Origin of the sequence: Streptomyces sp. NPDC020742 (assembly GCF_040641675.1) — a bacterium.
Taxonomy (GTDB): domain Bacteria; phylum Actinomycetota; class Actinomycetes; order Streptomycetales; family Streptomycetaceae; genus Streptomyces.
Genome location: NZ_JBFAEA010000008.1, coordinates 227,956 through 284,923 on the forward strand (window position 1 = coordinate 227,956; position 56,968 = coordinate 284,923).

Genomic DNA, 56,968 nt, shown 5'->3' on the forward strand with positions numbered 1-56,968 from the left:
GGTGCGGGACCGGGACGGTGCGGTGAGCCATCTGGACCTGGGCACCTTCGTGTTCACCCGCGGGCCCTACGAGCCGTCGGCTCCGGTACCCGGCGGGGTGGACCCGGGCGGCTGGCGGTCCTGAGCCCGGGACGGGCGACACTGGGCCCGTACGGCGTGGGCACAGCGGTCGCACGTACAGTCGGGCCCGACGTCAGGAGCCGCGCCGAGGCGGCTCGCTACCGCTGGAAGGCCCTGGTGACTGCCGTGTCCGACCCGACCGCAAACTCCGCTGTCCCCGCCCTGCTCGACCTGCCGCCGCTCACGGCGTCTCACTTCGCGCGGATCGAGGACAAGGTGGCCGCGCTGATGCGCACCCGGTGCGATGTGGTGGCGATGCAGGGCGAGGCGCTGCTGCCGTTGGAAGCCTGTATCCGCTCGGCCGTGCGGCCCGGCAGCACCGCGCTCAACATCATCACCGGGCCGTACGGCGAGACCTTCGGCGGCTGGCTGCGGTCCTGCGGGGCCGAGGTGATCAACCTCAGCGCGCCGTTCACCGGTGCGGTCGCCCCGCAGCAGGTGGCGGAGGCGCTGCGGGAGCACCCCGAGATCGACTTCGTCAGCCTGGTGCACGCCGAGGCGGCCACCGGCAACACCAACCCCGTCGCAGAGATCGGCGCGGTGGTGCGGGAGCACGGCGCGCTGCTGATGCTGGACGCGGTCGCGTCGGTGGGTGCCGAGCCGCTGCTCACCGACGAGTGGGGCGTGGACCTCTGTGTGATCGGCGGGCAGAAGGCGATGGCCGGACCCGCCGGGGTGTCCGTGGCGTCGGTCAGCGCTCGTGCATGGGAGCGGATCGCTGCCAATGAGCAGGCGCCGCGGCGTTCCTACCTCTCGCTCCTGGACTGGAAGGAGCGCTGGATCGATGGTGGACGCACCGCCCTTCCACACGCTCCGGCGCAGGTGGAGATGCTTGCCCTGGAGCAGGCCGCGGACCGGATCGAGGCCGAGGGCCTGGACGCGGTCATCACCCGTCACCGCGCCGCGGCTGCGGCCACCCGGGCCGGGGTACGGGAGCTCGGCGGGCTCGCGCCGTATGTCGTGCGGGACGAGGACGCGGCGCCGGCCGCAACGACGCTCCGGGCTCCCGAGGGAGTGGACGCCCGCGAGATCGTGACCGCCGCCCTCAGGGTGGATGCCGCGGTGCCGGTGCAGGCCGCGGCGGGGGCACTGGCGAAGGAGATGATCCGGGTGAACCACTACGGCCGCGCTGCTGACCGGGCCGTGGTGACGGCGTCGCTGAGGGCGCTGGCGGGCGGGCTGAACGCGCTCGGTGTGTCCGTGGATGCCGAGGGCGCGGCGGTGGCCGCGGGCTCGGCCTGGGATGCGGTGGTCGCTGACTGAGTCCTGCCGCTCAGGGGGCCGTGTTTCACGTGAAACACGGCCCTTTTTGTGTGTGCGTGAAGGTGTGTTGGGTGGGGCGAGCGGCGCTGTGTTTCACGTGAAACGGACCTGTGCGCGCCCCAGTTGAGGCGCTGTCGGGGGTGGGTCTGGGCCTCTGAGGAGTACGCCGGGGGCGGCAACCGCCTCGTCCGGACAGATGCGGCCCAGTGGCGGAGCAGCGAGACCAGGGACAGCCTGCGTATTGCCCCGTTCTGTTGCTTTCCTCCCTGTTGTTTTTGCTGCTTTGGCCTTATTTCCTGAATTCCTGTCGCTCTGCTGGGCGTCGCTCTTCAACTCTGTGTCGGCGTGAGGCATCCGGCGTCCGGGGTCGGCTCACTCTCGGCGGTTGTCGCTCGCGCCCGTCGGCCGCCGCTTGCACCCGCCCGGTGTCCCCCACGCCCCGTCCGCTGTCTGTCGCCCGCGCCTCCACTGCCGTCCGATCGAGGTGGTCGACGCGGTGGCCGGGTGCGCTTCGGGGGAGCTGCCTATCGGCTGACGCATCCGGCCGTCCCGGCGCGCGCCGCTGCAAGCGATCGCCGAGCCTTTAACGATCTTGCTCAGAGCCTCCTCTAGAATCGGAATGGACGACCCGCTTGATCGCGGAGCGCTCCACGTGGATGTCGATGTCCCTCAGGAGGTCCGGTGATGTCGGACGGTGGTGTCGTGCGGGGTGCGCCGGCCGCGCGTGCCGATGCCCGGCGCAACCGGGCACTGGTGCTCCAGGCGGCCCGATTCGCCTTCGAGGAACAGGGGTTGGGCGTCCCCCTCGGGGAGATCGCACGCCGGGCCGGGGTCGGGGCGGGAACCGTCTACCGCCATTTCCCTTCCAAGGAAGCCCTGTTTAGGGCGGCGATCGTGGATCGGATCGAACTCTTCACCGATACCGCAAGGGACTTGGTGGATGCCGAGGATCCCGGTGGGGTCTTCTTTCGCTTCCTGTCCTCGGTGGTGCGGCTGGTGTCGCGGAACAAGGCGCTGTGCGACGCGCTGGAGGCGGCCGGCGCAGGGCGCTTCACGCCGTCCCCGGGTGTGGGGAAGGACTTCGACGAGGCGCTGGAAGCCCTGCTGATCAGGGCCCAACAGGCAGGCGCCGTACGGCGGGACGTCGGGATAACGGACCTCAGGGCGCTGCTGGTGGGCTGCCTTTCGATGGAACGGGCTCGGCAGGCGGCGAGTCCGGAGGCCCAGGCTCCGGAGCGAATGACGGCGTTGATGTGTGATGCACTGCGGGCCACGCCGGACGTAACGAAACTTCCTCCGGAGCGCGGAAATCGTAACGAATGGCGGTGCGCGGTGTGCGGTGCGGCCCTCGTGGCGGCCCGCACGGGGCGTCGTGCGCGCTACTGCGGGGGTGCCTGTCGGCAGAAGGCCCACCGGGAGCGGGCTCGCACGCGGCGGGCGTGAGGCCGGCCCGCAAGAGTGGACCGGGGCTCGCCGGGGCCCGGGCGTGGGACCCGCGGGGCAGCCCGGGCGTGGGGTCGCCTGCGACCGTGGATGCCTCCCCGGCCGTGGGCCCGCCCCGATGGTGTGCTGCCGGCCGTGTCAGAGCATCAGCTTGAAGCCCAGGTGGGAGGCCTCGAACCCGAGGCGCTCATAGAAGCGGTGCGCATCGACCCGGGTGGCATCGGAGGTGAGCTGCACCATCTGGCAGCCGAGCGCGCGGGACTCCTCGACCGCCCACTCGATGAGCCGGCTGCCGAGGCCGCTGCCCCGCTCGTCACGGTGGATCCGGACGCCCTCGATGATCGAGCGGGTGGCGCCGCGCCGGGACAGTCCGGGGATCACTGTGAGCTGGAGGGTGCCGATCGTCTGGCCCGCCCGCACCGCGACCATCAGGTGCTGCTGAGGGTCGGCGGCCATCGTCTCGTACGCGGCGCGGTACGGCGTGAGGTCGTCGGGCGACTCGCGGGTGGCGCCCAGCGGGTCGTCGGCGAGCATCGCGACGATGGCGGACAGATCGGCTTCGGTGGCGCGGCGAATCTCGAGATCGCTCATGGCCGCGACCCTATGGCGTGTCATGGCGGGGCGGCGGGCCGACAACGGGCCGGTGTCCATGCCGCGGCGCCCGACCCCGTCTCCTCCCGTACGGCCGTACCTCGACGCCGGACGCTGACGGCCGGCCGTCAGCAATCGGCCCTCAGTAACGGCCTTCAGTAACGGCCTTCAGTGATCGGCCGGCGGTGCGAGCGTCTCGACCGCGGTGACCAGCGGCGCCAGCTCCGGGCGCTGGGCGGCCTCCTGGAGCGCCTTACGGAGCGCGCCGTCGTGGGTGGGCCGGGCCTCCACCAGGAGCGCGAGACCCTCGGGCGTGACGTCGGTGTAGATGCCGCGCCGGTCGTCGGGGCACAGGTAGCGCGCCAGCAGCCTGCGCTCCTCCAGCCGGGTCACCAGGCGGGTGGTGGCGCTCTGGCTGAGGACGACGGAGTCCGCTACCTGGTGCATCCGCAGGTGCCCGCCCGGTCCGTCGTGCTGCTCGCTGAGCACGTTGAGGACCGAGTACTCGCGGACGCTGAGGTCGTGCTGGGCCTGCAGCGCGCGCTCGATGTGCGACTCGATGCGGCCGTGCAGGGCGGAGAGCGCGCACCAGCCTTGCGCCAGCGTGGGGGCCGTCGCCGGGGTGCAACCGGGGGTCGCCGCTGCCGCCTCCTGGGACGCCGCCCGCTCCCGGCTTTCCTGCTGCTCGCGCGTCTGCTGCGTCATCGAAGACCTCCTCAAGGGGCGCACGACCAGGATAGGCCACGTTCGAAATATACGGCGCTTGCAATTAATCGGCGTCTGCAATTATTGTGAACGCTCGTAAAGGACTGGCGCAATCATTCGAAGGGATCCGTCATGCCGCTCGCACTCCTGGCTCTGGCCATCGGTGCCTTTGGGATCGGAACGACCGAGTTCGCGGTCATGGGCCTGCTGCCCGACATGGCGGACGGCTTCGGCATCTCCATCCCGCTCGCCGGATACGCGACCACGCTCTACGCCCTCGGTGTGGTCGTCGGCGCTCCCCTGATGACCACGCTCGGCACGCGCTTCACCCGCAAGCAGATGCTGATGCTGCTGATGGGCCTGTTCATCGTGGGCAACCTGCTCACGGGGCTCGCGCCGAACTTCTGGATCATGTTGGCCGGCCGGATCGTCGCCGCGTTCACGCACGGTGCCTTCTTCGGTATCGGGGCGCTGGTGGCCGCCGACCTGGTCGCACCGCAGAAGCGCGCCACCGCCATCTCGCTGATGTTCAGCGGCCTGACCGTCGCCAACGTCGTGGGCGTACCGGCCGGCACGATGCTCAGCCAGCAGTTCGGCTGGCGGATGACCTTCTACGCCATCACCGCACTCGGGGTGATCGGACTGCTCGGCATCGTCAGGCTGGTCCCGGCGCAGCGCGCGAAGGCGGCCTCCCCCATCGGCAGGGAACTGGCGGTCTTCCGCAATCCGCAGGTCGGCCTGGCGATGTTGATGACGGTCCTCGGCTTCGGCGGTGTCTTCGCGGCGGTCACCTATCTCGCCTCGATGATGACCGAGGTCACCGGCTTCGCGCCGTCGTCGGTCATCTGGCTGACGGCCGTCTTCGGCCTCGGCATGGTGGGCGGAAACCTGGTCTCCGGCCGCTTCACCGACCGCGCCATGATGCCCATGTTGTTCGTGTCGATGACCGGTCTGGCGCTCTCGCTGGCCGTGTTCACCTTCACCGCGCACAACAAGATCGCGGCGACCGTCACCATCGGACTGATCGGCAGCTTCGGGTTCGCGACCGTGCCGCCGCTGCAGAAGCGGGTGATGGACCAGGCTGCCGCCGCCCCCACCCTCGCCTCGGCCGGAAATATCGCGGCGTTCAACTTCGGCAACGCACTGGCCGCTTGGCTCGGCGGGATCGTCATCTCTGCGGGTCTCGGGTACACCGCCACCAACTGGGTCGGTGCGCTGATGACCGTGGCGGCGCTCGGTGTCGCGATATTCGCCTGTGCCCTGGAGCGGCGCCGGCCGGCCACCGGCGGAACTGTGGTCACCGGCGGAACTGTGGTCACCGGCGGAACCGTGGTCACCGGCGGCGCCGGCAGCAGCACGCTCGCCGATGAGCCCGTGCCGGCGGGCCAGAGCTGACGACACCGGCCTCGAGGTCGACCCCGGCCGCACTCCCTCCGCCCCGATGCCACCTCCTCCTCCACGTCCACAACCCGCCCCGCTGCCACCGCACCCTCATCGCCGACGTCTTCACCGGCCCCCGAAACCGCTGTCGTCCCGACGGTCCGTCCCCTCACCACCGGTGAAGGAGAGGGGCTCATCGAGGCCGCCGTACGGGCCGCCGACAGTCTTGGCGTGCGGGGCAGCATCACCGTGCTGGACGCGGGTGGTCATCTGCTGGGCTTCCGACGGGAGGACGGGGTGGTGCTGATATCCGGCGAGACCAGCACCCGCAAGGCCTCTACGGCACTGCAGTTGGATGCGCCGACCGCCGACCGCCGACCGCCGACCGCCGACCGCCGACCGCCGACCTCATCGACCTCGTACGGCCCGAGGGCCTCTTCCACACGCTGCCCACGGCACTGGACCGGCCGCTGCTCTTCCTCGCGGGCGGGCTGCCGCTCCACCGGGACGGCAGGCTGATCGACGCTATCGGCGTCGGTGGTGGTGCACCCGTGCAGGACCACGAGATTGCGGTGACGGCACGGGCAGAAGCCGGCCTGGCCTGACGACAGTCAGGCTCTCCGTCCGTACGGCGCCGTCCGTCGCCTCGGCGGCGCCGCTCCGTCAGCGGGCGGTGGCGCCCTCCTTGCCGTCGTGATGCGTTCCTGCCGCGACGCCTTCCTCACGCCGGTCTGCCGACCTGCCGCACTCGCGCCGACTGCCCTCAGATCTCCACCGCCACTCTCATCCGAAGCACCCCAAGTACCCCAAGCGCCCCAACAACATCAGCTGCCCCAAAGACCTCTATCTCCCCAACCACCCCACCCGTCCCCACTTCGGCCTACTTGCACCTGAACCCCTGCCCCGTCGGTGCCGAACCGGGGGTGACGTCCTAGGCTCCGGGGCATGAGCAAGCTGCATCTGTTCGACATGGACGGGACTCTGCTCTACGGGTCCGCGGCCGCGATCGAGATCTCCCGGCAGCTCGGGCTGGAGCGGGAGATCGCCGAGCTGGAGCGGCGGTTCACGGCGCGGGAGCTGACGCCGCCGCAGTACGCACAGCTGGCATGCGACCTCTGGGCCGCCGAGTTGACCGACGTTCATGTGGCGGCGGCCTTCGAGGGTGCACCATGGCTGTCCGGAATTCAGGAGGTCTGGGCGGATATCCGGGCCCGCGGTGAGCGCTGTGCGGTGATCTCCCTTTCGCCCTCTTTCTTCGTTGAGCGGCTTTTGGCCTGGGGTGTTGACACCGCTCACGGTTCTCGCTGGCCCAGCGTTCCGCTCCGGGGTCCGGTGGCGCCGGCCGGCGTGCTCTCGTCCGCGGCGAAGGTGCGGATCGCGGATGAACTCTGTGTGCAGTACGGGCTGACCAGGGCCGACTGTGTGGCGTACGGCGACTCGATGTCGGACGCCGAACTGTTCACCGTGGTGCCCCAATCGGTGGCCGTGAATGCGGATCACCATGTCAGTGACCTGGCTTCGTATGCGTATGCGGGGCGCGATCTGCGAGTGGCATACGAACTGGTCCGTACTGGCCGGTAATTAAGGACATTCCTCTGGAGAATCGTCCGCTCTATCCGCCGAAAATGCACTCTGTGGGGAGGATCACTGTTATCGGAGGGGCCGCACGGAGTGTTCCAAGATCAGGTCTTGTGGTTTCAACTACTGCCGGTATGGTCGAGTCCGACTTGGCGGCGGTGAGGGCTTCCGTGGGTCGCGTAGGGCGGGCCAAGCTCGCCAGCCTAGCGGTGAAGCGGCCCGTGACACCCGGACTTCCGACTGTTTGTCCGTTGTGATGGCAGGGGTGGCATGGTGCTGATGCCGCATCTGCTCCGCATTGCCGCAAGGAAGTGAGATATGTCCGCTTTAGAGGGTGTTGCCGGGATCGCTTGACTCGATTAAGAATTCCGGGGCAGGACGGGGGAATTGCGGGCAGTTCCGTTCCACGGAAGTGCGAAGTCAACCGAAAGACGTTCGAGGCGAGGCAACCATGGACGCTCCGACCACCACGTCGGCCGATAACGGCTCTTCTGGCGGCAGCAGTGGCGATTGGGGTTGGTTCACTCCGCCGGCGAAGAAGTCCTCCAGTGATCAGCAGGAAGGGCATCACGCTCAGGGCCGGCAGGACCAGGACGGCCGGGCCGAACAGGACGACCCGGGTGAACCGCGCGACCCCGATGCTCACAGAGGCCCCGGGTGGAACGAACAGGGCGAATGGAGCGAACAGGGCGGTCGGGGGCAGCAGCAGATACCCAGCCGGCCGGTCAACCCCATCCGCCCGGTAGGCAATGCCGCAGCGCGCGGTCGTGGGACCGAGCAGCCGCAGGCTCCCCAGCGGCACCATGAGACAGCCCCTCGCCCCGCAGCGCCGGCAGCCCCCGTAGCACCGGCTGCCGCCGTGCCCCCTACAGCACCGGTCGCCCCGGTGGCCTCCGCTCAGCCGCCCGCCCCCGCCCCGGCACCCGGCTACAGCGACCCGTTCACCCCGTACACGCCGCCGCGCCACGAGCCCGAGCCCGCCCAGGAGCGGGAGCCGGAGACGGCCCGGCAGCAGCCCGTATGGGAGCGTGAGTACGCCCGGGGCCGGGAGCCCGAGCCCCGGCACGAAGCCGCACACAACGCCGCGGCGCCCGGCACGCTTCCCGGCATGGCTCCCGCTGCTCCCGGCGCCGCACCCGCTGCTCCTGCCGCACCGACGGCTCCCACCGCTCCCACCGCTCCCGCCGCACCAATGGCGCCCGCTGCCCCCGCCCCTCCGCCGCCCGCCGAGGCGGCGCCCCCGGCCGCCTCCTCCTTCGCCCCCAACAAGCGGCCTGCCGCACCCGCCGCGGAGCCCTCCCTCGAGGCGTTGGAAGCCGCGGCCTCCTCCGCCACACCCGCCTCGCCCGACGCGGTGCTCATCCGGCGCACCATGGCCGAGATCGAGCCGGTCGCCGACAAGGTGACCTCGTACTTCTATGCGCTGCTGTTCGTCCAGCACCCCGATCTGCGGGCGCTCTTCCCCGCGTCGATGGACACCCAGCGCGACCGGCTCTTCAAGGCGCTGCTGACCGCGGCCCAGCACGTCGACGACGCCGAGGTGCTCGGCGCCTACCTGGCGAATCTCGGCCGTGGGCACCGTAAGTACGGCACCCAGCCCGACCACTACCCCGCGGTTGGCGAGTGCCTGCTCAACGCCCTCGCCCGCTATGCCACCACCGCCTGGAGCCCGGAGACCGAGGCCGCATGGGTGCGCGCCTACACCGCGATCTCGCAGATCATGATCGACGCGGCCGCCGCGGACGAGGCCCGAGCGCCCGCCTGGTGGCAGGCCGAGGTGGTCTCGCACGAACTGCGCACCCCCGACATCGCGGTGGTGACGGTCCGCCCCGACCAGCCCTATCCGTTCCTCGCCGGGCAGTACACCAGCATCGAGACGCCCTGGTGGCCGCGGGTGTGGCGGCATTATTCGTTCGCCTCGGCGCCGCGTTCGGACGGACTGCTCTCGTTCCATGTGAAGGCGGTCCCGGCCGGTTGGGTCTCCAATGCGATGGTGCACCGGGCCCGGCCCGGTGATGTCATCCGGCTCGGTGCGCCGGCCGGTTCGATGACCGTCGACCACACCACCCGCAACGGTCTGCTGTGCGTCGGCGGAGGCACCGGAATCGCGCCGATCAAGGCACTGATCGAGGATGTGGCGGAGCACGGCGTCCGGCGTCCCGTCGACGTCTTCTACGGTGCCCGCACTGATCACGACCTCTACGACCTCGACACCATGCTGCGCCTGGAGCAGAGCCACCAGTGGCTCTCGGTCCGCCCGGTCGTCGCCAGCGGACCGGCGATCCGCGGCGGGACCAGCAGCGAGACCGGCCAACTTCCGGATGCCGTGCGACAGTACGGCCCGTTCCGGGAGTACGACGCCTATCTCTCCGGGCCGCCCGGGTTGATCCGCAGCGGCGTGGACGCGTTGGTGGGGGTCGGCATCCCGACCAACCGCATTCGGCACGACTCCATCGAAGAGCTGGTCGCGGCAGGAGCGTGAGGTCGTGGCAGCACAAGGCGAACACGGGCCGACAGGGGAGGGGTGGGTCATGCCCCGGCAGGAGCGTCCAGGGAGCGACGGCGAGCACTTGGTGCAGCAGCGTCTCGGGACGACCGAGCGCGCCGACCGCTTCTACGGCGAGCAGGTGCTGGACCACCTCAACGCCCGTATGCAGGAGTTCGTGGCCCGGCAGGAGATGTTCTTCCTGGCTACCGCGGACCGGCACGGCGAGTGCGACTCGACGTTCCGGGCCGGGCCACCCGGGTTCATCCAGGTGCTCGACGACCGGACCCTGGCGTATCCGGAATACCGTGGCAACGGTGTCATGGCGTCCGTCGGCAACATCTCGGAGAACCCGCGGCTGGGCATGATGCTGATCGACTTCACCCGCGACCGCATCGGGCTGCACATCAACGGACGGGCGCGGGTCGTGATGGACGAGGACATGCGGGCCAGCCACCCCGGTCTGCCGGTCGATCCGGTGCCCGGCCGGCGGGCCCAGCTGTGGGTCACCGTCGACGTCGAGGAGGCGTACATCCACTGCGCCAAGCACATCCCCCACCTGCAAAAGGTCCCGGCACAGCAGCGCGGGGCGCGGGCCTGGGGGACGGACGACGTCAAGCGGAAGGGCGGGGACTTCTTCGGGGCGGCGGCCGAGGCGGGCGAACGGCCGCCCTTCCGCCGCACGGAGCGCGGGAACGAGCACCTTCGGGGCGGGCTGCACGAGGACACGGCGGACGGGCCGGAGGAGGCGTCCGGCGGAGAACTCCCGGGCCCAGGGGCCGGCGCGGCGCCCGGCGCCCGGCACCGTGTCCCGCGCCGGGACGACTTCGTGGAGGAGCTGAACGCGGAGTTCCTCGACCGGGTCGAGCGGGTGCTGGCACGTGCCCAGCCCCGGCGGTCGGCGGAGGACGAGCCCGCGTTCCGCGGGTGGTTCGACCGGCGCGACGGCTGACCCGGACCGCTGCCAGGCCCGGGTGGCAGCTGACCCAGCCGGCTGCCAGGCCCGGCGCGGCGACCCGGTGGACGCCGGTCGCGGCCGAGGATGCGGGATCCGCCCGGTTCGGTTTGTTCGACCCGGTCGGGTCGCTCAGCCCAGGTCGGGTGCGTGCATCGCCCGTACGCCCTCGATGTTGCCGTCCAGGTAGTGCCGCAGGGACAGCGGAACCACCTCGACCGAGGCGATGCCCACCCGGGTGAAGGGCACCCGCACGATCTCGTAGTGCCCGCAGGGCTCCTCGACCTCGGGGCCGTGCCGGCGGGCGGGATCCATGGTGTCGAGCCGGCAGACGAAGAAGTGCTGGACCTTGACGCCGTCCACCCCGCCGTCGCTGAAGTGCTCGACGGTGTCGACGAAGACCGGCACCACGTCCTTGACCTTGGCGCCGAGTTCTTCGTCCAGTTCGCGGTGGAGGGCGTCGATCACGGTGGCGTCCTCGGGCTCGACGCCGCCACCGGGGGTGATCCAGTACGGGGCCCGGCCCGGCTTGGTGCGCTTGATCAGAACGAGATCCTCGCCGTCGAGCAGAATCGCGCGGGCGGTGCGTTTCACGACTGGCCGTACGGTCATAGTCGACAGATGCCGCACATACGGACTGGCGAAACCCCTGTCTCTGGGTCACCAGCCGACGGCGGAGCGCAGCAACCAGTCATGCGCCCGCGCGATGTGCGGCAGACCGAGCGTCCCGGTCCGTACGGCTAGGAAGTACGTGCGCAGTGGCGGCACGGGCGGGTCGAGCAGGGCGACGACCTCACCGTAGTTCAGCGCGTCGGCGCACAGGTAGCGCGGCAGTACGGCGAGCCCGGCGCCGGCCGTGACGCAGGACAGCACCGCCCGGAGGTCGGCCGCGATCACGGCGGCGGAGGCCGCGGGCTTGGCGTCGAAGACCGCGGACCAGTAGCGGGTGATCAGCGGGAGGCTCTCATGCACCTCGACGACCGGCACGGGGTCAAGCACCCGGACCCCGCCGGCCTGCAACTCCGCGGGGCCGCCCAGCTCGTCCGCCCAGCACGGGGCGGCGATCAGCACATGCTCCTCGTCGCACAACGGGGTGGCGGTGAGCAGCCCCCCGCGGGGCCGGGTGGTGGTGACGGTCAGATCGTGATGGCCGGCGGCCAGGCCGGCCAGCAGGTCGTCGGCGGGCCCGAAGGAGGCGCGTAGGGACAGGCCCTGGGTGAGCAGCGCGGTCAGTGCGGGGAGCGCCCGTTCGGTCAGGAACTCCGGAGGGCCGGCGAGGTGGAGGGTGCGGGTGACGGAGTCCCGGTCGAGGCCGGGTTCGGTGATCGCGGTGAGGGCGTCCAGATGGGGTGCGACCTTGTGGGCGAGTTCATCGCCGAGGGTGGTGGGGGTGACACCACGGGCGCAGCGGAGGAAGAGCGGACGGCCCAACTGGCGTTCCAGCGCGCGGATCTGGCTGGTCACCGCGGGTTGGGAGAGGCCGAGCAGGGCGGCGGCGCGGGTGAAGGAGCCGGCCCGGTGCACGGTGACGAAGGTGCGCAGCAGAGCCAGATCCATCGCGTACCTCCTGTGCCACTCGGAAGCCTGGTCGCGGGCCAGCGATAAATTTGTCGATAGGGCTGTGCCGCTAGCGTGATTGGACACTGACGCTCAGTCAACTAGCCTTGTTCGAGCGGTTCGTTCCACGTGAAACTGCCGGTTTCACGTGAAACATGGGTGCGCGCCCCACCGAGCCGCGGCCGGCAGGGTGACGAGGGGGGATACCCTGCCGGCCAGTTCGTCGGGGCACTTCATCTGGCCACTTCATCTGGCCAGTTGCGTCCGGCCGTTCGTCCGGTCAGTCGGCGGTGGTCTGTTCCGCGGCGGTGTCCAGCGCGCGGAGGACGTCCGCGACCAGGTCCTCCGGTTCCTCGATGCCGACCGAGAAGCGGATGAAGCCTTCGGGTACGGCGTCCCCGCCCCAGCGGGCCCGCCGTTCGGCGCTGGACCGTACGCCACCGAAGCTGGTGGCGTCGTCGACGAGGGTCAGTGCGGACAGGAAGCGCTCGGCATGGGCCTTGTCCGGCAGGGCGAAGGACACCACGGATCCGAACCGGCCCGGCCGCATCTGCCGGGCGGCGCACACGTACGACGGGTCGGACGGCAGCCCAGGGTGGCGCAGGCCGGTGACCTCGGGGCGTTCGGCCAGAGCGGTGGCGAGCGCCAGGGCACCCGCGGACTGCTGGCGGACGCGCAGCGCGAGGGTGGCCAGGGAGCGGTGGGCGAGCCAGCTCTCCATAGGTCCGGGGATCGCACCCACGGTCTTCCGCCACAGTCGTACGGAGTCCGCCAGCGCGCCGTCGCGGGTGCTGACGTACCCCAGCAGTACATCGCCGTGGCCGGTCAGCGCCTTGGTGCCGCTGGCCACCGAGAAGTCCGCTCCGAGGTCGAGCGGGCGCTGGCCGAGCGGGGTGGCGAGGGTGTTGTCCACGGCCACCAGGGTGCCGCCCCGGTGCGCGGCATCGGCCAGCCGCCGGATGTCGCAGACATCGAGACCGGGGTTGGAGGGCGTCTCGATCCAGAGCAGTCGGGCGCCGTCCAGCACATCGAGCTGGGCCTCGTGTGCGGTCGGCGCCGTGCGGACCTCGATGCCGTAGCTCTCCAGCCGGGTGCGGACCGCCGGCAGCAGCTGGTAGCCGTCGCTGGGCAGCACCACCGCGTCGCCGGAGCGCAGTTGGGAGAAGAGCACCGCGCTGATCGCCGCCATGCCGGAGGCGAAGGCGACGGTGTGGACGCTCTCCTCCGGCGACTCGAGCGCACCGATCGCCTCTTCCAGACGGGTCCAGGTCGGATTGCCGTCCCGGCCGTAGGTGTACGGGCCGACGGCGTCCCCGGGAAGGTGGAAGTGCGCCGCGAACACCGGCCCGGGGAGCGCCGGTTCATGGGCCACCGGTTCCGGAAGTCCGGCCCGTACGGCGCGGGTGCCATCGCCCGTCATGCGCCCTCCTTGCCCTGTGGGCGCTCCAGGGCGGGCGCCCGGTGGTGGTCCCGGTCGTGCTCGGGTACCCGGGCGGGGGTCACGGCACGGGCCGCGACCTCGGTGCGGACCGCCGTCAGCAGGCCCTCGCTCGCGCTCTCGACCATCTCCAGGCACGCCTCGAAGTCCGTCAGGTCCCCGTAGTAGGGATCGGGCACGTCGAGTTCGTCCATGGCATCCACGGAGTCCAAAAAGTCCAAGGAGCCCAAGGAGTCCACGACATCTATCGTGTCCGGTCTATCCGTTATGTCCGATGCATCCGCTGTGCCTGTTGCGTACGAGCGCAGCAGGTGCACCTTGGCGGCGTCCTGGCGGGTGGGGGCCATCCGTCGAAGTGCGCGCAGGTGGCCGGAGTCGAGCGCGATGACCAGGTCGAGGTGGCCGAACCAGGACGCATGGAACTGGCGGGCAGTATGGGTGGATTCGTAGCCATGTGTCCTTAGCACGGTGACCGTGCGGGGGTCGGCTCCCTCGCCCTCGTGCCAGCCGCCGGTGCCCGCGCTGTCCACCTCGACCAGGCCGCCGAGCCCGTCTTCCGCGAGGTGAGCGCGGAAGACGGACTCCGCCATCGGCGACCGGCAGATGTTCCCGGTGCAGACGAAGCAGATGCGGAAGGGCGTGATCAACGGTCAGTCCTCATCGGGAAGGACCACATGCATCGCCCAGGAGACGATCGAAATGATCACGCCGCCGACCAGTGCGGACCAGAAGCCGTTCACATGGAAGGAGAGGTCCGCCTTGCCGGCGAGCCAGGAGGTCAGTAGCAGCATCAGCGCGTTCACCACCAGGGTGATCAGGCCGAGCGTGAGGATGAACAGGGGGAAGGACAGCAGCTTCACCAGGGGCTTGACCAGGAAGTTCACCAGCCCGAAGATCAGCGCGACCAGTACCAGCGTGAGTATCTTGCGGCCGGTGTTCTCACCGGTCAGCGTGATGTCCTTGAGCAGCCAGATGGCCACGGCAAGCGCCGCGGCGTTGGCGATCGTCTTGACCAGAAAATGCTTCATGGTGAGATCGTCGCAGACGAGTCTGAATTCATTGAGGGGTGCGAACGGCATGAAGGCTTTCAGACTGGATGAACTGGAAGCAGAGCGGGCCGCGAACGACGGTGCGTACCTGCAGTTCATCAGGGAGCGCAACATGTCGGTCGGGCTGTACGCGCTGGACGCCGGAAGCGTCGATCCACAGCAGCCGCACGCCCAGGACGAGGTGTACCTCGTGGTCAGCGGCCGGGGGGCGATCACGGTCGGGACGGAGACGGAGCCGGTGGCGCGCGGCAGCGTGGTCTATGTGCCGGCCGGGGTGCCCCACAAGTTCCACCACATCAGCGAGGACCTCCGGGTCATGGTGGTCTTCTCTCCTCCTGAGAGCTAGGGGCCGCGGCCCGCAACCCGTAGGGGAAGGGTCAGGGAAGGGCCGGGGCTGCGGAGCCCCCACAGCCATGCCCCGCGTCCTAGCATCGTGGATGTAGGGAGAGCCGGAGGCGGGGCGCGGTGGCACGCGGCCCGTGGAGGGCGCCCTCGGCGCAGCAGAAGAGCGCACCGACAGATAGCGCGGTACAGGCAACAGACACAGACGGCGCGACAGACAGAAAGCAGGGCAGAGCAGTGGCTGGTAAGGGGATATTCGCAGGGCTTCCGTGGTGGGTCACCTGGGTTGTGATTCCAGTCATCCTGATCGTGGTCTTCGGCGGATTCATCGCCACCGCGCTGGGCATCCTGGTCGGACTGCTGTTCAAGGTCCTCATCGCGGCGGCCCTGATCGCCGGCGTCATCTACCTCGTCCGCCGGGTCAGCAGCTCGTCGTCCTCGTCGAAGAGCGACTGGTAGGCCGACGCCCCGCCCAGGCGACCGACGCCCCGCCCGGGCGACCGACGCCCCGCCCGGGCGACCGACGCCCCGCCCGGGCGACCGACGCCGCGTCCGGACGACCGACGCCCCGGCGGCGGCGTCCGGGCGACGGGGCCCGGGTGGGCCCCGCCCTTCCGCGGACGGACCTCACCGGATCAGGCGTCCGTTCATGGATCCCGCTGGACCCCGCCCTCCACCGCCGGACCCCGCCCTCCACTGCCGGACCCCGCCCTCCACTGCCGGACCTCGCCGGTCCCCGCCGTCCGATGGCAGGCCACGCCGTCCACCGTCCACGGGGTCGGCCTTGGCCACTGACGTCCGACTGGTGCACCAAGGGGGTTAACTCCCCCGGCTTTCCCCCTGACGCCTCGACCCCCGCGGCTACAGTGCGAGCGCAGGCGTCTTCCGGACGGTGAGGTTCCGGCACATGCCGAGTGCGGCGAGGCCGACCGGCCGTCATCACGGGGCCCGGTAGACGCGCGCGGTGGCGGGAGCGGGTCCCGCGACCGGGGCTCCCGTGCCCCATGGCGAACGGACCTGGGGGTCGGCGTTGGCAATGGCGAACGGTGAATCCGGCTCACCTCCCACCTTGATCGGGTCGGTGCGGCGGGCGCTGAGACTGCTGGAGGCGGTGGGGGCGCACGCCGACGGGGCGCCGGCCAAACAGCTCGCCAGGGAGGCCGGGCTGCCCCTTGCGACGACCTACCACCTGCTGCGGACGCTGGCCCACGAGGGCTATCTGCAGCGCGAGAACGGCCTCTTCGTCGTCGGCGCCGCGGCCGAGGCGATCGGCCGGGCCGGGGGCCTACGCCGGCAGCGGGTGCAGATCTCGCAGGCGCTGGCCGTGGCGGGCCGGGAGCTGGGCGCCGCCGTCTACTTCGCCGTCTACCGCGAGGGCGAGGTGGAGGTGGTGGCGGTGAGCGACGACCCGGGCCGGCCGTCGGTGGAGGAGTGGGTCGACTTCCGGAGCACCGCGCACGCTCACGCGATCGGGCAATGTCTGCTCGCGCAGCTTGACGAGGCGGCGCGGAGGGAGCACCTGTCGCGGTACCCGGTGCAGTCGACGACGCCCTTCTCCGTGCGGTCCGAGGGAGAACTGTTGTACCGACTGGATACGGTGCGTCGCTGCCAGGTGGCCTATGAGCGCCAGGAATATGCCTTGGGCACGGTGTGCTCGGCCATCCCCGTCCAGGTCGGTGCGGCAGCCGCCACGCTCGCGGTGTCCCTTCCCGTCAGCGAACTGCACCGATTGCGGTCCGTCACGGATCGACTACGCATAAAGGCGGAGGCGGCACTAACGACACTCGCCTTCTCTATCAGTATCTGAAAACTCACTCCTTGTGATCTGTCTGCCTGTGGCCGACGATGGCGTTCACAGGGCTTTGGGGGTGTTCCCGGCCATCTGCGAATCAAGTGCGGGGCAGTGGTTGATGACCGACACAGTTCAGGCAGAAGTGATCATGAGCTTCGTCGTCTCGGAGGAGCTCGCGTTCCGGATTCCGGTGGAGCTGGACTTCGACCGCGCCGATCCGTACGCCGTCCGCTTCACCTTCGATCTGCCCGGCGATGCGCCGGTCACCTGGGCATTCGGTCGCGAGCTGCTGCTGGACGGCCTGAGCGGGCCGTCCGGTGAGGGGGACGTACGGATCCAGCCAGCCTCCCCCGAGCACCTCAGCGATGTCTTCATCAGCCTCCAAGTGGGCCCGGAGCGCGCCCTGTTCCGGGTGAGCGCCGCACCGCTGGTCGCCTTCCTGGACCGTACGGACCGGGTCGTGCCGCTGGGCAAGGAAGAGGTCTGCGACACGCTGGAGGCCGTACTGGACCGGATCCTCACCGAGGCGCCGGCCGGCTGAGGCCGGCCCGGACGTACCGTTTCGGCGCCGCCCTCGCCCCGCTCCTCAGCGCTTGCGCCGCCTGCCGTGCCCGCCGCGCCGTCCGCTCCGGCCGACGGTCGTGTCCACCGTGCCTGTCGCGCCCGACGCGTCCGATGCACCCGACGCGCCCCGTGCGTGCGGGATCCCCTCGCCCGTGCGGTCCGCCGAGACGACCAGGGCCGCGAGCAGCGTCGTCAGCGGTACCGAGGCGACCAGCCCGATGCTGCCGATCAGCGTGCGGACGATCTCCTCGGCGACCACCTCGCTGGTGGCGACCGTACCGACCCCGCTCTGTGCGATCGTGAACAGCAACAACAGAGGTAGTGCGGCGCCCGCGTAGGCCAGTACGAGGGTGTTGACGACGGAGGCGATGTGGTCCCGGCCGATCCGCATCGCCGCGCCGTACAGCTTCCGCCAGCCCGCGGCGGGGTCGGCCTCCTTCAGCTCCCAGACCGCGGCGGTCTGGGTCACCGTCACATCGTCGAGCACCCCCAGCGACCCGATGATGATCCCCGCCAGCAGCAGCCCGCGGATCTCGATGTCCGGGAAGAGCCCGTGCACCAGGCCGGTGGTGTCGTCCGTATTGCCGGTCAGCAGCGCCCAGTTGATGAACACCGATCCGAGCAGCCCGATCAGCAGGAGTGACGCCAGGGTGCCGAGGACCGCGACGGAGGTACGGGCGGTCAGCCCATGGCACAGATAGAGCGCGATCAGCATGATCGCGCTGCCCCCGACCACCGCCACCACCAGCGGATTCGACCCCTGCAGGATCGCCGGGAGGATGAACAGCGTCAGCACCACGAAGCTGGCCGCCAGCGCGACCAGCGCGAGCACCCCGCGCAGCCGCCCGACAATCACGACCGCGACGGCAAAGATCGCGGCCAGTACGCCCATCGGGAGGGACCGGTCGACATCGCTGACCGAGTACTGGAGATCCTTCGGCGCCTTCGGTGAGTACGCCACCACCACGTCCTGCCCGGCCGTGTAGCGCCGCAGTGCGTCCGGTGTCACCACCGTCCGGAAGGTGCGTCCGGCGTTCTCGCCCGTGGTGACCTCTATCGTCGCCTGCTGGCAAGCCTTGCCCCGGGCCGCTCCCCCGGTCGGCTGCTGACCCGTTGGCGAGGGCGGCTGCTGCTGCTCGGCATGGACATCGGCACAGTTCACCTGCACCACCTTGGTCACTCTGGCCTTCTCCGTGGGCTGGTCGAAGCCGACTCCGGACGGCTTGTGCGGCGGTGCGCCGCCCGGCCAGAGCACGATCAGTCCGACCGCCACCGCGGTCGCGAAGGGGATCAGTACCGCCGCAATGACTTTGCGGAGATGCCGGGAGACGGGCGCCGCGGGACCGTGGCCGTGCGTGTGGGCGTGCGGGGCGGCGTGGTGGTGAGACTCGTGAAGGGTCACCTCCAGATCATCGCAAGAACTCCAGGGGCCCCCTGTTCACCCCACCGCGTCGGCGGCTACCGTTGGTGCCACCTTTGCAATCGCGGGAGCTCGGAGCACCGGGCTGAGAGGGCGCTGACCTCCGTCCCAGCGGTGTTTCACGTGAAACACCGGACGACGGAAGCCGCTGCGTCGACCGCCGAACCTGTTACCGGGTAATGCCGGCGTAGGGAGTTGGGTCTCCATGACTCTGCAGGATGCACGCACGCCCGAAAACGAGAACGGTGCCAGCGCGAGCGGTGAGCCGAAGATCGGCTGGCACAAGGGCTATGTCTCCGGATCGCGCCCCGACCTGCGGGTCCCGGTCCGGCGGGTGCACCTCACCAACGGCAAGGACGTGACGCTCTACGACACGTCAGGGCCGTACACCGACCCCAATATCGAAACCGATGTCCGCCGTGGCCTGGCGCCGCTGCGCGAGAACTGGATCATCGCCCGCGGTGACACCGAGGAGTACGCCGGCCGCCCCATGCGTCCGGAGGACGACGGCCTCAAGCACACCTCGCCGCGCGGTGGCCTGAAGAACCTCGATGCGGTCTTCCCCGGCCGCCCGCGCCAGCCGCGCCGCGGCCGTAGCGGCGCCCCGGTCACCCAGCTCGCCTACGCCCGGCGCGGCGAGGTCACCGCGGAGATGGAGTACGTCGCGCTCCGCGAGAACGTCACGCCCGAGTTCGTCCGCGACGAGATCGCGGCCGGCCGCGCGGTGCTGCCGGCCAACGTCAACCACCCGGAGATCGAGCCGATGATCATCGGCAAGAACTTCCTGGTGAAGGTGAACGCCAACATCGGCAATTCGGCGGTCACCTCCTCCATCGAGGAGGAGGTGGAGAAGATGACCTGGGCGACCCGTTGGGGCGCCGACACGGTCATGGACCTTTCCACCGGCCGCAACATCCACACCACCCGCGAGTGGGTGCTGCGCAACTCCCCCGTCCCGATCGGCACCGTCCCCCTCTACCAGGCGCTGGAGAAGGTCGACGGCAAGGCCGAGGAGCTGACCTGGGAGGTCTACAAGGACACCGTCATCGAGCAGGCCGAGCAGGGCGTCGACTACATGACGGTGCACGCCGGAGTGCTCCTGCGGTACGTCCCGCTGACCGCCCGCCGCAAGACCGGCATCGTCTCCCGCGGCGGCTCGATCATGGCGGCCTGGTGCCTGGCGCACCACCAGGAGTCATTCCTCTACACGCACTTCGAGGAGCTCTGCGAGATCCTCGCCTCGTACGACGTCACCTACTCGCTCGGTGACGGCCTCCGCCCCGGCTCCATCGCGGACGCCAACGACGAGGCGCAGTTCGCGGAGCTGAAGACGCTGGGCGAGCTGAACTCCATCGCCAAGCGGCATGGCGTCCAGACCATGATCGAGGGCCCGGGCCATGTCCCGATGCACAAGATCAAGGAGAACATCGACCTCCAGCAGGAGATCTGCGAAGAGGCCCCGTTCTACACGCTCGGCCCGCTGACCACGGACATCGCGCCCGCCTACGACCACATCACCTCGGGCATCGGCGCAGCGATGATCGCCTGGTGGGGTACCGCGATGCTCTGCTACGTCACCCCCAAGGAGCACCTGGGCCTCCCGGACCGCGACGACGTCAAGACCGGCGTCATCACGTACAAGATCGCGGCCCATGCGGCGGACCTCGCCAAGGGCCACCCGGGCGCCCAGGAATGGGACGACGCGCTCTCCGACGCCCGCTTCGAGTTCCGCTGGGAGGACCAGTTCAACCTGGCCCTCGACCCGGACACGGCGCGTGCCTTCCACGACGAGACGCTGCCCGCGGAGCCGGCGAAGACCGCCCACTTCTGCTCGATGTGCGGCCCGAAGTTCTGCTCGATGAAGATTAGTAGAAGCATCACAGAGCAGTTCGGTGGTGACGCGGACTCGACTCCTGAGGAGATTGAAGCAGGGATGCTGGAGAAGTCGAAGGAGTTCGCGGCGGCGGGGAACCGGATGTACCTGCCGTTGGCGGACTGACCGGCTGGGGCCGTGTGTGGTGGGGGAGTTGACGATGCCTCCACCACACGGCCTGATACCCACCATCATCCCAAGAGGGCATCTGATCGGCTTTCAGGGCGTTTCGGCGATCCGCTGGTTTTGATTCGCCAGGTTGGGGGCGGGGTAAACGACTTCCCTGTGCACGTATGGATGCATTGGACTCGCCTCGGCTCCTCCTTTGGTACAGCATGAACGCAATGGGTCGCCCGGCGCGGGCGAGGCCGTGATCGCCGAATGCAATACACGCCGAGGTGTGGTGTGTAAACGTAAAGGAGGTCGATATGTCTCTTCCAGTGGGTAGTCGTTGGATCATCGAACGAGGGTCCGTAGGGACCGAAACAATCGAGGTTGTCGATAGTCAAGGTGAGAGCTTCACCGCGAAATACGTCAGCACCGCAGACCCAAGCGAGTTCTCTGGGGAAGTGTGTGTTCGGCAACATGAGGTCATCAGCATCAAGCAGCACAATGTCGGGCCAAAGTATGTCGCCTTTCATAGCGGACTGCGAGAGGCGTCGAATGGGGATCGCTACACCGGGAATTGGTACGACGTAGCGGGTAATAAGGGGGACTTCAGCCTGGTCATGCAGTAGTGCTGCTCCCTGCAAGGAAGGCGAAGGTGGGCCCGACCTTGCTCATGGACAGCGGCGGTGCTGCCGCGCATCCGACCGATGGGGTGAGAAGCGCGCCGTTGCGCGCGAGGCGACCGGGCCGGCCTGGGGATTGGCCATGTCAGATCCGGTAATCGCTAGGTTGGGGGTGGCACCATGCAGACCTCAACGCATACCCATTCATGGTGCCTCAACCGCCACTCGCAGCACCCCGGGTCTGTGGTCGGATCGGGAGGAGGATCGACGGGATCGGGCGACCGGTCAACGAACTTGGTGACGATCTCACCGTCCTGAACGTTCGACACCGCAACCTGGCGATCGAGGTCGACTCTCATGGCGTCAACTACCCCACCGATATGCCGGATGGAGTAGTCCTTCGCGACATCCGGGTACTTGTCGAATGCTGCCTGAATGGCATCGAAAAAGGCGGTGTCGTGAGTTGGCCCGATCTTGGACTTCGTCTTCATGGATGCTCCAGGAAGTGGGTGGTTGCCTGATCCCGCACGAGTCGCAGAGCGCCGGATGGGCAGTTACACGACCATGATTAGCCCATTTGACTGCTGCTGCCACTGGAGTGGCGGCAAGGCCGACACGGCGAAGACAGCCCGTCTCACGCTCGGCCAGTAAGCCATCCCAGGCAACAAGGCCGATTCACCACCACACTCGGGCAGTACTGGGTACGCAGCAAGATCCCGCGAAGTGACCCGCCTTCGCGTAAGGAGCCCCCCTCTGCGGACGCCGTGGTTCGCACTCTCGTGGAGAATCACGGCAAGCAGATCAACACCGAAAGGCGCACGGCACCCACGACAAGACGGCCACCCGGCTGGCCACCGAAGCTGGGGGACCTGGAGTCGATATGCCCCGGCGAGCACACGCGGTGATCGCCAGCCCTCGACCGGGGGCGTTGTCTGTCTCTCCAGTCCGTGACCCTATGGCGACCTGGCGGTCGAGGCCGAGGCCGGAATGGCGGAGAAGTACCGGGAGTTCGCCGCGGCGGGCAATCGCGTCTACCTCCCGATCGCCGACTAGTCCGGCGATCCTGCCGTACGGGACGAGGCCCCTGCCCCAAGGCGGGGGCCTCGTCCCGTACGGCCGGTGGGCCGGTCCCAACTCCCTTACTGCTGCTTACTCCTGGGAGCGCCCCGGCCCGCCGTACTCCGGGCTGGTGTAGTCCGGGCTGGAGTAGCGCGGACGGGAGCCCGGGGAGCCGCTCTCCGGGCTGCTGAACTCGGGACGGGTGTAGCCGAGGGTGGGGATACGGCTCTCGGGGGCCGTGCTGCGGCCCGGTGCGGCGCGCACCGGCTCCTCGTCCGCCGGCACCGGCGAGCCGGCCAGCGCCTCGCGCAGGAACGGCAGCAGACCGCGCTCCAGGAGGGCGCGGCGCCAGGCCTCATGGGCGTCGTCCAGCACCCCGCCCGGCTCCCCGGATCTCGCGGAGTCGGCGGAGGCGTTGTTGCGCAGTGCCGTGACGACCAGCCCGCCCATCGCGACGAGGGCACCCGCGGCGGTGAGCACGGCGAAGACCCAGCCCACGCTGATCAGTGGCTGCGCCAGCGAGGCGTCGGGGCCGAGCGCGCGCAGGACATAGCCGATGAGCAGGAAGAGCACGGCGGCGATGCCCGCGAGGACCGGGGCGAGCACCGTGATCATCGCGGCCAGTCCGGCCCCGGTGGTTTCGGCCTCGCCGAGCGCTTCGACGGTGGCCTGTCCCAGCCCCCCGCCGGCGGCGGCCTCCGGCTCCACGCCGCGCGCGCCGGCGCCGGACGGTGCCGCGGCGGGCGCGCGCGAGGCGGCACGGAGCTGTACGTAACGCTGGTATTCGGCCGTGGCGCAGGCGGCGATGGCGGTGGTCGCGCTGAGCGCCATCGCGCGCAACTGCTCGGTGCTGAGATGGTTTCCCGTGGCGGCGTCGGTGCCGTCCGGGCGGTATGCGGCGGTACGCAGCGCCTCATCAAGGATCCGCGCGAATTCCGCGCGATCCTCGTTCAGCAGGTGCGGAGCGCTGTTCATGTGCATCCCCCGATGCTCCGTAGGGCCGTACGGCCGGCGTTGGCCGGGCAGTGGGCGGAAACGGAGGAGAGCCTGCTACGGATAGTCCGATGGTAGAGCGACTCCGGCATGCGGTGACAGAGAGTTTGCGGAATTGAATAAGGCGATGCCCGGATTCAGCCGGTACCACTCCCCGGTGCCGCCTCCGGCCGACGGTCCACCGACCGGCGGCAGGCTGCCCCCGGAACGGTCAGCCCGCCAGCGGGAGTTGGGCGACCAGCAGCTTTCCGGCCATCGTGACGCCGCCGTCCATGGCGATGGCCAGACCGTCGGCGTAGACGTGCGGACCGTCGACCGCGATGCCGTCGCCCTCGCCGTCCTCCGTGCCGACCTCGCCCAGCAAATACGGGATCGGGCTGTGGCCGTGGACCACCCGGTCGCCGCCGTAGGCGTCCAGGAGTTCGCGGACGGCCTGCGCCCCGGAATCGTCGCGGAAGGCGAAGCGCTTGGTGAACTTCCGGAACAGGTCCCAGACTTCGTCCGCGTCGCTGCGGGTCAGCACGTCGTGGACGGTGTCGTTGACGGCCTCGATGGAGTCGCCGTATTCGAGGTAGGCGGTGGTGTCGGAGTGCACCAGCAGGTGCCCGTCCTCCTCCATCACGGCGTCCAGCCGGGCCATCCACTGCAGGTGGTGGTCCTCCAGGCGGTCCATGTCGGACTTCTGGCCGCCGTTGAGCAGCCAGGCGGCCTGGAACGAGGCGGTGCCCGCGCCCGACTGGACGGGGGTGTCGCCGAACCGCTTGGCGCCCAGCAGCAGGAGTTCGTGGTTGCCCATCAGGGCCTTGCAGTAGCCGCCGGCCGCCGCGGCCTCGGCGGAGAGCTGCATCACCAGGTCGATGACGCCGATGCCGTCCGGGCCCCGGTCGGTGAAGTCGCCGAGGAACCAGAGCCGGGCGTTGCCGGCCGCCCAGTTGCCGTCGGCGTCGATCAGGCCCTCGGCGGCCAGCGCCTCGCGCAGCTCGTCGTAGTAGCCGTGCACATCGCCGACGACGTACAGCGGGCCCATGCCGTGGGGCGCGTCGGCGTCCTCTGCGGCCTCGGGCACCGGGACGACAGCCGGACGGTCGATCAGGGTGTCCGTGCGGCCCGGGGTGATGACCGGCAGGTCGCGGGCGGTCGGGGTGTAGTCCGGCGACAGCTCGGCCGGCGGCGCGACCGGGGCGGCGGGCGGCGCGGCCGGGATCCCGGCGGGTGGGTGCATCGGGGGCGCCGGAGGAGATCCGGCGGGCGCGCCCGCGGGCGCGCCGGGCAACGGAGCGGACTCCGGAGTCTGTCCCCCCATGGTCCACACCATGGGTCCCTGACTGGCCCCCTGAGTCATCGACCCCTCCACCGTCGCGCCGCCTGCACCTCTCGGACCTTTGCCTGGTCGACGGCGGTCCGCGGTGTCGTGCGCCCATCATAGGAATGCCGGTCGCAGGTTGTGACGCACCCGGGGGTGGTCAATCCGGCGGAGACCGGCGTTCGCCACCGATTTATACCGTGATCGCCCTGTTTTTTCCTGGCGCACGCGGGCGCTCGGAGCCGACCGGCGCGCCCGCTCGCCCCCGCGCTTCCTTATGCGCCGACCTCGTCCTTGCACCCCGGGCCGGACGGCCGGGGGCAAGGACGGGCTCTTCAGTCGCCCGCGGGACCCCGTGGTGGACTCACCGTCGTCCGGGGCGACCGCCGCTGGGACGAGGTCCGCACGATCAGGTCGGTCGGTATCACCTGTTCGACGGGCCGGCCGTTGTCGAGTCCCTCGATGGCGTCGATCAGGATCTGCACGACGGCGGTGCCGATGCGGCGCGGCTTGAGGGACAGGGTGGTGACGGGCGGGTCGGTGGCGGCGTAGACGGCGGATTCGCTGCAGCAGACCAGCAGCAGGTCCTCCGGCACCCGCAGGCCGTAGCGCCGGGCGGCGGCGAGCAGATCGGTGCCGTTGGGGTCGAAGAGGCCGTAGACGGCGTCCGGCCGGTCCGGGCGGGCGAGCAGCCGGTCGGCCGCGACCGCGCCCGCACAGGGGTCGTGCGCCGGGTAGGACTCGTACACCGGGTCCTGGCCGACGCGTTCGCACCAGCGCAGGTAGGCGGTGGTCGACAGCCGGGTGTAGGTGTCGGTGGTGGTGCCCGTGAGCAGGCCGATGCGGCGGGCGCCGGCGTCGGCGAGATGGTCGAGCAGGCCGAGGACGGCGGCCTCGTGGTCGTTGTCGACCCAGCCGGTGACCGGCAGGGTGCCACCGGGGCGGCCGTCGGAGACCACGGGGATGCCGTGCCGGACGAGCTCGGTGACGACCGGGTCGCCGTCGGCGGGGTCGATGACGACCGTGCCGTCCAGGGCGACGTTGGACCACACGTCGTGGCGGGACGTCGCCGGGAGGATGACCAGGGCGTAGCCGCGGGCCAGCGCGGCGGAGGTGGCGGCTCTGGCCATCTCCGCGAAGTACGCGAACTCGGTGAAGGTGAAAGGTTCATCCCCGTACGTGGTCACAGTCAGGCCGAGGAGCCCCGACTTGCCGGTACGGAGGGTGCGGGCGGCTGCCGACGGGCGGTAGCCCAGCCGGTCGGCCACCTCGCGGACATGGCTACGGGTGGCGTCCGGAAGCCGGCCCTTGCCGTTGAGCGCGTCGGAGACGGTCGTGATCGACACACCGGCTGCGGCGGCCACGTCCCGGATGCCTGCCCGCCCCAGCCGGCGGCCGGTCGACCGGCTCACCTGGTGCTTCCCTGCTGCTGTCATGGCGAGCCGATAGTAGGGCTCGGTAGGGCCATTCGCGGGGTTCCGTCAGGGCTGGCGGAAAGGTACGTTTCTGCATGGTGATCAGCCGTCAAATGCCTGCGAAATAAAGTAAGTTGGCGTTAATATTGATCATTCGGGGGGAGATCGGTCGTCCTTGCCTGTCGATTGACTCAGGCCTCGAAGAGGCCTCAAGTCACCTTGACGGGGGACGCGCGCCACGGCGCGAGCTACCGGCGCGCGACGACCGAGGGAGCGCGCCCCGGCATCCCTGCGCGGGGCGCTAGGGGCGGGCGCGCCGGGACGGCACGCGTGCCCGTACCGGGGTGGTGCGGGCGGCCGTACCAGGGTGGTCGGGCCCGCGCGCCGGGCCGGCCGGGCATCGGGTCTGCCGCCGAACGGGTCAATCCTCATAAGGTGTGCAGTATTGGAGACGACAGGGACGTCGAGGAGGACCTGCGGTGAGCGAGAAGACCCCGAAGCTGCGTGCTGCACTGGACGGCATCCCCACCTATAAGCCGGGCCGGCCGGCACCGGCCGACGGTCGTGTCACCTACAAGCTGTCCTCCAACGAGAACCCCTATCCGCCGCTGCCCGGCGTCCTGGAGACCGCGGTGCAGGCGGCCGGCTCCTTCAACCGCTACCCGGACCTGGCCTGCACGGGTCTGATGGCGGAGCTGTCCGAGCACTTCTCGGTGCCGGTGGAGCACCTGGCGACCGGGACCGGATCGGTCGGGGTGGCCCAGCAGCTGGTCCAGGCGACGGCCGGGCCCGGCGATGAAGTGATCTACGCCTGGCGATCGTTCGAGGCGTACCCGATCGTCACCCAGGTCTCCGGTGCCACCGCTGTCCCGGTCCCGCTGACCTCCGGCGAGGTGCACGACCTGGACGCGATGCTCGCCGCGCTCACCGACCGGACCCGCCTGATCTTCGTCTGCAATCCCAACAACCCCACCGGCACCGTCGTACGCCGGGCGGAGCTGGAGTCCTTCCTGGACCGGGTGCCGGGCGATGTGCTGGTGGTGCTGGACGAGGCGTACCGCGAGTTCATCCGGGACCCCGAGGTGCCGGACGGCATCGAGCTCTACCGGGACCGCCCCAACGTCTGTGTGCTGCGGACCTTCTCCAAGGCGTACGGCCTGGCGGGGCTGCGGGTCGGCTTCGCGGTGGCGCACGACGAGGTGGCCGCCGCGCTGCGCAAGACGGCGGTGCCCTTCGGGGTGAGTCAGCTCGCGCAGGAGGCGGCGGTGGCGTCGCTGCGCAGTGAGAGCGCGCTGCTGGAGCGGGTCGATGCGCTGGTGAGCGAGCGGGCGCGGGTGGTCGAGGGGCTGCTCGGCCAGGGCTGGACGGTGCCCGAATCGCACGCCAACTTCGTCTGGCTGCGGCTGGGGGAGCGGACGACCGACTTCGCGGCGGCCTGTGAGCGGGCCGGCGTGGTCGTGCGGCCGTTCCCTGATGAGGGGGTCCGGGTCACGATCGGCGAGAGCCCGGCGATGGACCTGTTCCTGCAGGCCGCGGAGGAGTTCCGCAAGGCGCTGTAGGCGTTTGCGGCGCGTTCGGCGCGTCGCTGCACGAGAGGTGCTGTGAGGCCGTGGGTCCCCGACCCACGGCCTCTGGCTTTTCTGTGGGCGCCCCGGGGAGCGCGGCGAGCAGCACATAGCCGCAGGGGCGATTTTCAACAGCATGTTGAAAATCGGAGGAGGGTGCCCGCGGGTGGTCATCGGCCACGCGGGGCCGCGTATGCGCCATTCCTCGTGCGTGACCGCGGTCACGCACCCCCGTCGTCATGGCTGAGATGCGATGGGAGATAATTGCTTGTGAATGTGAACGCGTTCACAAGCCCGTCCCGGTATGTACCGCTTTTATGTGACGCGAAAGGGACATTGCCCTAGGCAATGGCGATGTTAGGAGTGCACGACGTGGAACTGGCGTTGGCGCCAGAGACACTGGCGCGATGGCAATTCGGCATCACGACCGTCTACCACTTCCTGTTCGTCCCCTTGACGATCTCCCTCGCCGCCTTGGTGGCCGGACTCGAGACCGCATGGGTGCGAACGGGCAAGGAGAAGTACCTCCAGGCCACCAAGTTCTGGGGCAAGCTGTTTCTGATCAACATCGCGATGGGTGTCGTCACCGGCATCGTCCAGGAGTTCCAGTTCGGAATGAACTGGTCCGACTACTCGCGGTTCGTCGGTGATGTCTTCGGTGCCCCGCTGGCCTTCGAGGCCCTGATCGCCTTCTTCTTCGAGTCCACCTTCATCGGACTGTGGATCTTCGGCTGGGACAAGCTGCCCAAGAAGATCCACTGCTTCTGCATGTGGATGGTCTCGATCGGCACCATGCTCTCGGCGTACTTCATCCTCGCCGCGAACTCCTGGATGCAGCACCCGGTCGGCTACCGGTACAACGCCGTCACCAAGCGGGCCGAGCTCACCGACTTCTGGAAGGTGCTGACCCAGGACACCACCCTGGTCGTGGTGTTCCACACACTGACCGCCGCCTTCCTGACCGGTGCCGCGTTCATGGTCGGCATCGCCGCCTTCCACCTGATGCGCAAGAAGCACATCAAGGTCATGCGGACCTCGCTGCGGCTCGGGCTGATCACCCTGGTCATAGCCGGCGTCCTCACTGCGATCAGTGGGGACTCGCTCGGCAAGGTTATGTTCAAGCAGCAGCCCATGAAGATGGCCGCCGCCGAGGCGCTGTGGGACAAGGAGGAGCCGGCCCCGTTCTCGGTCTTCGCCTACGGCGATGTCGACAAGGGCCACAACAAGGTCGCCATCGAGGTGCCCGGCCTGCTCTCCTTCCTCGCACACAACGACTTCAGCTCGCCGGTCCCCGGCATCAACGACGTCAACAAGGCCGAGCAGCAGAAGTTCGGTCCCGGCGACTACCGACCCAACATCCCGGTCGCCTACTGGGGCTTCCGCTGGATGATCGGCTTCGGTATGTCGTCGTTCGCCATCGGCCTCGCCGGGCTCTGGCTGACCCGGAAGAAGTTCTGGCTGTCGCCGGGGCTGCGTACCGGCGACGAAGAGCCACCGCACCTGGTGCTCACCAAGAACAAGGTGCTCGGTGCCCGGCTGAGCAAGTGGTACTGGTCGCTGGCCTTCGTCACCCTCGGCTTCCCGCTCATCGCGAACTCGTGGGGCTGGATCTTCACCGAGACCGGCCGCCAGCCCTGGGTCGTCTACGGCGTGCTGCGCACCTCGGACGCGGTCTCCCCGGGCGTCTCGCAGGCCGAGGTGCTCACCTCGATGATCGTCTTCACCACGCTCTACGCGATCCTCGCCGTGATCGAGGTCAAGCTGCTGGTGAAGTACGTCAAGGCCGGTCCCCAGGAGCTCACCGACTCCGACCTCAACCCGCCCACCAGGATCGGCGGCGACAGCGCGGACGCCGACCGGCCGATGGCCTTCTCGTACTAGGAGGCGACCGTGCAACTCCACGACGTCTGGTTCGTCCTGATCGCCTTCCTCTGGACCGGCTACTTCTTCCTCGAAGGGTTCGACTTCGGGATCGGCGTGCTCACCAAGCTGCTCGCCCGTGACCGGCGCGAGAGGCGCGTCCTGATCAACACCATCGGACCCGTCTGGGACGGCAACGAGGTCTGGCTGATCAGCGCGGCCGGGGCTACCTTCGCCGCCTTCCCCGAGTGGTACGCCACCCTGTTCTCCGGCTTCTACCTGCCGCTGCTGGTCATCCTGGTCTGTCTGATCGTGCGCGGAGTCGCCTTCGAGTACCGCCACAAGCGGCCCGAGGAACGCTGGCAGCGCAACTGGGAACAGGCGATCTTCTGGGCCTCGTTGGTGCCCGCGGTGCTGTGGGGTGTGGTGTTCGGCAACATCGTGCGCGGTGTGCCGATCGATGCGCACAAGGAGTACGTCGGCACCCTGCTCGACCTGTTCAACCCCTACGCCCTCCTCGGCGGGCTGGTCACCCTGACGCTGTTCACCTTCCACGGCGCGGTGTTCGCCTCGCTGAAGACGGTGGGGGACATCCGGGGGCGGGCACGCAAGCTGGCGACCGTCCTCGGGCTGGTCAGCGCCGTGCTGGTGGTCGGCTTCCTGGGCTGGACCCAGGTCGACCAGGGCGACGGCACCAGTCTGATCGCCGTGATCGTGGCGGTGGTCGCCTTGGTGGCGGCGCTGGTGGCCAACGCACGGGGCCGTGAGGGCTGGGCGTTCGCCTTCTCCGGCATCGCCATCGCCGCGGCGGTCACCATGCTGTTCCTGACGCTCTTCCCGAACGTCATGCCGTCCACGCTGAACGAGAGCTGGAGCCTCACGGTCAGCAACGCCTCGTCCAGCCCCTACACCCTGAAGATCATGACGTGGGGCGCCGGGATCGCCGCACCCCTCGTGATGCTCTACCAGGCGTGGACGTACTGGGTGTTCCGCAAGCGCATCGGTACCCAGCACATCGCCGAATCCCACTAGCCGGACGCCGCCCTCCGGGGCGGCCTCGGCAGGATGGACTGTTTCACGTGAAACCCGTCGACCCGCGTCTGCTCCGTTACGCCCGCGCCACCCGCGGTTTCCTCGTCGCGGTGGTGGTGCTCGGGCTCGCCGGAGCGGGCCTGGTCGTCGGCCAGGCGATGCTGATCGCCGAGATCGTGGTCGGTGCCTTCCAGCGCGGCCTCGGTCCCGGCGCTCTGGCCACACCGTTGGCGCTGCTCGCCGCGGTCTCCGTCGGCCGCGGACTGGTCTCCTGGCTGACCGAACTGGCCGCCCACCGCGCGGGGGCGGCGGTGAAGTCCGAGCTGCGGATGCGGCTGGTCGAGCGGGCGGCGCGGCTGGGGCCGGGCGCCGGCAGTGCGGCCGACGGCCGGGCCGCCGCGCTGCGCACCGGCGAGCTGGCCACCCTCGCCACCCGCGGTATCGACGCCCTGGACGACTACTTCTCCCGCTATCTGCCGCAGCTGGGGCTGGCGGTGGTGGTGCCCGCTGCCGTGCTCGCCCGGATCGTCACCGGCGACTGGATCTCGGCACTGACGATCGTCCTCACCCTCCCGCTGATCCCGCTGTTCATGGTCCTGATCGGCTGGGCCACCCAGGCGCGGATGGACCGCCAGTGGCGACTGCTCGGCCGGCTGTCCGGGCACTTCCTCGATGTCGTCGAGGGCCTGCCCACCCTCAAGGTCTTCGGCCGGGCCAAGGCCCAGGCCGCCGCCATCCGCAGCATCACCGGCGCCTACCGCCGGGCCACCCTGCGCACCCTGCGGATCGCCTTCCTCTCCTCCTTCGCGCTGGAGCTCCTCTCGACCATCTCCGTCGCCCTGGTCGCGGTCGGCATCGGGATGCGGCTGGTGCACGGCGAACTCGACCTCTCCACCGGCCTGATGGTGCTGGTGCTCGCCCCCGAGGCGTATCTGCCGCTGCGGCAGGTGGGCGCGCAGTACCACGCCGCGGCCGAGGGCCTCGCGGCCGCCGAGGAGGTCTTCGCCATCCTGGAGACCCCGTTGCCCACGGCCGGCACCGCGCCCGCGCCTGAGGGCACCGCGCTGGCCGTCGAGGACCTGGTCGTTCGCTACCCCGGACGGGCCGCCGACTCGCTGCCCGCGACGTCGTTCGCGGTCCGGCCCGGTGAAACGGTCGCCCTGGTCGGGCCCTCCGGCGCCGGCAAGTCCACGCTGCTGAGCGTGCTGCTCGGCTTCACCGCGCCGGCCGAGGGCCGGGTCCTCGTCGACGGCCGGGACCTCGCCGCCATCTCCCCCGACAGCTGGCGGCAGCGGATCGCCTGGGTGCCGCAGCAGCCGCACCTGTTCGCCGGCACCATCGCCGAGAACGTACGGCTGGCGCGGCCGGACGCGGGGCCGGCCGCGGTGCGCACCGCCCTGGCGGACGCCGGTGCGCTGGACTTCGTCGAGGCGCTCCCCGACGGCCTGGAGACCCGGCTCGGGGAGGCGGGCGCGGGGCTCTCCGCCGGTCAGCGCCAGCGTCTGGCACTGGCCCGGGCCTTCCTCGCCGATCGCCCGATCCTGCTGCTGGACGAGCCCACCGCGAATCTGGACGGGGAGACCGAGGAGGCCGTCGTTGCCGCGGTCCGCCGGCTCGCCGAGGGACGGACGGTGCTGCTGGTGGTCCACCGGCCGGCGCTGCTGTCGGTGGCGGACCGGGTGGTGCGGCTGCCGGACCCGGCCACCGCCCTCGGGGCGGCCACCGCCGTGGCCCCGGCGGCGGTTTCACGTGAAACCGTGAACGGGGCTTCCTCGGCTTCCTCGGCTTCCTCGGCATCTGCTCCGTCCGCCCCGTTCCTCCCGTTCGACCCGTCCTCCGGCCTCACCGCGTCCGACGCCAAGGCCGCACCGGACACCGCCCCGGCCCCCGGCTCCGCACCGGCCCGGCTGCGGCGGATGGCCCGCGCCCGCCGGGGGCGGTTCGCTCTGGCGCTGCTGCTCGGCAGCCTCGCCCTGGGCAGCGCGGTGGGCCTGATGGCGACCTCCGGCTGGCTGATCTCGCGGGCCGCGCAGCAGCCACCGGTGCTGTACCTGATGCTGGCGGTCACCGCGACCCGTGCCTTCGGCATCGGGCGGGCGGTCTTCCGGTACGCCGAGCGGCTGGTCGCCCATGACGCGGTGTTCCGGATGCTCGCCGAGGTGCGGGTGGCCGTCTACCGCCGGCTGGAGCGGCTGGCACCGGCCGGACTCACCGAGCGGCGCCGCGGCGATCTGCTCTCCCGGCTCGTCGCCGACGTCGACGCCGTCCAGGACCACTTCCTGCGCTGGCTGTTGCCCGCCGGGGCGGCCGTGCTGGTCGGTGCCGGCACCGTCGGCTTCACCGCCTGGCTGCTGCCGGAGGCCGGCGCGATCCTCGCCGCCGGCCTGCTGCTCGCCGGGGTGGGAGTGCCGGCGCTGGCGGGCCTGCTGGCCCGCCGCACCGAGCGCCGGCTGGCCCCGGCCCGCGGCCGGCTCGCCACCCGCGTCGTCGATGTGCTCACCGGTACCGCCGAGTTGACGGTGGCCGGCGCCCTGGCCGCCCGTACGGACGCGGTCCGGCGCGCGGACCGCGAGCTGACCCGGATCGCCTCCCGCTCGGCCACCGTGGCCGGGGCCGGCGCCGGGCTCTCGGCGCTGCTGTGCGGGCTGACGGTCGCCGCGGCGGCGGTGGCCGGCGTCCAGGCGGTCCAGGAGGGCCGGCTGGCCGGGGTGGCGCTGGCGGTCGTGGTGCTCACCCCGCTCGCCGCGTTCGAGGCGGTGGCCGGGCTGCCGCTCGCCGTGCAGTACCGACAGCGCACCCGGCGCGCCGCCGAGCGGGTCTTCGAGGTGCTGGACGCCCCCGCTCCGGTGCATGAGCCGGCCTCCCCCGCGCCGGCCCCCGCCTCGCCGTTCCCGCTGGTCCTCACGGACCTGACCGCGCGCCACACCGGCCAGCAGCGGCCGGCGCTGGACGGGGTCGGTCTCACCCTGACGGCCGGTCACCGGCTCGCCGTCGTCGGCCCGTCCGGCTCCGGAAAGACCACGCTGGCGCAGACGCTGCTGCGGTTCTTGGACCGGGAGGCCGGGACGTACACCCTGGGCGGCACCGACGCCGAGGCGTTGGACGGGGACGCGGTCCGACGGCTGGTGGGCCTGTGTGCACAGGACGCCCACCTCTTCGACAGCTCACTGCGGGAGAACCTCCGGCTCGCCCGCCGGAACCGGGGCGCCGCACCGGACGGCGCCGACGGCCCCAGCTCGGGTGGCCCCGACGCCGGCCCCGACGACCGGGACCTGTGGGACGCCCTGGAGCGGGCGCGGCTCGCCGACTGGGTGCGCGGGCTGCCCGACGGCCTGGACACCATGGTCGGGGAGCACGGTGCCCGGCTGTCCGGCGGCCAGCGGCAGCGCCTGGCACTGGCCCGTGCGCTGCTCGCGGACTTCCCGGTGCTGGTGCTGGACGAGCCCGCCGAGCACCTCGACCTGGCCACCGCCGATGCGCTGACCGCCGATCTGCTGGCCGCGACGGAGGGGCGTACGACGGTGCTGATCACCCACCGGCTGACCGGCCTGGAGGCGGTCGACGAGGTGCTGGTGCTGGACCGTGGGCGGCCGGTGCAGCGCGGCGGATACGCCGAGCTGGCCGCGGCCGACGGCCCGTTCCGGCGGATGCGGGAGCGGGAGCGGGCGGTGGACGCGGCGTACGGCACGGTGGAGGCCACCGCGGTGGGCGCGTGACCGCAGCGGCGCGCGGTGCGGGGCCCGCGCGCCCCGCACCACCCAAAACTGCACTTTCCCTGCAATTGCCCCCTTATTAGGCTCGTGGGCATGGAGCCCGCTCCCGACCCCATGGATGCCGCCACCGAAGCCACCCGCAGCCTGCAGGGGCTGTCCTCGGAGCTGACCGCGCGGGTGCCCCAGCTGCTGGAGGCGATGCGTACCGTCGGCGCGGGCCTCGATCTGCACATCACCCTCGACCGGATCGTGGAGACCGCCGCCGAGCTGGCCGATGCCCGCTATGCCGCCATCGGGATCATCGACGACGCCCGCGAGGGACTGTCGGACTTCGTCACCTACGGTGTGACCGCGCAGGAGCACGAGCGGATCGGCGCGCTGCCCGACGGTCACAAGGGCCTGCTCGGCGCGCTCATCCACGACCCCAAGCCGCTGCGCCTGGGGGATCTGACCCGGGACCCGCGGTCGGCCGGCTTCCCGCCGGGGCACCCGTCGATGCGGACGTTCCTGGGTGTACCGGTCCGGGTCCAGGGCGAGATCTTCGGCAATCTCTACCTGACGGAGAAGCGCGGCGGCGGGGAGTTCAGCGAGGAGGACCTGCACATGGTGCGGGTGCTCGCGACCGAGGCCGGCATCGCGATCGGCAACGCCCGGATGCATGCGGCGGCCCGCCAGCGGGAGCGGTGGATCGACGGGTCGGTGGCGGTGACCACCGAACTCCTCGCCGGCAGCGACGTCGACGATGCGCTCGCGGTGGTCGCCGAACAGGCCAGGAAGCTGGCGGATTCGGCGGCCGGCATCGTGCTGCTACCGGACGAGGAGGGCGGACTGGAGATCGTCGCGGTGTCGGCCGACGACCTCACCGGGATCCTGGGGACGCATATCCCGCCCGACAGCCCGGTGGCCGAGCAACTCCTCGCCGGAGAGGCGGTGTTCGTGCACGACGCCGCCACCGATCCCCGGATGGTCACCCACCTCGCGGCCCGGTTCGGGCCGAGCATGATGCTGCCGCTCAAGAGCGGCGGGCGGGTCCTCGGCACCCTCGCCACACCGCGTTCCCGGGGCGCCCGCCCGTTCACCACCGCAGAGCGGACCCTGGCGATCCAGTTCGCCGCGCAGGCCGCCCTGGCCCTGGTGCTGGCCGATGCCCAGCGCGACCGGGAGCGGCTGGCGGTCTACGAGGACCGCGACCGGATCGCCCGGGACCTGCACGATCTGGTCATCCAGCGGCTGTTCGCGACCGGGATGATCCTGGAGAGCGCCCAGCGCCGGTCGGTGGTGCCGGAGGTGGCCCGCGGCGTCGGCAAGGCGGTCGACGAGCTGGACGTCACCATCCAGGAGATCCGCACCGCCATCTTCGCCCTGCAGCAGGGACCGGCCGAGGCGCCGTCCGGCCTGCGGACCCGGGTGCTGCGGGAGATCGGCACCGCCGCCGTACCGCTCGGCTTCCAGCCCTCGGCCAGCTTCCTCGGCCCGGTGGACTCCCTGGTCGGCGAGCTGACCGGAAAGAACCTGATCGCCGCGCTGCGGGAGGCGCTGTCGAACGCCTTCCGGCACGCCGGGGCCTCCCGGATCGAGGTCGTCGTCGACGCCACGGTCATGCTGCCGGACGGCACCGGGGGCGTCCGGCTGACCGTCGCCGACGACGGCACCGGCATACCGGACGGCGGCCGCCGCAGCGGGTTGCGGAACCTCGCCAAGCGCGCCGAGTCACTGGGCGGCTCCAGCACCTACGGGCCGGGGCTGGGCACGGACGGCACCGGCACCACCGTGACCTGGGAAGCGCCGCTCCAGGCCGACAGGGCCTAGTGGGAGCCGAGCGTGAGGGCCTAGTGGGAGCCGGCCGTCACAGCTAACGGGAGTGGCAGTCACGGCTAACGGGAGCCGGTCGTCACGGCTAACGGGAGCGGCCGTCGCGGCTAACGGGAGCGGCCGTCAGCGCGGTGCGCGGTCCCCGTCGCCGTCCCTGTCGCCGTCGCCGTACCGCCGCAGGATCTCCTCGATGACGACCGCGACGCCGTCGTCGTTGTTGGACGCGGTGCGGTGGGTGGTGGCCGCCAGGACCTCCGGGTGCGCATTGGCCATGGCGTACGAGGTGCCGGCCCAGGTCAGCATCTCGATGTCGTTGGGCATGTCCCCGAAGGCCACGACCTGCTCCGGGCGGATGCCGCGCTCCGCACAGCAGTGGGCGAGGGTGCCCGCCTTGCTGACACCGGGGCCGCTGATCTCCAGCAGGGCGGTGGGGCTGGACCGGGTGAAGGACGCCAGCTCGCCGGCGGCCCGGCGGGCCAGCGCAAGGAACGCGTCGGGCTCCAGCTCGGGGTGGTGGGCGAGCAGCTTGATGACGGGCTGGCCGGGGAAGGCGTCCCTGGCTTGTGGGGCGCCCTCGGCGGTGGTCAGCGGCGCAGCGAAGTCCTCGGCGAGCAGTTTCTCCGCCGGGGCGACGACCGCGGCCGGGTCCAGGAGGAGCGGCGGGTACTGGGGCTCGTAATGGATGCCGCTGGTGCGCTCGACCGCGAACGAGGTGCCCGGTGCCGCGCTGCGCAGCGCCTCCACCACGTCCAGCGCGATGGTCCGCTCCAGGGGGCTGACCTCGACGATGCGCCCGCCGCGGTGCAGATCGACCACGGCGGCGCCGTTCGCGCAGATCGCCAGGCCGTGACCGTGCACATGGTCGCTGACCACGCCCATCCACCGGGCCGGCCGCCCGGTGACGAAGAAGACCTCGATGCCGGCCCGCTCGGCGGCGGCGAGCGCGGCGATCGTCCGGTCGGAGACCGTCTTGTCGTCGCGCAGCAGCGTGCCGTCGAGGTCGGTGGCGATCAGCCGGGGCGCAACGGACGGGGCGGGCGCCCGGGGCGGCGTGGCGGGGGCATCAGTCACGGGGCCATCTTCCCGTACCTCCACGCACAGGCGTGCGGTGGGTTGCGCGTGTGAGCCGCCGGGGTGGGTTCGGCACGCAGGGGAGGCGGCTCCCGCCGTCCCGGCCGTGACGGCCGCCGGGGCGGCCGTGGCCGGGCCGATGGCCGCCGCCCAGCGGGATGGCCGACGCCTACCGGGGCGGCTGTGACCGGGCCGATGGTCGCCGCCCAGTCGGATGTCCGACGCCTACCGGGACGGCCGTGACCGGGCCGATGGTCGCCGCCCAGTCGGACAGCCGACGCCTACCGGGGCGGCCGTAACCGGGCCACAGTCGCCGCATACCGGGGCGGCCGTAACCGGGTCCGGGCTGGTGGCTTCCGGACGGCCGTGACCGGTTCGACAGCCGGCGGCTTCCGGACGGCCGTAGGCTCGGAGGCATGCGATTGAGCACCGTGATACTCCCCGTCCGCCGTTGGTCCGAAGGTGGGCGGGAGGTCTGGCAGCGCGCCGAGGAGCTGGGCTTCCACGCCGCGTACACCTACGACCACCTCTCGTGGCGGAGTTTCCGCGACCAGGCCTGGTTCGGCGCCCTCCCCACCCTGACCGCGGCGGCCGCCGCGACCTCCCGGATGCGGCTGGGCACCCTCGTCACCTCCCCGAACTTCCGCCACCCGGTCACCCTCGCCAAGGAGCTGATCTCGCTCGACGACATCAGTGACGGCCGTCTCACCTTGGGCATCGGCGCCGGCGGCAACGGCTTCGACGCCACCGCGCTCGGGCAGGAGGCCTGGTCGCCGCGCGAACGGGCGGACCGCTTCGGCGAGTTCGTGGCGCTGCTGGACCGGCTGCTGACCGAGGACGCCGTCACCCACGAGGGGGTGCACTACTCCGCGGACGAGGCGCGCAACATCCCGGGCTGTGTGCAGCGCCCGCGGCTGCCGTTCGCGGTGGCGGCCACTGGCCCGCGCGGGATGCGGCTGGCCGCCCGGTACGGGCAGGCATGGGTAACGACCGGCGACCCGAAGGTCTCGAACGGCGGCGGTACGCCGGCCGAGTCGCTGGAGGCGGTCCGCGGACAGGTGGAGCGGCTCGCCAAGACCTGTGCCGACCAGGGCCGGGACGCCGGTGAACTGCAGAAGGTCATGCTGACCGGGTTCACTCCGGACCGCCCGCTGGACTCCCTGGACGCCTTTGTGGACTTCGCCGGCCGCCACCGCGAGCTGGGCATCGACGAAGTGGTCATCCACTGGCCGATCGCCGATTCGGTGTTCGCGGCCGATGTCGCGGTCTTCGAGCGGATCGCCACGGAGGCGCTGGGGCAGCTGGGGGGCTAGGTCGACAAGGTCCGGCGGGGCGGTACCCGGCCGGTGGCTGGCCGCTGCCTGGCCGCTGTCTGGCCGGACCGACCTGCCCGGCCAGGTACCGGTCGACGCGCTCGGCCAGTTAGCGGCCCCGGCTTTACCCCGAATAGAGCCCCGAAGAGGGAGAATCGGGACAGCGGCGCAGGGCGGCGGCCGCGGCGCACGGTGTGGACCGGCGCGCGGGCGGATCGGCGCACTGCGCGAAGTGCGGTGTGTGGAGGAGCCATGGCACAGACCCGATTCGCCCCGGACCGCGGGCTGACCTCGCGCATGGTCACGACGATGTTCCTCATCGGACTGCTCTACGTCGTGATCGTGGGCGTGCTGGTGGTCCTGCTCAAGGGCGCCTGGGTGGTGGTGCTGCTGATCTCCGGCGCCCTGTTCGTCGCGCAGTTCTGGTACAGCGACCGGATCGCGGCGTTCAGCATGGGGGCGCGCGAGGTCACCCCGGAGCAGGCGCTGGAGCTGCACGGCGCCGTCGACCGGCTGTGTGCGCTGGCCGACATGCCCAAACCGAGGGTTGCGATCGCCGAGTCGGATGTGCCGAACGCGTTCGCGACCGGCCGGAACCAGAAGAACTCGATGGTCTGCGCCACGACCGGCCTGCTCAGGCGGCTGGAACCGGAGGAGCTGGAGGGGGTGCTGGCCCATGAGCTCTCGCACGTCGCGCACCGCGATGTCGCGGTGATGACCATCGCCTCCTTCCTCGGCGTGCTGGCCGGGATCATCACCCGGGCCGCGCTGTGGAGCGGTGTCGGCCGCAACAACCGGGACCAGAACGCGGCCATCGCGGTGCTCGTCGTCACGGCCGTCAGCGTCGTGGTCTATGCGATCAGCTTCCTGCTGACCCGGCTGCTGTCCCGTTACCGCGAACTGTCCGCCGACCGGGCCGCCGCGCTGCTGACCGGCCGGCCCTCCGCGCTGGCCGCCGCACTGACCAAGGTCACCGGCCAGATCGCCCGGATCCCGACCGAAGACCTGCGCAAGGCCCAGCCGTTCAACGCCTTCTACTTCGCCCCGGCGTTCAACAAGGAGAGCTTCCACCGGCTGCTGTCCTCGCACCCGACGCTGGAGCAGCGGCTGGAGCAGCTGGGTCGGATCGCGACGGAGCTGGGGCGGCCGTGAGGCCGAGACCGCGTGACCCGAAGGAGGGAGCCGCCGTGGAGAACAGCGAGCGGTCCGCCACGGAGAACGACGAGGAGTAGGGCGCGCATGGGATTCCTGGACGTCATTCTGGGCCGCAGCAAGCCGGTGCGGCCCGATCTCGATCAGCTCTTCGCGCTGCCGTCAGCCGCGGTCACCCTCCAGGCCGCGGCCGGTTTCAGCCCCACCGGCCTGGGATCGGTGTGCTTTGCGAGCGTCGAGGGCGGGGCCTTCGCACGCATCCAGGAGGAGGCGCGGTCCCTGCTGGACGGTTCGGTGGAGTTCACCCAGGACGGCTACGGCTATACCTGGCTGCTGGTCCGCCATTCGGCGGAGGACGTCGCGGGCCTGGTCAACGACCTGCATGCGGTCAACACCTCCCTGGAGGAGGCGGGCTTCGGGCCGCAGCTGCTCTGCTCGCTGCTTGACTTCCGGGACGAGCGGCAGCGGTCGCTGGCATTGGTCTACCTCTACAAGCGCGGCACGTTCTACCCGGTGTGCAAGCTCCCCGGCCAGCAGAAACGCGACAACGCGCGGGAGCTTCAGGTGAGCAGCCTGCTCAAGGACGACCTCCGTGTGGAGGAGGACCTCTCGCGTTGGTTCCCCGTCTGGGGAGCGCCGGGGACGGCGGACTGAGCCTCCCCCGGAGGAGCCACCGGTCCGACGGGCTCCGGGGCGCATCCGGACGGGCTCTGTTCGTCCTCTGCCTCCTGCTCTTCGACCGTGCGGTGCTGGAGGCCGAGCCTGGGGACGTGAGCGTCTTTAAGCACTGACGGGCGTGACGCCCGGGGCGTGGCGCTGAGAAGCCGTCCCGAGGAGTCAGCCCGGGAAGTGCAGGAATGCGGCCGGCACGGTGGAGGTGAGCCAGACGCCGTTGGCGCTGACCTGGAAGACATGACCGGCCCGGTGCATCGCCGCCGCATCCACGGTCAGCACCACCGGCCTGCCGCGCCGTGCCCCCACCCGGGTCGCGGTGGCGCGGTCCGGCGAGAGGTGGACGGCGTGCCGCGTCATGGGGCGCAGTCCCTCCCGCCGGATGGCGGTGATGCTGCGGGCCACCGTGCCGTGGAAGAGGTGCGCGGGCGGTACGGCGGACGGCAGCGCGAGGTCCACCGGGACGGAGTGGCCCTGGTTGGCGCGGATCCGGCCGGCCTCGATGGAGTAGCGCTGCTTGTCGTTGTCGGCCACCACCGTCTCCAACTCCGCCCGGGAGAACCGGAATCCATGGCGGGCGGCCGCGGACAGCAGCTCGTCCACGGGAACCCAGCCCTGGGAATCGAGGGTGATGCCGATGCGTTCCGGCGCATGCCGCAGATGTCTGGCGAGGTACTTCGAGAGGCGCACGGAGCGTTGCTCTTCCATGCCTCCAGGGTGCCGCGCGGGTGGGGCGGGCGGCACCTGAATTCACGGCGGGTGGGATGGACGACGTGACGGCGGGTGGACGGTGAGGTGACGGCGGGAGAGGGCGGGCGCGGGTCCCCAGGGGCCCTCGGCTACCCCCCGTCCCCGGGGGCGGGCCGGTCCTCCGCGCCGCCGTCCTGGCCGCTCTCGCGGAGGTGTGCCCGTGTCAGCTCGCTCGCCTTCTTCGCCCGGGCGCTGGTGACCTCCTCGGCCGCCCAACGGGCCCACTCCTCCTGGGCCGCCGAGAGCCGCAGACCGTACTCCAGCGCGATCCGCCCGTAGACCGAGATCATCTCGTCGTCCCACTCGGTCGTCTCGTCGATGTGCCGGTACGTGGCGTGGGCGCGGGCCGATCGCTCGGCCTGTTGCAGCAGGTAGGTCTGCGCTTCGAGCGGCGTGACGATGCCGAGGAAGAACACGCGCAGCAGGCCGTCGTGGCGCGGGGGGCCGCTCGGCTCGACCTCGGTGAGCCAGTGGCGCAGCTCCGCCAGGCCCTCCTCGGTGATGGCGTACTCCTTGCGGCCGCGGGGGCCGTGGGCGGCGACCTCGACCAGCCCGGCGTCGGTGAGCTTGCCGAGCTCGCCGTAGACCTGGCTCTGGGTGGCCGGCCAGGTGTTGGCGAGCGAGGCGTTGAACAGCTTCATCAGGTCGTAGCCGCTCGCGGGGGACTCGGCCAGCAGGCCCAGTACGGCGTGTCTCAGGCTCATGGTCGGCACTTTACCTTCCACTGTTGACATGTCAAAGAAGGAGGTTCTACATTCGACATGTCGAAGATGGAATGTGGCGGGCCGGGGAGCCGTGACCGCGAACAATGAGGGGGAAAGATGAACTACCTGCGGGGCTTTGTTCCGTGGTTGGTCTTCGCGGGGGTGTCCTCGGTCGGCTGGCAGTGGGGTGCACTCGCGGCTCTGGCGGTCTCCGTCGTTCTGCTCTTCGTCGACCGCGCCGGCGGACTCGCGCTCGGCCACCGGCTGCTGGAGTACGGCACGATCACCTACTTCGCAGCCCTCACCGGGCTGGCTTTCGCCCGGCCCGACAGTGGCCTCCAGCAGTACGGAGGGGCGCTCTCGATGGGCTGGCTGGCGCTCATCGCCTGGGTCTCGATAGCCGTACGGCGGCCCTTCACGCTGGGGATCGCCCGCCGGATGGCGCCGCCGGAGGTCTGGGACACCTGGCTGTTCCGCCACATCAACGTCGTGCTGACGTCCGCGTGGGCGGTGTCCTTCACCCTGACCGCGGCCGCCCAGGCGGTCGCCTCTGCCTACGAGCTGAACGTGGCCTTCTCGGTCCTCATCCAGCTCGCCGGATTCGTCCTTCCCGCCCGCTTCACCGCTGCCTACCCCGACCGGGCGCGTGCCCGGTTCATGGAGCAGTCCGGTGTGCGTCCCGACGCCCAGGAGGGCCTGGCCTCATGACCACCACATCGCCGAGCACACCGTCGGAATCCACCGCCCCACCGCCGCACATGGCCGGCAACTTCGCCCCGGTCACCGAGGAGCTGACCGCCTACGACCTCCCGGTCACCGGCGTGATCCCGCCCGAACTCAGCGGCTGGTTCCTGCGGAACGGCCCCAACCCCAAGGACGCCGTCACCGCGCACTGGTTCCTCGGGGACGGGATGATCCACGGCCTGCGCCTGGAGGGCGGCCGGGCCGTCTCCTACCGCAACCGCTGGGTGCGCACCTCGACCTTCACCGACGGCGTGCCTGTCCGGGACGAGCGGGGCCGTCGCAATCTGGCGGCGGGCGTGGCCAACACCCATGTCGTCCGGCACGCCGGTCGCACCTTCGCCCTGGTCGAGTCGTCGTTCCCCTACGAGATCGACTGCAGCCCGGGCCATGAGCTGGAGACCGTCGGCCCCCATGACTTCGGCGGTCGGCTCACCACCGCCATGACCGCCCACCCCAAGACCTGCCCGACGACCGGGGAGCTGCACTTCTTCGGCTACGGCTCCACCCGGCCGCATCTGACCTACCACCGTGCCGATGCGTCGGGGGAGTTGGTGATCAGCCGCCCCGTCGAGGTGCCGCAGCACACGATGATGCATGACTTCCACCTCACCGCCGGCCATGTGGTCTTCATGGACCTCCCGATGGTCTTCGACCGCAGCCACCCCGGTATGCCGTACCGCTGGGACGAGGGGTACGGCGCCCGGCTGGGCGTGCTGCGCCGGGACGACCCCTATGGCGAGGTCCGCTGGCTGTCCATCGACCCCTGCTATGTCTTCCACGCGCTCAACGCCCATGACGACGGCGACCAGCGCATCGTTCTCTACGTTTCCCGCTATGCCGACCTCGGCGGGGTGGCGCCGCCCTGCCTGTGGCGCTGGACGATCGACCTGGCCGCCGGCACGGTCACCGAGGAACAACTCGACGACCAGCTCTGCGAGTTCCCACGGGTGGACGACCGGCTCACCGGGCAGGCGGCCCGCTTCGGTCATGGCACTACCGGCGAGCTGCCCGGCACCGGATACATACCGGGCGCCCTGCTCCGCTACGACCTGCAGACCGGTGAGGTCGTCCGGCACGCCTTCGGCGCCGGCCGCACACCGGGCGAGGCGGTCTTCGCCCCGGCTGACGACCGCCCCGGCGGGCCGGGCTGGCTGATCACCTATGTCCATGACGCGACGACCGACACCAGCGATCTGGTCATCCTCGATACGGAGGACATATCCGCCGACCCCGTCGCCACCGTCCATCTGCCGCAGCGTGTGCCGTTCGGCTTCCACGGCAACTGGCTGCCGGATCCAGTGAGTTGATAAATCCGGTGCGCAGCGGACGCATCTGCCCGATCCTTGTCAACGGAACAGCGCGCAAAGAGCAGAGGCAGGGCGGGCCCGGTCCCGGGTCCGCCGCCTCGGCCGCCCCGGCAGGGGTGCGGGACTACGGCTACGGTCCGGTCCCTGGGCCCGCGGCCCCGTCCTGAGGGCCCGGGGCGCCGGCCCAGGCATCGGCTCCGTCGGGCCTGGTGTCCGGTGCGGGCGGCGCCGACCGGTGCCCGCCCGAGGCCAGCGCGTCCATGGCGCGGGCCTGCACTTCCCGCCGGGCCGCGGCGGTGATGAACGCCGCCGTGTTCCCGGCGCCCACCAAGGCCCGAACGGCCCGTACGGCTTCGGCGGGCAGCACCACCGCCTCCGAGGCGGCAGCCTCCGGGTCGGTCGTGGTACGGGAGTCCGCGTCCGGCTCGGCGGAGGTCCGGGTCCGGGGCACGCGCCGGGCGTCATCCGGCACCGGTGCCGTCACCAGTGCCGCCGTCGGGGCGACCGCCGGAGCCGTGGCCGGTGCGGTCGGGGTGGCCTCTGCCGCCGTGGTACCCGCCTCCGGTGCGGTCGCCGGAGCGGCCGGCACGGTGGCCTGCCGTTCCTCCGCCGGAAGCGTCCCGCTGAGGTGCTGGCGGAGGGAGCGGGTGGCCAAGGTGCGCATGGCGCGGGCGAGTTCGGCGTCGATGGTCTGCTGGGCCAGCGGGCGCAGCCGGCGTACCAGGGCGGCGGCCTCCGCGGCCTCGTCCTCGGTGGGCGGGTGGTCCAGGAACGGCCGGAAGACGTGCTCGGTGGTGAAGTCCAGGAAGCGCGAGGCGATGTGCTCCACCTGGCCACGCAACTCCCGCAGATGCTCCGAGATGGCTGTCAGCGGGACGCCGGCGGAGTGCAGTTCGACAGCGACGGCCAGTTCCCGCGGGCTCGGCACCAGGAACGCGTCGTCCCGGCCGGGGAGGCGCTCCAGGACGCCCAGCTCGACGGCCTCGGCGAGGGCCGTCTCATCGGGGCTGCCACCGAAGGCGGCGTCCAGATCGGCGCGGCTGATCCGGGAGGCCTGCTCGTCGGTCCATGGCCCGTCGATCTCGGCGACCAGACCCAGCACCCCGCCGAGGTCGAGTCCCGCGTCCCAGGCTGCGAGGAGCTCCTTGATGCTGGCGAGGGTGTAGCCGCGGTCGAGCAGATCGGCGATCTGGCGCAGCCGGGCCAGGTGGGCATCGCCGTAGACGTTCGCCCGGCCGCGGCGCTCCGGCCGGGGGAGCAGGCCGCGGTCCTGGTAGGCGCGGATGGTGCGGACGGTGGCGCCGCTGAGCTGGGCCAGGTCCTCGATGCGGTACTCGGCTGAGCGGTAGGCGGCTGGGGGGAGTTCGGCTGTGCGGGATGCGGCCGACGGCGGCTGCTCGGTCACTGTGGTGCTCCTCATGAGATGGCCGCGTGCAACGGGCGGTCGGCGCGGCCCGTCGATCCGCCGCAGACCGCGCGCGCCGGGGACGACGCCGGGCGACGGACGCGCACCGCGGCCCTTCCTGCGGGGGATGGTACGGCCGTCGCGGACGCCTCGGTATCGCCGTGCCGGTGCCGTGTTCCGGCGCACCCGACTGGCCAACGCATCCGGGCGGCGGCTCCGGCCGATGGGCCGTGCGGCGGCGTACCCGGCCGGCGGGCCCGTGCGGTGGCGCACCCGGCCCGGGTGCCGGTGTACCTGGGCGGCGTATCCGGGCGGCGGCTCGTGGACCCGGTGGACGGCCGGGGGCACCGGCCGCCCGCGGGCACGTCGGAGCGCGTGGCCCGTTGGGGCAGGGCGTCCCGGGCTACAGCTTCGGTTCGATGCGGGCGAGGGCGCGCAGGGCCCGCGGGGCGAGGCGGGACAGCAGACGGACACTGCGGGCCTCGGGGGTGACCGGCACCACCGCCTGGTTGCGGGCCACCGCGCGCAGAATCGCGTCGGCGACCTTCTCCGGCGGGTAGTTGCGCAATCCGTACATCCGCGCGGCCCGGGACTGCCGGCGTTTCTCCTCCTCGGCGGAGACACCAGCGAAGCGGGCAGTGGCAGTGATGTTGGTGTTGACCAGGCCGGGGCAGATGGCCGAGACACCGATGCCTTGGCCGGCCAGTTCGGCGCGCAGGCACTCGCTGAGCATCAGCACCGCAGCCTTGGAGGTGCTGTACGCGGGTAGCAGCCTCGACGGCTGGAAGGCGGCGGCCGAGGCGGTGTTGACGATGTGCCCGCCCTGCCCGCGCTCCGCCATCCGTCGGCCGAAGAGCCGGCAGCCGTGTATGACGCCCCACAGATTGACGTCCAGGACCTTCTTCCAGTCCTCGGTGGTGGTCTGGAGGAAGGAGCCGGACAGGCCGATCCCGGCGTTGTTCACCAGGACGTCGACGGTGCCGTACTCGGCGTCGACCTTGTCGGCGAGCTTCTCCATCGCTGCCTCGTCCGAGACGTCCACGGCCTCTGCCCAGGCCTGCGGGGCGCCGATCAGCCGGGACATCTCGGCGGTCCGCGCCGCGCCCTCGGCGTCCCGGTCGACGGCGACGACCCGGGCGCCGGCCTCCGCGAAGGCGAACGCGGTCGCCCGGCCGATACCGCTGGCCGCACCGGTGACCAGCACCAACTGGCCCCCGAACCGGTCCGCATAGGCTCCGGAGGCCGCGTGCCGCTGCGCCGGATCGCCCTCCTCCCTGGCGGTGATGAACTCGGTAACCCAGGAGACGAGTTGGTCGGGCCGGGTACGGGGCACCCAGTGTTTGGCGGGCAGGGTGCGGCGCAGCAGCTGGCGCGCCCACTGCTCCAGATCGTCGTAGAGCCGGGGCGAGAGGAAGGCGTCGCCGGTGGGCGTGATGAGCTGGACCGGGCAGTGCGCATAGGCGTCCGTGCGCGGGCGGCGGAGCCGGGGCAGCACATTGTCGCGGTAGAGCCAGGCGCCGTGGGCCGCGTCGGTCGGCAGGGAGGCGGTCGGGTAGTCGCCGGCCGGCACCTTCTCCACCCGCTCCAGTACCCGCGGCCAGCGCTTGCCGAGCGGCCCCTTCCAGGCCAGCTCGGGCAGCACCGGGGTGTGCAGCAGGTACACGTACCAGGACTTGGCGCTCTGATGGAGGAGCTGGGCGGCGCGGCGGGGGGTCGGGCGCACCGTCCGCTTCTTGATCCAGTGGGCGAAGTGGTCCAGCGACGGGCCCGACAGGGAGGTGAAGGACGCGATCCGGCCCTCCGTGCGCCGTACGGTGGCGAACTCCCAGCCCTGTACCGAGCCCCAGTCATGACCGACGAGGTGGACCGGGCGGTCGGGGCTGACGGCGTCGGCGACGGCCAGGAAGTCGTCCGTCAGCTTCTCCAGCGTGAAGCCGCCCCGCAGCGGCCGCGGGGCGGTAGACCGGCCGCAGCCCCGGACGTCGTAGAGCACGACGTGGAAGCGTTCGGCCAGCCCGCGGGCGACCTCGGACCACACCTCCTTGCTGTCCGGATAGCCGTGTACCAACAGCACGGTGGGCTGCGCCGGGTCCCCGAGTTCGGCGACGCACAGCTCCACGCCACCGGTGCGCACCCAGCGCACCGAAGCCCCCGCGAGCCCCGCCACCGGCCCTTGCCCCCGGTCCTGGGCCGACCGCTGCTCCGGGCCCTGCCCCGGCCCCGGGCTCTGCCCCGGGCCCTCGACCCGGCCCCGACCTCGGCCCTTGTCCCGTCCTCGTCCCGTGTTCACGCGGCCTTCTCCTCCTGCCAGCGCCGCACATGCGGCAGATCGTCGTCCAACCAAAAGGCGCTCTCCTGCGGGTCCTTGGAGTCCGTCACCACCAGCAGCTCCTCGAACTTCGCGCCGGTTCCCCGGAATCCGAGGTGGGGTTCGACCGCCCAGACGCCCGGCTTCGGCGGGTGGTCGGAGAAGGTGTACGGGCTCCACAGCGGGGACCAGCCGTCACGGTGCCCGTGCAACGCATCGGAGGCGAGGCCCTTCAGGGACTGGGTTCCGAACCCGAAGAGCGTGGGGGACCAGCGCCGCGGCCTGACCCGGCCGACCTTGTGCGCGATGACGCCGAAGGGGTAGGCGCGGTGCCGGTTGGCGTAGCCCTGCCGCACCATCAGCCGGTCCACGTCCTCGTAGATCTCCCGCAGCGGGCGCCGTTCGCGCACCTCGCGCAGGATCAGTTCCCGGTGGGCCTCCAGGTCGGCGAGCAGCCGGTCGTGCACGGGGTTGAGGCCCAGACAGCCGGAGTAGCCGATGTCGGCCGGGTAGCCGTTGAGGATGGGCGCCATGTCGAGGATGAAGGCCATCCCCGGCTCCAGCGCGCGGTTGGTGGGGAAGAACTGCAGCGGTATGCGGAAGTTGACGAAGGCCGTGCGGTCGCCGAACCAGGCGAACGGCAGATGGAACCAGTCCCGTACCCCGCGCTCGTGCAGCCAGTCGCGCTGCATCCGTGCCGCCGTGCGCTCGGTGACACCGGGCTTCAGCTGGGCCGCCACGGCCTCGGCACAGGCGTAGGCGAGCCGTTGGACCTCTCTGAACCCCCTGAGTTCGGTGCCGAGTCCACCTGCTGCCGCCGGCTTCGCTGAGGAGACTGGGGCCATCGCCAACCGTCCGTCCGTGAGCAGTTCATCGCGGTGCGTACCCAAAACCTGACACTGATGAATGTGACAATGACTGGCGGCGGCGTCAAGGGGGCGATGGGCTCCCGCACCGCCGCTTGGGCGGGCGGCGCCCACCCGGCCCACGCCGACCCCGACGCCGAGCCCGCTCAAAGCAGGAGAACCCCTACGGGCCGTAATACCGCAGGCTGACCCACAACCCATCGTCTGGTCTGACGACCGGCTCGACGGGCAGCACTACCGTCGATGACGTGACTGTGATCGTGACCGAAAGCCTGAGCAAGCGGTTCCCGCGGGTGACCGCCTTGGACCGGCTCTCCGTTGACATCGCCCCCGGCGTGACGGGCCTGGTGGGTGCCAACGGCGCCGGAAAGTCCACCCTGATCAAAATCCTCCTCGGCCTGGCCCCGGCCACCGAAGGCAGCGCACATGTGCTCGGTCTGGACGTGACCAAGGACGGTGGCACGATCCGTGAGCGGGTCGGCTACATGCCCGAGCACGACTGTCTGCCGCCGGACATCTCGGCCACCGAATTCGTGGTGCACATGGCCCGGATGTCCGGTCTGCCGCCGACCGCCGCCCGGGAGCGCACCGCCGACACACTGCGCCACGTCGGCCTGTACGAGGAGCGCTACCGCCCCATCGGCGGCTACTCGACGGGCATGCGGCAGCGCGTCAAGCTCGCCCAGGCGCTGGTCCACGACCCGGAGCTGGTGTTCCTGGACGAGCCCACCAACGGCCTCGACCCCGCCGGGCGGGACGAGATGCTCGGCCTGATCCGGCGCATCCACACCGACTTCGGCATCTCGGTCCTGGTCACCTCCCACCTCCTCGGCGAGCTGGAGCGCACCTGCGACCACGTCGTCGTCATCGACGGCGGCAAGCTGCTGCGCTCCTCCGCCACCGATGAGTTCACCCAGGTCACCACCTCGCTGGCGGTGGAGGTCACGGACACCGACAGCCATCCGGACGGCACCGGGGCGCTCCGCGCGGCGCTGGCCGGCGCCGGTGTCGCGGCCGCCACCGGCTCCCCCGGCACCGACGGCCTCGCGGCCTCCGGCCGGATCCTCCTGATCGAGGTGGCCGGCGAGGAGACCTACGACCTGGTGCGGGACACCGTCGCCGGGCTCGGACTCGGTCTGATCCGCATGGAGCAGCGCCGCCACCGGATCGCCGAGGTCTTCCGCGACGCGGACACGGACGCGGCATCCACTGGTCCCGCTGGATCCACCGGTTCTGCTGGATCCAGCGGAACCGCCGAAGCTGCCGGTCCCGCTGGTCCCACCGGCTCTGCCGGTCCCGCCGGAGCCACTGGCACCGGCGGAGCCACCGATCCCATCGGGTCCGCCGCCGCGGGCGCCCCCGGCACCCCGTACGCCACCCGGGAAGGAGGCGCCCCCGATGTCGCCTGAGCCCACACCGTCCGCCTCCGCCGCCCCGCGGTCCGTCTCCGCGGCCCAGGGCGGGGCGTTCATCCACAACATCGGCTACCGCCACTACGACGGCCCCCGCCTGGGCCGCGCCTACGCCCGCCGGTCGCTGTACTCCCAGAGCCTGCGCGGCGCCTACGGCCTGGGCCGCTCGGCTAAGAGCAAGGTGCTGCCGATGCTGCTGTTCGCCGCGATGTGCCTGCCGGCCGCGGTGATGGTCGCCATCACGGTGTTCACCAAGGCCGGCAGCCTGCCGGTCGGCTACACCCGCTACGCCATCAACCTCCAGGCCGTCATGGGTCTCTACCTCGCCGCCCAGGCCCCGCAGACCGTCTCCCGAGATCTGCGCTACAAGTCCGTACCGCTGTACTTCTCCCGCCCCATCGAGCGGGTCGACTACGTGGCGTCGAAGTTCGCGGCCATGGCCAGCGCCCTGTTCCTGCTCACCGCCAGCCCGCTGCTGATCCTCTACATCGGGGCGCTGCTGGCGAAGCTGGACTTCGTCGACCAGACCGAGGGCCTGGCCAAGGGACTGGTCATCGTGGTGTTGGTCTCCCTGCTCTTCGCCGCGATAGGCCTGGTCGTCGCCGCGCTCACCCCACGCCGCGGCTTCGGCGTCGCCGCCGTGATCGCCGTACTGACCATTCCCTACGCCGCGGTCACCGCCATCCAGAACATCGCCTTCATGCAGGGCAATGAGTCCGCAGTGGGCTGGTTGGGGCTGTTCTCCCCGATCACCCTGATCGACGGGGTGCAGTCGGCCCTCCTCGGTGGCGCCAGCTCCTTCCCCAACGGCCTGGAGCCCACCACCGGTGCCGCCGCCGTCTACCTCCTCGTCATCCTGTCCGTCGTCGCCGGCAGCTATGCCCTGCTGATGCGCCGCTACCGCAAGGCCGGACTGTGACACCCACCCGTTCTCCCCACCCGTCGGAGGAAGGGGCCGTGCCCATGAGTGCCCGCCCGTCGCCCGACCACCACCCCTCAAGGAATGGGCTGCGCCCATGAGTGCCCGCCCGTCGCCCGACCACCACCCCTCAAGGAATGGGCCGCGCCCATGAGCACACTTAGGATCGATCACGTCTCCCGCTGGTTCGGCAACGTCGTTGCGGTCAACGACATCACCATGACCATCGGCCCCGGCGTCACCGGCCTGCTCGGCCCCAACGGCGCCGGCAAGTCCACCCTGATCAACATGATGGGCGGCTTCCTCGCCCCCTCGGGCGGTTCGGTCACCCTCGACGGGGCGACGATCTGGCGCAACGCCGCGATCTACCGCCACATCGGCATCGTCCCCGAGCGCGAGGCGATGTACGACGTCCTCACCGGGCGCGAATTCGTCCTGGCCAACGCCGAGTTGCACGGCCTGGGACGGAAGGAGGCGGCCCGGGCGCTGGCCACCGTCGAGATGGAGTACGCCCAGGACCGCAAGATCGCGACCTACAGCAAGGGCATGCGGCAGCGGGTGAAGATGGCGTCCGCGTTGGTCCACGACCCGTCCGTGCTGCTGCTCGACGAGCCCTTCAACGGCATGGACCCGCGTCAGCGGATGCAGCTGATGGAGCTGCTGCGGCAGATGGGCGAGCAGGGCCGCACGGTGCTGTTCTCCTCGCACATCCTGGAGGAGGTCGAGCAACTCGCCTCGCACATCGAGGTGGTGGTGGCCGGCCGGCACGCCGCGTCCGGTGACTTCCGCAAGATCCGCCGGCTGATGACCGACCGCCCGCACCGCTACCTCGTCCGGTCCGACAACGACCGGGCGCTGGCCGGTGCGCTGATCGCCGACCCCTCGACGTCCGGCATCGAGGTCGACCTCGCCGAGGACGCACTGCGCATCCAGGCCGTCGACTTCGCCCGCTTCACCGAACTGCTGCCGCGGGTCGCCCGCGACCACGGCATCCGGCTGCTGACGGTCTCGCCCTCCGACGAATCGCTGGAATCCGTCTTCTCCTACCTCGTAGCGGCCTGAGGCCTGAAAGGAGCCCTGACGCATGTCCACGACCACTCCGACGGCCCCGCCGGCCTCCGCCGCCCCCAAGGCGGCACTGTTCCACCCGACCGTCGCCCGGCTCACCTACCGCGGTCTGCTCGGCCGGCGGCGGGCCCTGATCCTCTTCGCGCTGCCCGCCTTCCTGGTGGTCATCGCGGTGGCCGTGCGCGTGCTGGCCGGCGCGGACGACTCCACCGCCGGCAGCATCCTGGGCGGTTTCGCCCTGGGCACGATGGTGCCGCTGATCGGCGTGATCGCCGGTACGGGCGCGATCGGCCCGGAGATCGACGATGGCTCGGTCGTCTACCTCCTGGCCAAGCCGGTGTCCCGGCTGACGATCGTGCTCACCAAGCTCCTGGTCGCGATCGGTGTCACGGTCGCCTTCTCCGCGGTCCCGGTGCTGCTGGCCGGGTTCCTCCTCAACGGCAACAGCCAGCAGATAGCGGTGGGGTACGCCGTGGCCGCGGCCGTCGCCTCGATCGCCTACAGCGCCCTGTTCCTGCTGTTCGGCACCATCTCCCGGCACGCCGTGGTGTTCGGCCTGGTCTACGCCCTGGTCTGGGAGTCGCTCTTCGGGAACCTCGTCCCCGGCGCCCGCACCCTCAGCATCCAGCAGTGGGCACTGTCCATCGGCCAGCACGCCGCAGCGGAAGGCGCGATCACCTCCGCCGTCGGACTGCCGCTCGCCGTCGTGCTGTTGGTGGTCCTGACGGTCGGCGCCACCTGGTACACCGGCCGCCGGCTCAAGGCGCTCACCCTGGCGGGTGAGGAGTAGGAACCGAACCGGCGGCGGGGAGCGGGCGGGCAGGGCGGGCACGGTGTACGGGGCGTCGCTGCGCGCCCCGTCGCCCCGTCGTCGCCGCACTGTGCCCCGTCGCCGAGCCACCGCACCGTGCCTTGGGGGCGCCGCCGCATCATGCCCCGATGAGCGTCGCTGCATCGTGCCCCGACGAGCGTCGCTGCATCGTGCCCTGAGGTGCCACCGCACCGTGCTTCGCTAGGCGCCCTCGCCGGTGCCCTTCTGCCGGTCGTTGAACTCCTGGACGTTGCGCAGGTGCTCCTGGTAGTCCGCGGTGAATCGGGTGTCGCCCGGCTTGACTGTGACGAAGTACAGCCAGTCGCCCTCGGGCGGCGCACCGGCCGCCTTCAGCGCCTCCGCACCCGGGTTGTCGATCGGCGTGGGCGGCAGGCCCTCGTACTTGTAGGTGTTGTAAGGGCTGTTGGTCTTGGTGTCGTCGTGGCTGGTGTGGAGGGTGCTACGGCCCAGCGCGTAGTTGATCGTCGAGTCCATCTGCAGCGGCATGTGTCGGGCGATCCGGTTGGTGATCACCCGTGCCACCTTGCCCATGTCCGCCGGCCGGTCCGCCTCGGCCTGCACGATGCTGGCGATCACCACCGTCCGGTAGGAGGTGATGCGGTCCGCGGCGAGTCGCTGGTTGGCGGTCTTGACCATGTACGAGAGCAGCGAGGCCGGCGTGGCGTCCGAGGCGACCGGATAGGTCGCCGGGAAGAGGTAGCCCTCCGGGTTGCCCTTGGCCTCGGCCGGCAGCGGCAGCCGTGCGCTCCTGGCGGCCTTCTCGGTGGAGCCGCTGGGCAGGTGCAGCGCCTTGTCGGCAGCGGCGTAGACCTGGCCGGCCCGCTGTCCCTCCGGGACGGTCAGCTGCTGCTCGGGCCCGATGCCGCGCAGCAGCCGGGGCACGACCACCACGGCCACGATGACCAGGACGGCCAGCACGGCCACCAGAAGGAGCCGGCCGGTGCGGGAGAACCGCGGTCCGGGCCGGCGAACGGTGGGGGGAACCTCGCTCATGAGGGCACGGTAAGCGACGACCGGTCGGCCGAGGGGCGGCCACCCCCGGATCGTTGCCGATGACGGAGAGTGTTCACCCTGTCGTCACGGGACCTCGTCCCGCGTCCTCGTCACGGTTCCTCGTCCCGCACGCTCGTCACGAATCCGCGCCACGAACTCTCGTCCCGGATTCTCGTCCCGCACGCTCGTCACGAACTTGCGGCATGGGCTCCCGTCACGCAGTGGACCAGGGAGTGCGGCCGGGGCGGTCGGCAGGGCCGGGACCTGGGCGGGAGACGTGAGCGCCCGGTGCTCGGTGCCCGGTGCTCGTCCCGTCCGCCTTGCCCAGTCGCCCCGTCGGTTCGTTGCCCCATCGACCCCATCGACCCCATCGACCCCATCGGCCCCGCCCGGCCCCGACCCCGACCCCGAACCCTGCCCCGCAGACCCCCTTCACCTCACAGTCCGATGTCCCGCTCCTGGATGTCGGCCAGCGACTCCCGGCGTACGAGGAGCCGGGCGTGGCCGTCGGCGACCGCGACGACCGGTGGGCGGCCGACGAGGTTGTATCCGGAGGCCATCGACAGGTGGTAGGCGCCGGCCACCGGGACGGCCAGCAGGTCGCCGGGGCGGATGTCGCCGGGCAACTGGACGTCGGTGGCCAGCACATCGCCCGCCTCGCAGTGCCGACCCACGACGCTGACCGGCTCCGGCGCGGCGGGCGAGGCGCGGCCGACCAGCCGGGGCGCGTAGCGGACCCCGTACAGGGCGGGCCGCGGGTTGTCGCTCATCCCGCCGTCCACCGCGACGAAGGTGTGCGCCCCGGTGCGCTTGACGGCCAGTACGCGGTAGAGCACCACGCCGGCCGGCCCCGCGATGGCCCGGCCGGGCTCGATCGCCAGCCGTGGCACCGGCAGACCGGCCGCCGCACAGCTCCGCACCAGCTCCGCGCGGATCCTGGTGCCCAGTGCGGCGACGTCGAGGACGGGCTCGCCGGGGCGGTAGGCGACGCCGTGGCCGCCGCCGAGGTCCAGCTCGGTCAGGGCGGTGCCGTGCTGCTCCCGGATCCGGGCCAGCAGGCCGACCAGCCGCCGTACGGCCGACAGGTAGGGCTTGGCGGTGGTGATCTGGGAGCCCAAGTGGCAGTGCAGCCCGGCCAGTTCGAGGCGCGGCTGGTTGAGCACCCGGGTGACCGCGTGCTGCGCCGAGCCGTCGGCGATCGACAGTCCGAACTTCTGGTCGTCGGTCCCGGTGCGGATCTTGGCGTGGCCGCCGGCGGCGATGCCCGGTACGACCCTGATCAGCACCTTCTGGCGGCTGCCCGCCGGGACCGCGGCGGCCAGCCGGGCGATCTCCGAGGTGGAGTCGATGACGATCCGCCCGACCCCGAGCCGCAGCGCGGTCCGCAGGTCGGCGGGGGACTTGGCGTTGCCGTGCAGCACGATCCGTTCGGGCGGGAAGCCCGTGGTGACGGCCAGTTCCAGCTCGCCCGCCGAGCAGACGTCCAGCCCCAGACCCTCCTCCTGCACCCAGTGGACCATCGCGCGGCACAGGAACGCCTTGGCCGCGTAGTAGACATCCGAGCCCGGGAACGCCTGGAGGTATCCCCGGCAGCGCCGGCGCACCTCCTCCTCGTCCAGGACGTAGGCCGGGGTGCCGAAGCGGTCCGCGAGTTCGGTGAGCGGGACCCCGGCCAGCGCGACATCACCGTGGGTGAGGGGTGCGGCGGAGGCCGGCCAGACGGACCGGCCGGCGGGGCGGGGCGCGGCCGGCGCCACTGTGGGCGGTGCGACAGCTGCCGTCGGTGCTGATGCCGCCAGTGCCGGTGCCGTCGGTGCCGTGGCCGCTGCCGCTGCCGTTGATGCTGCGGCAGTCGCCGCGGTGGCCGTTGGCGCGGTGACCGGCGGCGGGGCGGCGGCCTCCTGGGCGGTGCGGGGCAGTGTGCGGTGGCTCATGATCGTCGCCCCTCCCTCAGACGGCCCGTAGGTAGTGGTGCCTGCGCGGCCTCCGGGACACCTCGGCGGTGAGTCGGGGGTCGACGGTCAGCGCCGTCGCCCCGACCGGTTCGGCCAGGGCGCGCAGTGCGGACTCGGAGAGCCTGATCCAGCACTGACCGGCGCCCAGGGCCGCGGCCAGCCGCTGGGCGGAGGTGAAGCCGACGGCGGTCCGACCGCCGATCGGGGTGCGGAAAAGGCGGGCCGTACAGCCCGCGGGGCCCGACCGGACGGGGACGAACAGAGGCCCGGCCGGGACACGATCGGCGGGCTCGGGATCTTCCGCGTAGAGATGGTGGGACACGGCGTTGCTCCTCGGAGGGGACATCGGCGGCCCCGGGCCGGTGGAGGAAGCAAACGCCGGGGCTCGCCCAAACGACGCTATGCCCGGGGAACGGGCGGGTCCGCCGGTCGCTGACGCGTCATTGACGGGTTGTGGGCCCTACTTGACGCGATGCTGCTGGCCGGTGGCCGATTGTGGGACAGCGGTGACGCAGGGGTGCCGAGGGGCGTTGTACCCCTCCCGTGGACGACGGTGCTTGACCTTGACACTGTGGAAGGCACTCCACTGGAAGGCGTCATGTTCACCATCGGAGACTTCGCCCAGTACGGCCGGGTATCGGCCCGCATGTTGCGCCATTACGACGCGATCGGGCTGCTGCGCCCGGCCCGCACCGACCCCGTCAGCGGCTACCGCTTCTACGAGGCGGCCCAGCTCGCCCGTCTGAACCGCATCCTCGCGCTCAAGGACCTCGGATTCAGCCTCCAGCAGGTGGGGGCGATCCTGGCCGAGGAGGTGAGCGCGGAGGAGCTGCGCGGCATGCTGCGGCTGCGGCGCGCGGAGCTGGAGGCGACGATGACGGCGGCAGGGGCGCGGCTGGCACAGGTCGAGGCGAGGCTCCGGACGATCGAGAGTGAGGGACGGATGTCTGCCGACGATGTGGTGGTCAAGCGCACGGACACGGTTCTGCTCGCGGAGCTCAGCGGGATCGCCGCCAGTTACGGGCCCGAGGACATCAGCCCGGTGATCACCCCGCTCTACGCCGAGTTGTGCCGGCTGCTGAACGCCGCGGGGGTGGCCCCGGCGGGACCGGGACTGGCGTACTACGAGGACGCGACGGGCGAGGCGGCTGCGGACGGGGGCGGGGCCGTCGTCGTCCATGCGGGGCTGGTGGTCACCTCGGAGGCCCTGGCCAGGGCGGGCGCCGCCCAGTCTGACCAGGACGGTTCGGCCGGCCACCCGGTCCGGTCCGGCCAGTCCGGCCACCTCGGTCAGTCCAGCCGGCCCGGCACTCCGGGTACTCCCGGCACCCCCGTCGCGACCGGCCTCGGCTTCGACGTGGTCACCCTGCCCGGACTGGAGTGCGCGGCCACCGTGGTGCACCGGGGCCCGATGAGCCGGATCCTGCCGACCGCGCAGAACCTCGCGCACTGGATCGAT

47 protein-coding genes, 2 pseudogenes and 1 riboswitch (2 of these 50 running past the window's edge) are annotated in these 56,968 nt (G+C 71.1%); of the genes and pseudogenes, 28 read left to right on the forward strand and 21 right to left on the reverse strand.

All coding sequences use genetic code 11. The features are described from left to right. The 3 genes from AB0G84_RS17295 to AB0G84_RS17305 form a co-directional block, all read left to right on the forward strand. Positions 1-124, forward strand: the final stretch of a protein-coding gene (locus tag AB0G84_RS17295) for a serine hydrolase domain-containing protein (protein WP_361320935.1). The gene continues 1,346 nt to the left of window position 1, outside the view; 124 of the gene's 1,470 nt are visible here — the last part of the coding sequence; its start codon lies off the left edge, out of view; its stop codon occupies positions 122-124. Positions 125-237: 113 nt separating this feature from the next. Then, positions 238-1,383 carry an aminotransferase class V-fold PLP-dependent enzyme gene (locus tag AB0G84_RS17300; protein ID WP_361320937.1) on the forward strand — a complete coding sequence of 382 codons (1,146 nt, stop codon included), beginning with the start codon at positions 238-240 and terminating at the stop codon, positions 1,381-1,383. A gap of 684 nt (positions 1,384-2,067) precedes the next feature. Then, positions 2,068-2,826, forward strand: coding sequence for a helix-turn-helix domain-containing protein (locus AB0G84_RS17305; protein ID WP_361320939.1), 759 nt, complete (start codon positions 2,068-2,070; stop codon positions 2,824-2,826). A gap of 138 nt (positions 2,827-2,964) precedes the next feature. On the opposite strand, the gene AB0G84_RS17310 is transcribed toward AB0G84_RS17305, so the two are convergent. Both AB0G84_RS17310 and AB0G84_RS17315 read right to left on the reverse strand, forming a co-directional pair. Next, positions 2,965-3,417 (reverse strand): GNAT family N-acetyltransferase, encoded by a 453-nt coding sequence (locus AB0G84_RS17310; protein WP_361320941.1) that lies wholly within the window; start codon positions 3,415-3,417, stop codon positions 2,965-2,967. Between the two features lie 168 nt (positions 3,418-3,585). After that, on the reverse strand, positions 3,586-4,122 hold the full coding sequence (locus AB0G84_RS17315; protein WP_361320943.1) for a MarR family transcriptional regulator: 537 nt from the start codon (positions 4,120-4,122) through the stop codon (positions 3,586-3,588). A gap of 132 nt (positions 4,123-4,254) precedes the next feature. Here AB0G84_RS17315 and AB0G84_RS17320 point away from each other — a divergent pair, with 132 nt between their 5' ends. The 5 genes and pseudogenes from AB0G84_RS17320 (at position 4,255) to AB0G84_RS17340 (ending at position 10,517) form a co-directional block, all read left to right on the forward strand. Further along, entirely contained in the window at positions 4,255-5,517 is a 1,263-nt protein-coding gene (locus tag AB0G84_RS17320; protein ID WP_361320945.1) for an MFS transporter, read from the forward strand. Positions 5,518-5,697: 180 nt separating this feature from the next. Then, positions 5,698-6,107: pseudogene (locus AB0G84_RS17325) on the forward strand (heme-binding protein). A 340-nt stretch (positions 6,108-6,447) separates the two neighbouring features. Beyond that, positions 6,448-7,083, forward strand: a complete 636-nt coding sequence (locus tag AB0G84_RS17330; protein WP_361320947.1) for an HAD-IB family phosphatase — start codon at positions 6,448-6,450, stop codon at positions 7,081-7,083. Positions 7,084-7,531: 448 nt separating this feature from the next. Continuing rightward, positions 7,532-9,562 (forward strand): globin domain-containing protein, encoded by a 2,031-nt coding sequence (locus AB0G84_RS17335; protein ID WP_361320949.1) that lies wholly within the window; start codon positions 7,532-7,534, stop codon positions 9,560-9,562. A gap of 49 nt (positions 9,563-9,611) precedes the next feature. Next, positions 9,612-10,517 carry a pyridoxamine 5'-phosphate oxidase family protein gene (locus tag AB0G84_RS17340; RefSeq protein ID WP_361320951.1) on the forward strand — a complete coding sequence of 302 codons (906 nt, stop codon included), beginning with the start codon at positions 9,612-9,614 and terminating at the stop codon, positions 10,515-10,517. Between the two features lie 135 nt (positions 10,518-10,652). Here the strand turns inward: AB0G84_RS17340 and AB0G84_RS17345 are convergent, their stop codons facing one another. The 5 genes from AB0G84_RS17345 to AB0G84_RS17365 form a co-directional block, all read right to left on the reverse strand. Further along, complete coding sequence (locus AB0G84_RS17345) at positions 10,653-11,132, reverse strand: NUDIX hydrolase (RefSeq protein ID WP_361320953.1); 480 nt, start codon at positions 11,130-11,132, stop codon at positions 10,653-10,655. Between the two features lie 48 nt (positions 11,133-11,180). After that, on the reverse strand, positions 11,181-12,077 hold the full coding sequence (locus tag AB0G84_RS17350; RefSeq protein WP_361320955.1) for a LysR family transcriptional regulator: 897 nt from the start codon (positions 12,075-12,077) through the stop codon (positions 11,181-11,183). A gap of 280 nt (positions 12,078-12,357) precedes the next feature. Next, complete coding sequence (locus tag AB0G84_RS17355) at positions 12,358-13,497, reverse strand: cystathionine gamma-lyase (protein WP_361320957.1); 1,140 nt, start codon at positions 13,495-13,497, stop codon at positions 12,358-12,360. Then, positions 13,494-14,162 carry a low molecular weight protein-tyrosine-phosphatase gene (locus tag AB0G84_RS17360; RefSeq protein WP_361320959.1) on the reverse strand — a complete coding sequence of 223 codons (669 nt, stop codon included), beginning with the start codon at positions 14,160-14,162 and terminating at the stop codon, positions 13,494-13,496. The genes AB0G84_RS17355 and AB0G84_RS17360 overlap by 4 nt, the downstream gene beginning before the upstream one ends. A gap of 3 nt (positions 14,163-14,165) precedes the next feature. After that, positions 14,166-14,543 carry a phage holin family protein gene (locus AB0G84_RS17365; protein ID WP_361320961.1) on the reverse strand — a complete coding sequence of 126 codons (378 nt, stop codon included), beginning with the start codon at positions 14,541-14,543 and terminating at the stop codon, positions 14,166-14,168. Between the two features lie 49 nt (positions 14,544-14,592). On the opposite strand from AB0G84_RS17365, the gene AB0G84_RS17370 reads away from it, so the two are divergent. The 4 genes from AB0G84_RS17370 (at position 14,593) to AB0G84_RS17385 (ending at position 17,239) form a co-directional block, all read left to right on the forward strand. Then, positions 14,593-14,910: a cupin domain-containing protein gene (locus AB0G84_RS17370; RefSeq protein ID WP_361320963.1), complete on the forward strand. Its 318-nt coding sequence runs from the start codon at positions 14,593-14,595 to the stop codon at positions 14,908-14,910. Positions 14,911-15,143: 233 nt separating this feature from the next. Further along, entirely contained in the window at positions 15,144-15,365 is a 222-nt protein-coding gene (locus AB0G84_RS17375) for a DUF5326 family protein (protein ID WP_361320964.1), read from the forward strand. A gap of 577 nt (positions 15,366-15,942) precedes the next feature. Then, on the forward strand, positions 15,943-16,713 hold the full coding sequence (locus AB0G84_RS17380) for an IclR family transcriptional regulator C-terminal domain-containing protein (protein WP_361320965.1): 771 nt from the start codon (positions 15,943-15,945) through the stop codon (positions 16,711-16,713). Positions 16,714-16,816: 103 nt separating this feature from the next. Next, a complete protein-coding gene (locus tag AB0G84_RS17385) occupies positions 16,817-17,239 on the forward strand; it encodes an SsgA family sporulation/cell division regulator (protein ID WP_361320966.1) in 423 nt (140 codons plus the stop codon). Positions 17,240-17,284: 45 nt separating this feature from the next. Here AB0G84_RS17385 and AB0G84_RS17390 read toward each other — a convergent pair whose 3' ends face one another. Continuing rightward, a complete protein-coding gene (locus tag AB0G84_RS17390; protein ID WP_361320967.1) occupies positions 17,285-18,664 on the reverse strand; it encodes a YibE/F family protein in 1,380 nt (459 codons plus the stop codon). Positions 18,665-18,736: 72 nt separating this feature from the next. Further along, positions 18,737-18,893: riboswitch (TPP riboswitch) on the forward strand. Between AB0G84_RS17390 and thiC the strand changes: the two genes are divergently transcribed. After that, on the forward strand, positions 18,888-20,681 hold the full coding sequence (gene thiC / locus AB0G84_RS17395; protein ID WP_361320968.1) for a phosphomethylpyrimidine synthase ThiC: 1,794 nt from the start codon (positions 18,888-18,890) through the stop codon (positions 20,679-20,681). It overlaps the preceding riboswitch by 6 nt. Before the next feature lie 766 nt (positions 20,682-21,447). On the opposite strand, the gene AB0G84_RS17400 is transcribed toward thiC, so the two are convergent. From AB0G84_RS17400 to AB0G84_RS17415, 4 genes are all read right to left on the reverse strand, one after another. After that, positions 21,448-21,777 carry a hypothetical protein gene (locus AB0G84_RS17400; protein WP_361320970.1) on the reverse strand — a complete coding sequence of 110 codons (330 nt, stop codon included), beginning with the start codon at positions 21,775-21,777 and terminating at the stop codon, positions 21,448-21,450. A gap of 658 nt (positions 21,778-22,435) precedes the next feature. Beyond that, complete coding sequence (locus AB0G84_RS17405) at positions 22,436-23,326, reverse strand: hypothetical protein (protein ID WP_361320972.1); 891 nt, start codon at positions 23,324-23,326, stop codon at positions 22,436-22,438. Between the two features lie 223 nt (positions 23,327-23,549). Continuing rightward, complete coding sequence (locus AB0G84_RS17410) at positions 23,550-24,653, reverse strand: metallophosphoesterase (RefSeq protein ID WP_361320974.1); 1,104 nt, start codon at positions 24,651-24,653, stop codon at positions 23,550-23,552. Between the two features lie 323 nt (positions 24,654-24,976). After that, a complete protein-coding gene (locus AB0G84_RS17415) occupies positions 24,977-26,077 on the reverse strand; it encodes a LacI family DNA-binding transcriptional regulator (RefSeq protein ID WP_361320976.1) in 1,101 nt (366 codons plus the stop codon). 458 nt (positions 26,078-26,535) lie between these two features. On the opposite strand from AB0G84_RS17415, the gene hisC reads away from it, so the two are divergent. The 5 genes from hisC to AB0G84_RS17440 all read left to right on the forward strand — a co-directional run bounded on the left by hisC (position 26,536) and on the right by AB0G84_RS17440 (position 36,035). Further along, positions 26,536-27,615 (forward strand): histidinol-phosphate transaminase, encoded by a 1,080-nt coding sequence (gene hisC, locus AB0G84_RS17420; protein WP_361320978.1) that lies wholly within the window; start codon positions 26,536-26,538, stop codon positions 27,613-27,615. Positions 27,616-27,993: 378 nt separating this feature from the next. Continuing rightward, entirely contained in the window at positions 27,994-29,502 is a 1,509-nt protein-coding gene (locus tag AB0G84_RS17425) for a cytochrome ubiquinol oxidase subunit I (RefSeq protein WP_361321070.1), read from the forward strand. A 9-nt stretch (positions 29,503-29,511) separates the two neighbouring features. Continuing rightward, the gene (cydB, locus tag AB0G84_RS17430) at positions 29,512-30,513 is read left to right on the forward strand and encodes a cytochrome d ubiquinol oxidase subunit II (RefSeq protein WP_361320980.1); all 1,002 of its coding nucleotides are present in this window, start codon (positions 29,512-29,514) and stop codon (positions 30,511-30,513) included. 47 nt (positions 30,514-30,560) lie between these two features. Then, a complete protein-coding gene (gene cydD, locus AB0G84_RS17435) occupies positions 30,561-34,229 on the forward strand; it encodes a thiol reductant ABC exporter subunit CydD (RefSeq protein WP_361320982.1) in 3,669 nt (1,222 codons plus the stop codon). Positions 34,230-34,319: 90 nt separating this feature from the next. Further along, complete coding sequence (locus tag AB0G84_RS17440; protein WP_361320984.1) at positions 34,320-36,035, forward strand: GAF domain-containing protein; 1,716 nt, start codon at positions 34,320-34,322, stop codon at positions 36,033-36,035. A gap of 126 nt (positions 36,036-36,161) precedes the next feature. Here the strand turns inward: AB0G84_RS17440 and AB0G84_RS17445 are convergent, their stop codons facing one another. Then, positions 36,162-37,109, reverse strand: coding sequence for a Cof-type HAD-IIB family hydrolase (locus AB0G84_RS17445; RefSeq protein ID WP_361320986.1), 948 nt, complete (start codon positions 37,107-37,109; stop codon positions 36,162-36,164). 416 nt (positions 37,110-37,525) lie between these two features. Here AB0G84_RS17445 and AB0G84_RS17450 point away from each other — a divergent pair, with 416 nt between their 5' ends. From AB0G84_RS17450 to AB0G84_RS17460, 3 genes are all read left to right on the forward strand, one after another. Then, entirely contained in the window at positions 37,526-38,422 is an 897-nt protein-coding gene (locus tag AB0G84_RS17450) for an LLM class flavin-dependent oxidoreductase (protein WP_361320988.1), read from the forward strand. A gap of 252 nt (positions 38,423-38,674) precedes the next feature. After that, positions 38,675-39,574 (forward strand): zinc metalloprotease HtpX, encoded by a 900-nt coding sequence (gene htpX, locus AB0G84_RS17455; RefSeq protein WP_361320990.1) that lies wholly within the window; start codon positions 38,675-38,677, stop codon positions 39,572-39,574. A gap of 87 nt (positions 39,575-39,661) precedes the next feature. Then, complete coding sequence (locus AB0G84_RS17460) at positions 39,662-40,228, forward strand: hypothetical protein (RefSeq protein ID WP_361320992.1); 567 nt, start codon at positions 39,662-39,664, stop codon at positions 40,226-40,228. Positions 40,229-40,411: 183 nt separating this feature from the next. On the opposite strand, the gene AB0G84_RS17465 is transcribed toward AB0G84_RS17460, so the two are convergent. After that, positions 40,412-40,954, reverse strand: a complete 543-nt coding sequence (locus tag AB0G84_RS17465; protein WP_361320994.1) for an RNA 2'-phosphotransferase — start codon at positions 40,952-40,954, stop codon at positions 40,412-40,414. Between the two features lie 131 nt (positions 40,955-41,085). Next, a complete protein-coding gene (locus AB0G84_RS17470; protein WP_361320996.1) occupies positions 41,086-41,700 on the reverse strand; it encodes a PadR family transcriptional regulator in 615 nt (204 codons plus the stop codon). Positions 41,701-41,817: 117 nt separating this feature from the next. Here AB0G84_RS17470 and AB0G84_RS17475 point away from each other — a divergent pair, with 117 nt between their 5' ends. Together AB0G84_RS17475 and AB0G84_RS17480 are read left to right on the forward strand one after the other, a co-directional pair. Next, positions 41,818-42,408, forward strand: coding sequence for a hypothetical protein (locus AB0G84_RS17475; RefSeq protein WP_361320998.1), 591 nt, complete (start codon positions 41,818-41,820; stop codon positions 42,406-42,408). Continuing rightward, positions 42,405-43,751 carry a carotenoid oxygenase family protein gene (locus AB0G84_RS17480; RefSeq protein WP_361321000.1) on the forward strand — a complete coding sequence of 449 codons (1,347 nt, stop codon included), beginning with the start codon at positions 42,405-42,407 and terminating at the stop codon, positions 43,749-43,751. Before AB0G84_RS17475 ends, AB0G84_RS17480 begins: the two co-directional genes overlap by 4 nt. 625 nt (positions 43,752-44,376) lie before the next feature. On the opposite strand, the pseudogene AB0G84_RS17485 reads toward AB0G84_RS17480, so the two are convergent. From AB0G84_RS17485 to AB0G84_RS17495, 3 genes and pseudogenes are all read right to left on the reverse strand, one after another. After that, a pseudogene (locus AB0G84_RS17485) lies at positions 44,377-45,078 on the reverse strand (MerR family transcriptional regulator); the annotation flags it as partial. Positions 45,079-45,559: 481 nt separating this feature from the next. Continuing rightward, entirely contained in the window at positions 45,560-47,323 is a 1,764-nt protein-coding gene (locus AB0G84_RS17490; protein WP_361321072.1) for an SDR family oxidoreductase, read from the reverse strand. Positions 47,324-47,442: 119 nt separating this feature from the next. Beyond that, positions 47,443-48,309, reverse strand: coding sequence for a M24 family metallopeptidase (locus AB0G84_RS17495; protein ID WP_361321002.1), 867 nt, complete (start codon positions 48,307-48,309; stop codon positions 47,443-47,445). A gap of 275 nt (positions 48,310-48,584) precedes the next feature. On the opposite strand from AB0G84_RS17495, the gene AB0G84_RS17500 reads away from it, so the two are divergent. The 4 genes from AB0G84_RS17500 to AB0G84_RS17515 all read left to right on the forward strand — a co-directional run bounded on the left by AB0G84_RS17500 (position 48,585) and on the right by AB0G84_RS17515 (position 52,519). Next, positions 48,585-49,739 (forward strand): ABC transporter ATP-binding protein, encoded by a 1,155-nt coding sequence (locus AB0G84_RS17500; RefSeq protein ID WP_361321074.1) that lies wholly within the window; start codon positions 48,585-48,587, stop codon positions 49,737-49,739. Next, a complete protein-coding gene (locus AB0G84_RS17505; protein WP_361321004.1) occupies positions 49,729-50,661 on the forward strand; it encodes an ABC transporter permease in 933 nt (310 codons plus the stop codon). Before AB0G84_RS17500 ends, AB0G84_RS17505 begins: the two co-directional genes overlap by 11 nt. A gap of 150 nt (positions 50,662-50,811) precedes the next feature. Then, a complete protein-coding gene (locus tag AB0G84_RS17510; protein ID WP_361321006.1) occupies positions 50,812-51,723 on the forward strand; it encodes an ABC transporter ATP-binding protein in 912 nt (303 codons plus the stop codon). Between the two features lie 22 nt (positions 51,724-51,745). Then, entirely contained in the window at positions 51,746-52,519 is a 774-nt protein-coding gene (locus AB0G84_RS17515; protein ID WP_361321008.1) for an ABC transporter permease subunit, read from the forward strand. A 222-nt stretch (positions 52,520-52,741) separates the two neighbouring features. Here the strand turns inward: AB0G84_RS17515 and mltG are convergent, their stop codons facing one another. From mltG to AB0G84_RS17530, 3 genes are all read right to left on the reverse strand, one after another. Then, positions 52,742-53,554 carry an endolytic transglycosylase MltG gene (gene mltG, locus AB0G84_RS17520; RefSeq protein WP_361321010.1) on the reverse strand — a complete coding sequence of 271 codons (813 nt, stop codon included), beginning with the start codon at positions 53,552-53,554 and terminating at the stop codon, positions 52,742-52,744. Between the two features lie 437 nt (positions 53,555-53,991). Then, positions 53,992-55,488, reverse strand: coding sequence for a diaminopimelate decarboxylase (gene lysA, locus AB0G84_RS17525; protein WP_361321012.1), 1,497 nt, complete (start codon positions 55,486-55,488; stop codon positions 53,992-53,994). A gap of 16 nt (positions 55,489-55,504) precedes the next feature. Continuing rightward, positions 55,505-55,831, reverse strand: a complete 327-nt coding sequence (locus AB0G84_RS17530) for an SAV_915 family protein (RefSeq protein WP_361321014.1) — start codon at positions 55,829-55,831, stop codon at positions 55,505-55,507. Positions 55,832-56,107: 276 nt separating this feature from the next. Between AB0G84_RS17530 and AB0G84_RS17535 the strand changes: the two genes are divergently transcribed. After that, positions 56,108-56,968: the 5' portion of a MerR family transcriptional regulator gene (locus AB0G84_RS17535; protein WP_361321016.1), read on the forward strand. The gene runs 123 nt beyond the window's last position; only the first 861 of its 984 coding nucleotides appear in the window; the start codon lies at positions 56,108-56,110; its stop codon lies beyond the right edge, outside the window.

Excerpts from the sequence above, each read along its gene's own strand:
- AB0G84_RS17305 (WP_361320939.1), top strand. The coding sequence starts at position 2,068 with ATGTCGGACGGTGGTGTCGTGCGGGGTGCGCCGGCCGCGCGTGCCGAT.
- AB0G84_RS17310 (WP_361320941.1), bottom strand. The coding sequence starts at position 3,417 with ATGAGCGATCTCGAGATTCGCCGCGCCACCGAAGCCGATCTGTCCGCC.
- AB0G84_RS17315 (WP_361320943.1), bottom strand. The coding sequence starts at position 4,122 with ATGACGCAGCAGACGCGCGAGCAGCAGGAAAGCCGGGAGCGGGCGGCG.
- AB0G84_RS17320 (WP_361320945.1), top strand. The coding sequence starts at position 4,255 with ATGCCGCTCGCACTCCTGGCTCTGGCCATCGGTGCCTTTGGGATCGGA.
- AB0G84_RS17330 (WP_361320947.1), top strand. The coding sequence starts at position 6,448 with ATGAGCAAGCTGCATCTGTTCGACATGGACGGGACTCTGCTCTACGGG.
- AB0G84_RS17335 (WP_361320949.1), top strand. The coding sequence starts at position 7,532 with ATGGACGCTCCGACCACCACGTCGGCCGATAACGGCTCTTCTGGCGGC.
- AB0G84_RS17340 (WP_361320951.1), top strand. The coding sequence starts at position 9,612 with ATGCCCCGGCAGGAGCGTCCAGGGAGCGACGGCGAGCACTTGGTGCAG.
- AB0G84_RS17345 (WP_361320953.1), bottom strand. The coding sequence starts at position 11,132 with ATGACCGTACGGCCAGTCGTGAAACGCACCGCCCGCGCGATTCTGCTC.
- AB0G84_RS17350 (WP_361320955.1), bottom strand. The coding sequence starts at position 12,077 with ATGGATCTGGCTCTGCTGCGCACCTTCGTCACCGTGCACCGGGCCGGC.
- AB0G84_RS17355 (WP_361320957.1), bottom strand. The coding sequence starts at position 13,497 with ATGACGGGCGATGGCACCCGCGCCGTACGGGCCGGACTTCCGGAACCG.
- AB0G84_RS17365 (WP_361320961.1), bottom strand. The coding sequence starts at position 14,543 with ATGAAGCATTTTCTGGTCAAGACGATCGCCAACGCCGCGGCGCTTGCC.
- AB0G84_RS17370 (WP_361320963.1), top strand. The coding sequence starts at position 14,593 with ATGAAGGCTTTCAGACTGGATGAACTGGAAGCAGAGCGGGCCGCGAAC.
- AB0G84_RS17380 (WP_361320965.1), top strand. The coding sequence starts at position 15,943 with ATGGCGAACGGTGAATCCGGCTCACCTCCCACCTTGATCGGGTCGGTG.
- AB0G84_RS17385 (WP_361320966.1), top strand. The coding sequence starts at position 16,817 with ATGACCGACACAGTTCAGGCAGAAGTGATCATGAGCTTCGTCGTCTCG.
- thiC (WP_361320968.1), top strand. The coding sequence starts at position 18,888 with ATGACTCTGCAGGATGCACGCACGCCCGAAAACGAGAACGGTGCCAGC.
- AB0G84_RS17400 (WP_361320970.1), bottom strand. The coding sequence starts at position 21,777 with ATGAAGACGAAGTCCAAGATCGGGCCAACTCACGACACCGCCTTTTTC.
- AB0G84_RS17405 (WP_361320972.1), bottom strand. The coding sequence starts at position 23,326 with ATGCACATGAACAGCGCTCCGCACCTGCTGAACGAGGATCGCGCGGAA.
- AB0G84_RS17410 (WP_361320974.1), bottom strand. The coding sequence starts at position 24,653 with ATGGTGTGGACCATGGGGGGACAGACTCCGGAGTCCGCTCCGTTGCCC.
- AB0G84_RS17415 (WP_361320976.1), bottom strand. The coding sequence starts at position 26,077 with ATGACAGCAGCAGGGAAGCACCAGGTGAGCCGGTCGACCGGCCGCCGG.
- AB0G84_RS17440 (WP_361320984.1), top strand. The coding sequence starts at position 34,320 with ATGGAGCCCGCTCCCGACCCCATGGATGCCGCCACCGAAGCCACCCGC.
- AB0G84_RS17450 (WP_361320988.1), top strand. The coding sequence starts at position 37,526 with ATGCGATTGAGCACCGTGATACTCCCCGTCCGCCGTTGGTCCGAAGGT.
- htpX (WP_361320990.1), top strand. The coding sequence starts at position 38,675 with ATGGCACAGACCCGATTCGCCCCGGACCGCGGGCTGACCTCGCGCATG.
- AB0G84_RS17460 (WP_361320992.1), top strand. The coding sequence starts at position 39,662 with ATGGGATTCCTGGACGTCATTCTGGGCCGCAGCAAGCCGGTGCGGCCC.
- AB0G84_RS17465 (WP_361320994.1), bottom strand. The coding sequence starts at position 40,954 with ATGGAAGAGCAACGCTCCGTGCGCCTCTCGAAGTACCTCGCCAGACAT.
- AB0G84_RS17470 (WP_361320996.1), bottom strand. The coding sequence starts at position 41,700 with ATGAGCCTGAGACACGCCGTACTGGGCCTGCTGGCCGAGTCCCCCGCG.
- AB0G84_RS17475 (WP_361320998.1), top strand. The coding sequence starts at position 41,818 with ATGAACTACCTGCGGGGCTTTGTTCCGTGGTTGGTCTTCGCGGGGGTG.
- AB0G84_RS17480 (WP_361321000.1), top strand. The coding sequence starts at position 42,405 with ATGACCACCACATCGCCGAGCACACCGTCGGAATCCACCGCCCCACCG.
- AB0G84_RS17495 (WP_361321002.1), bottom strand. The coding sequence starts at position 48,309 with ATGGCCCCAGTCTCCTCAGCGAAGCCGGCGGCAGCAGGTGGACTCGGC.
- AB0G84_RS17505 (WP_361321004.1), top strand. The coding sequence starts at position 49,729 with ATGTCGCCTGAGCCCACACCGTCCGCCTCCGCCGCCCCGCGGTCCGTC.
- AB0G84_RS17510 (WP_361321006.1), top strand. The coding sequence starts at position 50,812 with ATGAGCACACTTAGGATCGATCACGTCTCCCGCTGGTTCGGCAACGTC.
- AB0G84_RS17515 (WP_361321008.1), top strand. The coding sequence starts at position 51,746 with ATGTCCACGACCACTCCGACGGCCCCGCCGGCCTCCGCCGCCCCCAAG.
- mltG (WP_361321010.1), bottom strand. The coding sequence starts at position 53,554 with ATGAGCGAGGTTCCCCCCACCGTTCGCCGGCCCGGACCGCGGTTCTCC.
- lysA (WP_361321012.1), bottom strand. The coding sequence starts at position 55,488 with ATGAGCCACCGCACACTGCCCCGCACCGCCCAGGAGGCCGCCGCCCCG.